Below are 56,840 nucleotides of genomic sequence, written 5' to 3'. Positions count from 1 at the left end.
GGCCGACAGTTCCACTCCAAGGCAGCTGCGGCCAGTTGTCGCACGGGTCAGGCTCCGGCCCCTTGCGGCACATCACGATCCTCACAGTTGTCGCAGGTGTGGCAGACCGTTAGGCCGGTGCCCCATCCGAGCCGCGGGATGACGCCGTGTGCGAGCTGATACCCGTACAGGTGGCCCGGCACCGTCCCCCGCCGCGTCCGGCCCGGCCGCGAGGAGGCCCGGAAGGTGGCGTGCCCGGTGCTGGAGATTCCGCCGGTGAAGAACCAGCACCCCGTGGCCGAGGCCCGGTAGACCTTCGCCCAGTACCGGGCCCGAACAGACTCGTCGGCCAGCCATGCAGTCCACTCAACCGCCGGTATCCGCACGGGCGTTGGATCTCCAAGGAGAGAGAGTTGCTCGTCAACGGGAGCGGGCCCGGACCCCTTCACCGCAGCGAGCGGGAAGAGTCCGGGCCCAGGGCCGCTCGTCTCAGACGGCATCGGCCAGGCCGCCCTCCGTCGCGGAGTTCGGGGCGGCGGCGGAAGGCGGTGCGGGGGAGGCGCTGGCCTTCCTGGCGCGGCGCACCGGGCGCGGACGCTCGGCACGGGCGCGCAGCCCCTCGATCACCTCCTTCGCGCGAGCGGCGGTAACAGGCTTCGCCTCGCGCTCCAACTCTTCCGCCGTGACGCCGAGCAGCTGCGCGACCAATTCGGCGTCGTTGTTGAACAGCCGAAGGACGGCTGCGGCAGCCTCCCGCGCCGCGACCTCGGCGTCATCCTTCGCCTTCGACGCTGTTACCGCCGCCTCCCGTGTGGCCAGGGCGTTGGCCGCCGCGAGCTCTCGTGTCCGCGCCTGCGTCTCCTCGACAGCGCGAACCCGCCGCCGCAGTTCCGCCGCGCTCACCGATCCCGTCGAAGTGCTCACCTGTTCCTCATCCCAGCCGAATCCGTGCTCATCGCGCGCACCGTAAGCACGGGTCCGCGGACACCTCAAACTGCGGTCGCAGGGTGGTTTGCGGAGAGATGTCAGTGGGGGTGGGCAGAATGGAGCCATGGACGCAGAGCGTGAATCGGCGAACTCGGACGGCCGGGTCTGGCCGAGGCCGACGGACCTCCCGGGGCCTCTTGCGGCGGCCCTGGACCTTCTCAAGGCCGAGGGGTGCGCGCTCAGCCACCTTGACCTGACGAGCGGCGAACTGATGGCCGATCTGGGCGACTTGGCGACTCCGGAAGTCATCGAAACGCTGGCCTGGCTGCACGAGCACCACCAGGTCCTGAGCCGGGCGCCGAAGGCCATGGCCCGCGGACTTCTCGAACAAGCTCACATCAGCCCGTGGCCGGCCAAGCGGAGCGGCCAAGACAGCAAGGCCGAGGCCGAGCGGGTGTTCAACGACTGGACCAACATCCTCCTGCTGTGTCAGTCCTGTCACACGACCTTCGATAACCACGGCCTCATCCCGCGTGTCCTGGTCGAGCGGGCTCGTACCGAGGTGCTGCGGACTCCGACCGGCTACGAGGCGCTTCGTCTCTTCATCAGGCGCTCCCTGGCCTACCGAGGCAACCAGCCCGACGCGATGCAGCCGTTCCGCACGGACATCGAGCGCGCCCACTTCGAGCTCGCGACCCTCCACGGCCACGGTGACCCGATCACGGTGGCGCCCTTCCGCAAGGCCGACCGCTACTTCCAGTCCACCGCGGACCCGGTCAGCGGGCTGATTCGGCAGGGCGACTATGGCGGGAATCCAGACGAGTTCTACTTCGCCCGCGGCATCACCAATGTCCCCCCGCCGGCGCCCGGCCTGTACAACGTGGTCAAGACGCCCAACGGCTTCGGCTACGAACCCGCATCGCTGCTCGGCGCGGAGGACGCATCCACCCCGGACAAAACCAACAGCGGCACCGGCTGACGACGGCCGCCAGCACCTGCTCCTACGCCGGACTTTTTGCCTCCGGCGGGTCCTCTCTCGGAGGGGGTGGGGGGCGGGTGGGTCGGTGCGGCGTTGTTGGTGGTTGGGGTTGTGGGGGCGGGGTTCCCTCCTCGGCCGGACACCCGGGGGGCGTACCAGGGCCCCGGGCGGGGTGTCCAGGCCGGGCCGCTTCGCGGTCGCTGCGCGAGCCTGGACACCCCACCCGGAACCCTGGTTCGGCTGGCGCTGTCCGACCGAGGAGGGAACCCCGCCGGGGCGCGTTGTGGCCGGGCCCGGCCGGGCGGGTGCGGGTGAACGTGGTGGGAAAAGGGCAGGTCAGAGGGGTTATTGGGCTTGACCCACCCCCAAGAACATGGTTTAATTAGTGATGTCGGAAGGGGAGGGCAACACCTCAGCCGGCCACCGGAGGCCGACCGGCCCCGGCACCCACTCTCACCAGGAGAAGAACTGTGACCACCCAGGCGGACGCGAACCCCAAGCTGGCGACGATCCGGGCGCTGCTGGCCAAGGCCGAGGACCCGGCGACGCCGGAGGCCGAGGCCGAGCTTGCCCGCACCCGGGCCATGGAGATGGTGGCCAAGTACGGCGTGGACGAGGCGCTCCTGAGCGACGGGCAGCCGTCGCGCGACGGGATCACGGACAAGAACTTCGACCTCCCCAACCCCTGGTCGATGTCCCGCGTCCGCCTCATGTACCACATCGCGGAAGCTGTCGGCTGCAAGTCAATCCTCATGGGCCAGCAGGGCAACGGCACCCGCCGCGTCCACGTGGTCGGCTACGAGTCTGATGTCCAGCGCGCGGAGATCCTCTATACCTCCCTTCTGCTCCAGATGCTCAACGGCCTTAACAAGCAGGTCGTGCCGTACGGCGTGCGCAGCCCGAAGGCGTGGCGCAACTCCTGGCAGCTCGGTTTCATTACGCGCGTCACCGAGCGACTCGCGGCCATCGAGGAGGCCGCCCGAGCCGCCGCCAGCGGGGAGACGTCCGCCACCGGCCGCAGCGGCGAACTCGTGCTGGCCGCCCGAGGCGGCATGGTCCGGGCCGCGTTCCAGGAAGCCCACCCCAGGGTCCGGAAGCAGAGCAGCTCTTTCAGCGGCAGCGGGTACGGCGACGGAATCGCCGCAGGCAACCGCGCCGACATCGGCGGAAGCCGCCGCATCGGAGCCAGGACCGCCGGATCGCTCGCCGCCTGATCCGAGCACCCTGCCGGGGCGGCGGCCCGCCGCTCCGGCCCACCCCGCGCGCCCCGAGGAGCCCCGCGTGTTCATGGACTGGATCAGGTTCCATAAGACCGACGAGAACGGCCACCACTACTTCCAGGTCTACAGCGTCCCCCAGGCGTGGAACGTCGCCGCCCTGAAGGTCCCCGGCACCGGTCGGATCAGTGAAGCCGCCGCCCGCACCTTCGCCAGCACCAGCCCGGCCGGGCGTCAGTGGCGCACCCCCTGCTACTGCACTGACTGCGCCATTGCCGCCAAGTCCGTTGGAAGCACAGCACCTTGACCGCCCAGGAGACCGTCATGCCGTCCCGGCACCGCGCCACCCCCGCCCGCATCCTCACCGCCGCCGCCGACCATATCGAGCGCGTCGGCCTGTATCAGGGTGACCACCTCTGGCAGCCCGGCCGGATGGGCAGCACCGCCCCGTGCAACCTGCTGCACGCATGGGGGCGCGGCGTGCGCGCCGCTCGCCCCCACTGGTCCACGCGCGGCGAGGCGTGGGAGTTCTTCCAGCGGGCGCTGTTCGATTCCCTGGTGGTGCTCAGTAACCAGGCCAGCGGCCGCCCCGTGTCGCCCGTCCGGTGGCGGAAATTGGGGCTGACCGAAGACGCCTACCGCCGCACACTCCTGTGGTGCTGGACCGACGCCCCCGGCCGGACCACCGCCGAGGCCGCCGCCCTGATCCGCTCCGCCGTAGCCCTCTACGGGGGTGATGCCGATCGCATTGCCCCCGGTTGCCCCACCCTCCAGAACGTGGTTTAATTAATGGTCCCGGAAGGGGGAGGGCAACACCCTCGACCGACACCCCCTGCCGGGGCCGACCGGCCCCGGCAGTACCTCTCACCAGAAGGCAGTATGACGATGACCACCAAGACCCAGGCCGGCGTCCAGACCGCTCCCGCCCCGTGGCCGACCATCACCACGGCAGAGCTCCTCGCGCACCCCGGCAACGTCCGCTCCGTCGAGGCCCCGGCCGATCTGCTGGCCGACGTGAAGGCCAACGGCGTCCAGGAGCCGCTGTACGTCGTACGCACTCACGGCGACGTGCCGCAGATCGTTGACGGATTCCTGCGGCTGGCCGCCGCGCTCGCGGCAGGCCAGGAGAGCGTTCCGGTCACGCAGCGCCCCGTGATCCGAATCGACGCGCTCACTCCGCACCCGAAGAACGCCCGCGAAGAACTGGGCATCGAAGCGGCGTTCGTGGAGTCACTCCGGTCCGAGGGGTGCCGTATCCCGGTCAAGGTGCAGCGGCTCGACGGCGGGACCATCCAGGTCATCGACGGTCACCGTCGCTACCACGGGGCGAAGGAGGCGGGCCTGACTCACCTTCCGTACGAGTGGGACGACGAGCGTGACGAGGCCGGGCAGTTCCTCGACATGATCACGACCGCGCAGCACCGCAAGGAGCTGACCCCGGTTGAGATGAACGCGGCCATGTTCAGCGCCGCCGAGGCGGGCGCTCAGGTCGGCAGGATCGCGAAGGCGGCGGGTGTCCGGCAGAAGGATGTTCGGGCCGTCGTAAAGGTCAAGAGCCATGAAGCGCTCAACGCCGTCGTCGGCACGAGCTACGCGTGGACGTTCGACCACATGGCCGCGCTCAGCGAATTTGTCGACGACGTCGAAGCGCTCGCCGCGATCACCGAGGCCGCCGCGAAGCCGGACGCAGACGAGCGGGACATCGACTGGGCCATAGCCGTCCAGCGCACCAAGCGCGACAAGCGCGAGAAGGCCGAGAAGCACCGGGCGGCGCTGGAGGAGGCCGGCGAACGCATCAGGGACGCCGAGGAGCTCCCTGAGCGAGCCGTAGCCGTCTGGCGGCTGCGGGGGATCAACGCCGAGGAACACGCGCAGTGCAAGGGGAACGTCTGGGTCTTCGACGACACCATGGGGGACCGGTACGAGCCCTACTGCACCGCCCCCGGACTGTACGGACACGTCACGCCCGGCGGGTCCACGGGCGGCGGGCAGACCAAGAGCCATGACGAGCAGGAAGCCGAGCGTGCCGCGCGGGCCGCCGTCAAGAAGGGCAACCTGGACTGGGACGCCGCCGAGGCCGTACGACGGAAGTGGCTCACCGATTTGATCAAGCGCCGGAACCTCTCCAAGGCGACCGCGAACGCCCTCGTCGCGCACGTCAGTGAGGCGCTCCTCGCCGGTACGTGGGGTGTCTCCGACGACCTGAACAAGGACGCCACGACGGAGATCCTGGCCGAACTCGTCGGTCTCACGGGCCACCAGGGCAAGGTGCGTAATCGCTTCGCCGAAATCCTGTCGAAGGACCCCCGCAGGGCGGCGCAGTACCAGTTCGCGGCCATCGCGGCCGTACGCGAGAAGTCCGCGACCCGGGCAGCGTGGCGGACGGATGGCCAGCAGTCGGACTGGGTGCGGACTCCCACCCGAGCTTGGTTCAAGGTCCTCAACTCGCTCGGCTACCAGCTCACCCCCATCGAGCAGTCCGTGGCGGACGGCGAGCCGTACGACCCTTCGAAGAAGACTCCCGCCGCGATCACTACCGGAGAGGCGACGCAGGCCGCCGCCGACAGCGAAGCCGAGGAGGCGCCGACGCCGGAGGCGGAAGCCGACGAGCACTCGTCGGACGACGAAGAAGCCACCGCCTAACCCCCTCAGCCACCCGACGCCGGGGGCGGGAAACTTCCCGCCCCCGGCCGCCCCAGGAGCCCCGCAGTGACCCGTACAGCTCTGTTCGAGACCCACGCCGACGACCATGGTTGCGGATGCGTCCCCGCCCTTGCCGAGCCCGACCCGGGCACCACCGCCGACATCATGCAGGCCCGCGCCATCGCGTCCGGACTCGCGGAGTTCGGCATCGGGCCCGCCCGTTGGTCCGCCGCCTACGACCACCAGGCCGCCGCCGTCGTCCTGCGCGTGGACACCCCGCGCGGACTGTACGCGCTCGCCATCCCGGCCCCCAGCGAGCCGTTCCCCGTCCGCCACCGGGGCGAGCGCATCGGGGCCCTTGATTGCCGCCGCACGTACGGCACCGCCGACAGCTACACCGCCGCCCTGTTCGCCGCGTTCCTGCGCGACCGCGCCGCACTCGACATCCCCGGTCGGGATGCTTGCCCCACACCCCAAAACATGGTTTAATTAATGGTGTCGGAGGGGGAGGGCAACCCCTCTCCGACGCCACGGGCCGCCAGCCGGCCCGGCCCCGGCCGTACGCGGAGGGCAACCCGCCCGGCCGGGCCCGCGATTTCTCTCTCACCAGCAGGAGCACCCTCGATGACCAGCGCAGCCATGCGTTTTTCCATCCCCGCGACCGCCCAGTCCCGCGTCCGTCAGCTTGTCGAGGCCACCAACGCCCGCGCCGCCGTTCACCACCTCACCGCGTACACGCTCGACATCTCCAAGCCGTTCCTTGCCGACTACTACGACATCGACGGCCGCCTGATCGGCAAGCGCCCCACCGTCACCGTGACGATCTCCGGTGACATCCCCCGTCACCACGGCTGGACCGTCATCGCCCGCCTGGACCACGACGAAGAGGGCGAGACGATCACCAGCCTGTTCCCCGGGCTGCCCGAGCAGGACGCCGAGGCCGCGCGCCAGTACCGCGCCATCGAGAACTTCTGCCACGGGTGCGCCGTCGCCCGCCACCGCACCGCCACCTACCTTGCCCGCCACGAGAACGGCGAGATGCGGCAGTTGGGCACGACGTGCGTCGAGCCGTACACCGGTCTGCCGATCAAGGGTCTTGAGGCCCTGTGGCGGTTCGGCACGCTGAAGGACTCCGACTGGGACGGCGAGGGGGGTGGCATCCCGGCCGATCTCCGTGTCCCGGTGATCGAGGTCCTGCGGGTGACCGCCGCCATCGTGAAGACGGAGGGCCGGTTCTATAGCCGGTCCGAGCAGTGGAAGAACACCCCGCCGACCGCCGACGGCGTCGAAGCGTACTTCTTCGACCGCAAGGCCCCGATGGACTGGCGGGCCGCCATCGACGCCGACCCCGACGCGCCGACCACCGCCGCCGCCGTCCGGGCATGGGCCGTCCAGGGATACGGCAGCCTCTCCGACTACCGCCACAAGGTCGGCCAGTTGGCGAAGGGTGAGACCGTCGACCCGCGCCATCTGCCGACGCTCGTGTCCGCCATCGCGGGTTGGTACCGCGACCAGGACAAGGAGACCAGCGAGCGGGCCGCGCAGAACAGCAAGCCGCAGGGCAGTGTGGGCGAGCGCATCACCACCACCGCCACCGTCACCACCGTGATCGAGCTGGAGGGCCGGACGTACGGCTACCACACCCAGCGCCGCCGACTGGTGAAGTTCCAGGACCCGAGCGGGAACGTGTTCGTCTGGTTCAGCTCCGCCGCCGACGTGCCCGACCAGGGCGACGAGGTCGAGCTGACCGGCACGGTCAAGGACCACAGCATCTACGGCGAGACCGCACAGACCGTGCTCACTCGGTGCCGCGTCGCCGCGCGCGAACCGGTCGCCGCGTAGCAGCAGCCCCGGCCGGGCGGAGCCGCCACCCGGCCGGACCCCGGCCGCCGGGCCGTGGGGTGGACGGCGTCGAGCCGCCCACCCCACGCTCCGCCCACCACCGTCCGGACCCGCCCTCGTCGGCGGCTGGCGCCGGTCACCGGCCCCCGTAGAAAGGGCGTCCCTCTGGGACGGCTCAGCCCGGCCGGAACGTCCGGGCCGCGGGCGGCCCTCCCGCCCCGTCCGGACGCCGGGCCAAATCGGGCGTGCCCTGCGGGCACGACGGCACTGTCCGTCGCGCTCCGCGCGACCAAGGGCGGCACCCGCGTGATGGAGGCACGGGCACGCCGCCGCCCGCACCAGCTAGGGCGAGTCGGCCTGGTCCTTCAGTGCGGCGGCGATCTCTTGAGCCCGCTGGCGCCGGTCGTCTCGACCCCAATCGCCGGAGATGTTATTCAGTGCATACTCTCCCTCGCTCCCCTTCTCGAAGGTGCCCTCGCCGAAGGTCTCCTGAAACGCCTTCCGGATCGGTGCGCTCATCCAATCGGCGTCGGCAGTCTTAGCCTTGTCGACAACGAGCGCTCCAATGAATGTCGTCAACGCTCCGCTGAAAGCACCAATAATGGCGTTGGCCTGTGCGCTCCAGCCAGTTCGTTCGGCCAGGAGGATACCGAGGATAACCACGACGCAAGCGCCAGCTGACGCGACGGCGCCGTAAGAGAGAGCGAGCCCTGCTTCCAACCAGCCGACCGACTCGTGGGGGGCGCTGCGGATAGTCGACTTACCGTGCATGAACAGAGCAATCCCCAGGATTACGAGGACCACTAGGACTGCCGCTGTAGCCACCCAATGCACGTAGAGCGCCACCCATGCGAGCACTGCTCCGATGAGGCCCACAGCTAGGGCGAGGGCGGCATTCATTTCCGCAATGCCTCCCGAGATTCGGAGACGCTGATGTAGCCGGAGCAATGCCGGGGCCTGTGTTCACAGCAAAACTTAAGCCCTTTGTCATCAAGGATTGGGCCCATGGGCTTCCATGGTTCTGCCTTCGTGCACTGCCCGCTGGAATCCAGAGCTACCGAGATCGCCGCAACCAAGTACCTCTCGTCCAACCGGCCGCTGGCACTACTTTCGCGAAGGACGCCTGCGATCTTCGCCCGGCGCACCCCCTGCTTACCACGCGCCTTCTTCGCTAGACCAAGACCGGCGATTTCGTTCCGTGCCTTACTTGAGCGCTTTCTGGCCATCGCAACTCCTCGGACGTGACGACGCCGCCATCGTCGCAGCCGGTCAGCGGAAGCGCTCCGCTGCATACTCCATATGGCTCGTCTTAGGGCTGAGGCAGGAAGGGCCCCGACCCGGAAGGGGCTCCTACCTCAGCCCGACGAGGTTGTGGGCGGGTTGGAAGTCCGCCGTGCAGTCCACCTTGTGGTGAACGGCGCCGGCCTCAGAGATCGATGCCTCCGGCGGGTCCTCCTCGGAGGGGGTGGGGGCTGGTTGGTTGGTGCGGGTGCGTTGTGGTGCGGGTGAAGGCGGGGTTCCCTCCTCGGCCGGACACCCGGGGGGCGTACCAGGAACCCGGACACGGCGTCCAGGCCGAGCCGCTGCGCGGTCGCTTCGCGAGCCAGGACACCGCGCCCGGAACCCTGGTACGGCGGAGCTGTCCGACCGAGGAGGGAACCCCGCCCAGGCCCGTTGTGGCCGGGCCCGGCCGGGCGGGTGCGGGTCGGGCGTGGTGAGAAGAGGCCAGGTCAGGGCCCAGATCCGGGTTGACCCAACCCCTAGAACATGGTTTAATTAGTGATGTCGGAAGGGGGAGGGCAACCCCCCGACCGGCACCCCCGCCGGGGCCGACCGGCCCCGGCGGAACCTCTCACCAGACAGGGACACCACATGCTCACCACCGCACCGAAGCCGACCGTCCAGGACTTCCCCACCGCGACGCTCGTGATCGGCGGCCCCTGGTTCCGGGGCCACCAGCTCGACACCCGCCCCGCCATCGTCGTCGGCCCGTTCGGCGGGCCGGAGTTCGCCGACGAGGCCACGATGGCGGTCGTCTGGTTCTTCACCCTCGGTGCCCCGCAGCCGGGCGACAGCGTCCAGGCGATGTTCCCGCACGAGCTGACCCCGCTGGACGACACGCTGACCACGATGCACGGCGACACCTTCCGCGACATCGCCAGCAACCTGCGCCGGGGTCGGTTCGCCTACGACGACGGAAACGCGCTCCGCGCCGCCGTTCGCCAGACATGGCGCGAGCGGACCGGACTGGCCGACGCCGACCCGGCAGCCCGGCACACGCTCCACCGCCGCTGACACCAGGCCCCGCCGGTCCGGGGGAGGGCAACACCTCCGGACCGGCAGACCCCCAGCACACCAGCGGACACCCCTTCGGGGCGGCAGGACAGGTCCGGTGCGTTCACCGCCGCCGGCCGACTCCGCCGCAGGCGGCTCCGCCGACCGACGACGGGCACCGGACCGCAGCGGACGCGCCCCGCGGGGGCGCGACTGCCCCTGTCGCCGCGCAGGCGCGACGACCCGCGAGCCGATCGTCCCTCACGGCCCGCGCCGGTGGTGCAGCGCCGCTGCCAACGCACGGTCCGCCCTGCGGCCGGACCAAACTCTCACCAGAAAAGACCAGTTCAATGACTATCGAGATCACCCACACCCGCCGAGAAGGAACCCTGATCGAGGGGACCAGCCGAGGCGACGGATCGGCCGAGATCCTGCGACTCCGTGAGTACGGTCGCACCCAGCGCCAGCCCTTCCGCTGGAGCAGGAACCTTGACTGCTGGTACCTCCCCCACAGCCGCGACCACGCCACCTACACCCCCTCGCTCGAACGCCTCGCCCAGCGACTCCGAGACGCAGGCTTCGAGGTCACGTTGACCGTCGACAACGCCGACCGCCGGAGCTTCAGCGAGGCCGAACAGGAGCGGGAGGAGAAGGCCGAAGGCCGCGCCGATCGGTTCGGGGAGTACGCCGCCAACGCCGCCCAGTCCTCCGAGGCCGCGTGGAAGAAGAGCCACGACATATCCGAGCGGTTCGCCTTCGGTCAGCCGATCCTCGTCGGTCACCACTCCGAGGGCCGGGCCCGCCGCGATCACGCGCGGATGGACGACGCGATGCGCAAGAGCATCAGCGAGAGCGACCGCGCCGACCACTGGACCGGCCGGGCGCAGGCCGCCGCGAACTACCAGCAGTTCAAGAAGGACCCCGGCCGCACGCTCCGCCGTCTCGACAAGCTGCGGGCCGACCTCCGCGCGGTCGAGAAGTGGCAGCGCGGCCAGTCGGCCAAGGGGTTCTCCCGGAACCCGGCGGACCCGGAGCTGAAGATCGAGCACCAGGAGCTGACCGAGGAGATCGCCCACTGGGAGAAGGTCATCGAGGACGCCGAAGCCGAAGGCTTCAAGGTCTGGTCGCGGGCCGACTTCAAGCGCGGGGACTTCGTTCTTTACCGCGGTACCTGGTACGAGGTCCTGCGGGTCAACCCGAAGTCCGTGACCATCCCGCACATCCACAACAGCACCGGCAAGCGCATCGTCCGCGCCACCGGCAACCAGCACGACGACTGGACATGGACCGCCCCCTACGACGGCGTATCCGGACGCAAGAGCGCCGACGAGATGGAGCAGCCGCCCCAGGCCCCGGCCGCCGAACCGCAGGAGATTGCCGATCAGTCCCCGGCGGTCGAGGAGCCGGTACCGGTCGGGAAGCCGACCGCCGCACCGGCCCCCGCCGCGGGCGCGAGCTGGCTCGACGGCATGGCGCTGGTGCTGATCGCCTCGAAGAACTCCCCGCGCCGTCGCAAGCGTGCCCTGTGGGCGATGACCCGCCGCGAAGCACAGGCAGTGTGCGGCGACCCCCGGACCTCCGGCCGCTCCTACATCCTCACCTGGACCGAGCACCCCGGCACCGAGGGCACCGACTGGGAATGGGTGGCGGACAACGGCAGCCACGCCCCCGTCCTGGACGAGCTGGGCATCACCCCGCGCCGTGAGTGGACCACCGCGCCGCAGGCCCCGGACGCCGAGGCCGCGTAACCACGCCCCCGCCCCGGCGGCCGAGCGCGCCGGGGCGGGCCCCTCTCTCACCTCTCACCAGAACAGGGCACCACCATGACCACGCAACTCCTCGAACGACCCTCGACCATCACCGTCCCCGACACCGAAGCGGGCAGGGTCACGGTCCCCGCGACCGGGGGCAGCACCACCGTCCCGACGTACCGCGTCGGCACCCCCGACATCCAGTGCCGATACCCCGTGATCGTCGGCGAAGACCAGGTCATCGGCCGCGCCTACCGGTGGCACCGGGATTGGCTCGTCCTCACCACCGCAGGCGAACGCAACCTCCGCCGCCCGCCCAAGGGAACCCCCGGCACCGACATGGCCGCCGCTCATCTTGCCGAGGAGTACGCCGCCGGTCGGATCGACGCGGTCCCCCTGGAACAGGTCCTCGCCGAGGCCCCCACACCGCTGGTCGGGCCGGTGCCCCTCCTGCACCCGCGGATGCCGGTCAACGACCGCAACACCGAGGGCGCCGAGATCGCGTTCGCGGGACTCGCGGCCCACCACTGGCGGGCAGTCCTCACCGGGTTCCCTGGCAGCGATAACCACTGGTTCCTCAGCTGTGAATTGTGCGACTGGCAGGGGCCGAAGTTCTGGAGCCACTTGCGCGGGCGCAACGGAGAGCCGCCGAGCGCGCGCCGCCACAAGGGCGGGTGCATCGGGGAGGACAAGGTCCGCCGACTGATCCCCGCCTACCACTAGCAGCCCGACCGGGGGCGGCGGCAGCGCGCCACCGCCCCTGCCCTGCCCGAAGGACAGCACCGTGCCGAACCGCCACACCCCCGAAGGCATCGTCATCGCGGACACCCCCGCCACGATCCTGGAATGGGCCGCCCGCCACATCGAACACGTCGGCATCCACCAGGGCCCGCGCCTCTTCGACGGTCCCGGCCGCACCGCCACGTTGCCGTGCTGGCCGCGCGGCGCCCTCCAAGTCGCCGCCGGCCACGGGCGGGGAGCCGCCGGCCGGACGTACGACTGGGACCGCATCGACCGCGCCCGCGACCAGGCGTTCGCCCTCCTCGCGGAAACCCTCACCGGTCACCCCGTCAGCGCCGAGGACCCCGCCGCCACCAAGGCCCTGCACCGCGAGGCCATCGACCGGTGGAGCGCCGAGCCCGGCCGCACCGCCGCCGACGCCGCCCACGCATCCCGCACCGCCGCCCCCCGCGCCGAACACGCCCTGTTCTGACCCCGACGCCCGCCAGCATCCCGAGTCATCAAAGGCCAGCACGATGGACGAGACGACACAAGACCGCAGCACCACCAGGACGCCGAGCCGCCGAGGAGCCGCCACCCCCAGCCGGGACGGCGTCCACCGACTCAGCGTTCCCCTCCACCCCCGGCTCAGCGCGACCGAGCTGATCCGCGTACTCCTCGCGGCCCCCGGGGAAACCGACCTCTCCACCCTCGACCCCGTACAGGTCCGGTCGCTCATCGCCGACGTGCTCACGCAGCACGGCTACGGCGTGCTCGACCGATCGCCGTACTACCCGGAGCTCGACCGCCACCAGGACGCCCGCCGGGCCGTGCGCCGCGCGTACGGGGCCCGGTTCCTCGACGCCCCCGACGAACAGGCCGTGCTCGCGGACCCGCTCCGCGAAGTGCTCGCCGCCGGAAGCAGGACGTCGTGACCGCCACCGTCGCCGAGTCGACCGGAGCACGGGCACGGCAGACGTACTACTGGCGAGTGCGCAACGCGCGGACACGCCACCTCCCCGAGAATGCCTGGCGGGCGTGGCACATCCAGCCCGGACACCCCGGCGGCGCCTACTGCGACCTCGGCCACGAACTGGACCCGCCCGCACACCACACCCCGACCCTGCTCTCCCGCAGCCGGCCGACCGGCCGCCGGAGGGACGAGCAGGAGTTCCGGGGCGGCTGTCTCGCGTGTGAATGGGAAGGCCCCGTTCACTGTGGCGACGGGTTCGGGGACGGCGACAACGAAGCGGTGGAGGACGCGCACGACCATGCGTTCCCCGGCTGGAGGACGCTGCCGCCGATCACCACGGTCGAGGATCGATGGGCCGCTCTGCAGAGCCGGAGCCGCTGGGCTCAGCTCACCTCCCAGTACCCGGTGGGATGGGTGGACCAGGGCGCCCCCGTCGTGGCCTGGCGTCGGTACCGCCGCGAAGCCCACCTGCCGCCGCACGCCGGACGCCCCCGCTACGGACTCCTCGTCGCCCGGCCACCCACCGGCCGGGCCGACGCCCCACAGATCAGGGAGCCCTCTTCTGATGTCCGCCGTCCTCCGGATCAGGGCCCCGCCCCGCTCGACGCAAAGGTGGTTTAATTACTCCGCCGTCAGCGGAGCGGGCAACCTCCGACCGGCCGCGCGTCCCACAGGACGCCGCGCACCCAGACAACAGATGACGGCCAGCGCACAAGGGCAACAAGGCGCTGGCCGTCGGTGTCTCTCACCAGAAAGACCACACCATGCTATGTGACCGACACCCCGACTGTCCCCAGCCCGGCGACATCGCCCAGCTCACCAGGGGTAACAGCATCGGCGCCGACGCCAACGACTCCTTCGTCATCGTCGAGGACTTCCCCCCGACCGGCCGGCACCTCGTACTCAACCTCCCCGTCGACCACCCCGGCCGCGCCGACTGGGCCGCCGCCGTCCCCCTGGCCGACATAGCCACCCTCACCCGGCTCGAACCGGCGGGCAGCCGTACGTGGACGCCGGCCCCGGACCCGGACGACATCGAGTGACCGCGCCGAGCGGGCACGACCCCGACCAAGAACAGGAGACGACCGTGTCCCCCAAGACCGGACGCACGCTCTACTCACGCGCGGACCTGCGCAGGGTCCACGGCATCAGCGAGCCGACGCTTCAGAACCTCTGGACCGACCGGGAGAACAACGGGCACCCGCCCGTCGCGGACACCATCGACGGCGTCATGCACTGGGACGGCGACGTATGGGCGACGTGGCACCACGAGCTTCAACGGCGGCGCGCTGCCGCCAGCACCACCAACCCACCGAAGCTCGATGGCGACCCGGAGGAGATGGTCGGCCCCGCCGAAGCCGCGAAGGTCTGCGGGTTCGCCGACTCCACCACCGTCTCCCACTACGTCAAGAACCCGCCCGAAGGGTGGCCGGCACCGGACGACTGGGACGAGCTCCCGACCCGGCGGCGTCCGAAGTGGAAGCGCTGGAGGCTGTGGCAGTACCTCGCGGACCGCAAGGGCCGCGGGCACGCCGGCGGACGGCCCACCGGCCGCCGCGGACTGGCCTACCCCTACCAAGGAGACGAGCGGCTGAACCTCGCCCGGCAAGCCATCGCGGCGAACCCCGAAGCCACGAACGCCGAGCTGATCCCCCAGCTCCAGGAGCAGACGGAGAAGACCTACTCCCGCCCGACCTGGAACAACATCATCAAGTCCGCCCGCGAGCACCCCGAGGAGTGACCCGTGCCCGACACTCACTGTCCGCGCTGCGGCGGCCCGCTCGGTGAACGGCCCGCACGTTCCCGGCTGACCGTCGACCGCGAGGTCTTCATCTGCACCTTGTGCGGTACGGAGGAAGCCCTGCGCGAAGCACAAGGTCAGGCACCGGTGCCGTTCGGCGAATGGCCCCTGATCACGTAGCCGTCCGCCCAGAGACCACACGGCGAACATGCGAAGGTCCCCACTCCAGGTCGGAGCGGGGACCTTCGTCATGTCACCAGGTGCTGGCGTGTCGGGAAGGGCCCGACCAAGACCGCTCGACCCGACAGCCGGGCGACACCTCAGCGGCTACGAGCCCTTCGCCGACCAGGACCCGCCCCGTCCTCCGGCCGGTCGCCCGAGTGCGGGGGCGGAGTCTGACGTCCCGATCCGAACCGGCCCGCGGCGTCGCCCCCGTATGCCGGGGAGTCCGTCAGCATCCAGTACGGGCCCGACAACTCGGCGAACCGGGGAGAGTCCGCCGGATACGGGGTGTGCTCCATACGCGGTCCAACGACTCGGCCCCTGCGCAGGTACCGCGCCGACATCGGATCGTCGTACCGCCTCAGCCCGTACGGCACCCCAGCCCGCGCACCCCGTACAGAGGTAACAGCCCAACCGGAGATCGGAGTCCAGGAGCCCGATCCCTCGGAGCGACAGGCCACTCCGAGTGACCGAGGTTCCCCGTCGTTGATCATGATCTTGAATTTGGAGGACCAAGGTATCGTCACTTCGTGACGATACAATCAGCCAAGACGACCGAAACTGGCCGGATGAGAGCGGGGGGTGAGCGGGCCGATGGGATGGGTGACCATGATCGGCCCCTCCGACGAGCAGGTTGAATACCGCCTTACCGGCGGCCACGGATGCGGGAAGTCCACGACGGTCGACGCCGCCACCCTCGTCGCCGCCATCGAGGCCAAGGCCGAAGCGGCCGGTACCCCCGTCGCCTCTCTGTTCGCCAACCGCGAGGCCAAGCGCGCCTTCTTCCGCGCCCGCGGGCTCATCCGCAGCAAGGGCACCGCGCGGTTCACCGGGTTCGACGCCGTCGAAGTCGCCGCCGCAGCCGGACTCGACGCCCGCGACCTCTACGGCGAACAGGCCCTTCCCCCACGGCCCGCCGACGGACAGGTGGACTACCACCTCGACGCCAGTGAACGACCCCTGGTCTGGATCGGCGGAGGGCTCACCGAGTTCGACATCACGCCCGGCAGCGTCCTCGCCCCCGAGCAGTTCCAGGCGGCACGGCGCCTCATGCACGGGGAGGACCCCCGGACCGGGCAGACCCTCGTGGAACCCAAGCTGGCCATCGCGCCGGCCGCCAAGCTCCCGGCCGCCCCGCTGGCCCGCGCCATCCGCCGCGCTGCCGCCGAACGCAGCGTGACCCCCGCCTCCCTGCTGGACTCCAAGCGCAAGCAGGACGCTTACCGCCGGATGGAGAACCAGATCCAGCGGTTCGGGGAGTCGCACCGCGTGCCCGTCGCCACGGTGCTGAAGCTCGCCGACGCCGTCGGCATCGACGCCGTCGACCTCTACGGCGAAGACGTGGTGGAGAAGGCCGTCGCCGCCGAGGCGGGCGGCCACCTCGACGCCCGCGCGCTCCTGCGCGCGGTCGAGACCCGCGCCACCGAGACCGGACAGCAGCCCGCCGACCTGTTCGACGCCGCGTCCATGAAGCGCCGTTACGCCCAGGCTGAAGGCCAAGGTGCACGGCGCCTTCGGGACCTGCCGATGGACGTCCGCGAAGCCGTCGCGATGGCCAAGGCGGCAGGACTCGCGCCCGAGGACGTGTGGGACGCCGAGGAGATCAAGGCCGCTCTCCTCGTAGGCCGCGTGCAGGTCGGCAACTTCGGCGCCGACGTCACCTTGGACCTGGCGAAGTCGAAGTCCGCGTTCCTCGCCTACGCGCCCGAGGAGATCGCCGCCCAGGTCGAGGGCATCTACACAGCCGCCGGCCGCGAGTCCATCGGTGCCCTGGAACGGTGGACCGCGTACGCCATGCGTGGCCACCACGGCGACGGCGACGAAGCCGAGACCGTGAAGACGAGTGGGTTCTCCGGCTGGATGATGGTCCACCGTGCCGCCCGCCCGGTGGACGGCGCACCGTATGGAGACCCGCACTTCCACCTGCACTTCACCCTGGCCAACATGGTCAAGGGTTCCGACGGCAAGTGGTCCACGATGGCCAGCGGGGGCCGAGACCTCCACCGGCACACCCGCGCGACCCAGTCCCTTATGAACGCGCGCATCCGCAGGGAGCTGACCGACACATTCGGCATCAGCTTCCGCCGCGAGGAGCGGACCGGCGCGTGGGAGATCGCAGCGATCCCCGAGTCCACCATCAAGCTCTTCAGCAAGCGCGACAGCCAGGTCCGGGACCTGCTGACGAAACTCGGCATTGACTACGACAGCGCCACGACCCGCGAGCGCACCGCCGCCTCCACCGCCTCCAAGGCCGCGAAGAACGGCGAAGCCGCCGGAGTCGAGGACGACGTGCTGCGCGCCTACTGGCAGGCCGAAGGCCGCGCTGCCGGTGACGACCCCGACGCCATCGCAGCCAGCGCGATGGAGCAGGACCGAGCGGACCAGAACCCGTCTCTGGACGAGCTGTGCGCCCAGGTCTTCGACCCGAAGACCGGCCTGACCAGCCACTCCAAGGAGTTCACCCACGCCGCCGCCATCTCCGCGGTGTTGGACGCCCTCCCGTACGGCGTCGCGGACGCCACTGAAGCCGAACAGCTCACTAACTCTGTCCTCCGGCACGCCGGGTACGCGGTGCAGCTGAACCCGAAGGGTGCCCAGCACTTCACCCACGCCGACCGTTACACCACGGCGGATGTCGTCGCGGCGGAAGCTCTGATCGTTTCCGAGGCAACGAACCGGCTCGGCACGCAGGCCGCCGTCGTCACCAGCGACACCGTCGACATGACCTTGTCCACCGTCGAGGCCCAGCACGGTGGGACCTTCGCGTTCTCCGACGAACAGCGTGCCGTTCTCGAACGGCTGCTTACCGCCGGGCACGGAATCGACGCCGTGGTGGGCATCGCGGGTTCGGGCAAGACCACGATCATGGACACCGCCAGGCAGGCGTGGGAGGCCCACGGTCTCGTCATCGCCGGCGCGAGTACGGCCGCCGTCGCCGCCGCGAACCTGAAGGCTGAGGCGGGCATCGAGTCCCGCACCCTTGCGTCGTGGCTCACCGGCATCCGTGCTGGTGGCCCTGGCCTCACCGGCGTGGACGTGTTGGTCGTGGACGAAGCCGCCATGTGCGATGACCGCGACATTGCTGAACTCCTTACCCACGCCGCGATCACCGGTACGAAGGTCGTCGGCATCGGCGACCCCAAGCAGCTCCACTCGCCCGGCATCGGCGGCAGCTTCGCCGCCGTGCACCACATCGTCAGCGGACTCAGCCTCAACGAGAACTTCCGGCAGAAGGACATGGTCGAGCGTCGTGCCCTGGAACTGTGGCGCGACGACAACCGCGTGGAAGCACTCCGTACCTTCGCCGGAACCGGCCGCGTGCACGCCCTCGCGGACAACGACGCCGCCCTCGCCGCGATGCTCACAATCTGGGCCGACAAGCGGGCCGCGCACACCGACGACCACACCGCCGTGCATCAGCTCCTCATGCTCGCCGCGACCAACGAGATCGTGGAGGAACTGAACGTCGGGGCCCGCGCCCTGCGGAAGGAGAACGGCGACCTCACCGGTCCCGAGCACGCCTACGCGCTGCCCGGTGGCGGCGAACTGACCCTGTCCGTCGGTGACCAGGTCCTCCTTCGGATCAACGACTACCGGGGCAAGAAGTCCCGAGGCAACAACGAGGACGTGTTGAACGGCCTCCGCGGAATCGTGCGGGCCGTGGACGAGGAACGCCGGGTGCTGGTCGAGTGGCGAGAGAAGACCGCGGACGGCCACCGTGACGTCGCCGAATGGGTCGATGCCGACTACATCGCACAGGGCGGACTCAGCCTCGGATACGCGATCACCGGCCACAAGTCGCAGGGGCTCAGCGTCCAAGAGGCTCTGGTCTACGGACCCGGCGCCCAGGCGAATGCGCTCTACACGATGATGTCGCGGGACAAGAATGAGTCCCACCTCTTCCTGCCGCTCTCCGTCTACGAGACCGACGCCGACCGCGCTCGCCACGGCGGCGACGAGCTCACCGAGCAGGAACAGCTTGACCGCGCCGTCGCCGGCCTCATCCGCGAGATCGAGAACGGCACAGAGGAACGCATGATCCTCACCGAACTCCCGAAGAGCGCGGTCCCCGCCCACGTCCGCCAGGCCGTAGCGGATCTGCCGATCCCCCGCGCCCCCGGTGCCGGTGAACCGCACGACGCGAACGCCCCCGAAGAGGCCGCGGAGCCCGAGGTCCGATCTACCCCGGCCACGGCCGGGGGCCACGAGGAATTGACCGCTCCTCCTCAAGCCGCGCCGACGGCTGACCGTCCGTATGCCCACCTCAGTAATTCAGCCTTGCGCGACGCTGTGCGAAAGGCGGCGTCGGCAGCGCGCGCCACCAACACGGCGGCCGGAAAGGCGGAGGCCGCCGCCGATCGTGCCGAGCGGGAGGCTGCTGCCGGATCAGGCCCCAACTCGCTCGCACTCCAACGCCGCCATCAGGACGTTGCCGAACGGGCCGTGGCCATCTGCGAAGTCCGAGCGCTGGACGGCACGATCGCTGAACGCACCGCCCGACTGAACGGCACGCAGGCCCGGATCGAAGGTCTCGAACAGCAGCTGGCCGTGACGGGCCGTTTCGGGCGCTCTGCGCTCCGCGGTGACGAGCGTGCTGCGGTCGAGGCGGACCGGGAGGCACTGCTTCGTACCCGTGAGGAGACGGGGCAGGAGCTGGAGCAGATGCGTACGCGGCTCCAGGATGTTGCTGGGCAGGCCGGACCCGTCGGTGAACACGAAGCTGTGCTGACGGAAGCGGACATGTCGCCGCAGGAGAAGGCCGCACTGCTTCGGCGGGCCAAGGACAAGGACAACGGGGCCGCCAAGCAGCTTCGGGCCGAGGCCATCAAGGCTCGCAGCACTGCTCGTGGCGCGGACCACCGCGTGTCCGGTCTTCAGAAGGAGACGAGTTTGCGACACCGGCGCGGGGGTCAGCACGTCGACGCCGATGAGTCCGTAGGACATCTGCATCCGAGGCCCGATTCCTCGTACGCCAGCCGAACCGCGATGGAACACACACAGCCCGGCCCGCCGCCGGACAGCGCTCAGGACGCGCCGCCCGTGTAGAAGGCGCCCGAGACTGCCTAGGTCGGCGGAGCGAGGCCGCGTTGTTGTGACTGCCAGAGGTACTTGTCACCGCCGGAGTCTCCCGACCTGGTCAGGTGCCAGCCTGGATCGTTCGGGATGCCCTCCGTTGCTGGGGCTACTTGTCACCTGAGTACATGATCTCGGGGGAGGGAGGGGCGAGGCCGACTGGCACGGGGCCCCGTCCTTCCCGGTTTGGTGTGCGCTGCTTGTCACCGGTGCTGGGCAGGAGCATCGACGCCTGGGTGGAGGCCGAACTTGCCGCTTCGCCCGAGTGGGGGCCCGAGGAGTACGCGAGCATCCGCCAGCGCTTGGAGGACAGCGCAGCCGTTGTCGCCGCCGAGGGGTAGGGGCACGGAGCCGCGGACTGCGCCCCACACGACAGGCCGTTGCGAGGGGGCCGAGCGGTCCCCTCGCAACGGCACTCTCGGTAACCGTGAAGATGATCCGCGATCCCCGGCTCAGCCGACCCGCGGGATGTCCGCCGTGATCACGTAGCCGAACGGCAGGGATAAGTCCACGACGGAAGCGACCTGAGCCCAGCCGCTGGTCTTGGCATCGGCGCGGGCCTCGTCCGCGACCACGGAGCCGAGCTTCTCCAACGGCCGCACCGCGTTCTCCCGGGAGGACTGGCACTTCACCGTCGATCTCGATCAGGTAGCGGCCGAGGCAATCGGGGATGGGGGCCTCAGCGAAGTGTCCATCGGGCTGGTCGCGACGGGCGGCTGAGCGGAGGGGGTGGAGGAGCCAGCATTGTGTGTCAACGGCTCGATTGCCTGCGCGGCCAGCGGCGCGTTCTGCATTGGCCGCTACTTCGGTCCGGGCTCCTCGTTGCCATGGCATGACCAAGCTACTGAGTATCCGCAAGCCGGCCATTCTGGCCGCGTTGGTATCCGCACTCGCCTGGCCGGTCCCCAGCCAGGCGACGGCCGCATACCCCGACGCGGCCGTGGTGACGGCGTCCGCAGAGTTCGGGGACTACGATCCGGGGGACGCCGCCGATCCGGAGGGTAGGACGCCAAATCTTCCGGCGAAGCTCACGTTGACCAACGCCGGGAAGTCCACTGCCCGTGGCCTCGAACTGAAGGTCACTGGTGACCCTGGGGGGGCCTATGCGGAGCCCCAGACTGATGACCCGCACTGCCGGGCCAGTGACGATGACCCGGACGAGGTGCTCACCTTCGTCTGCCATCTCGATGACCTGGAACCCGGGCAGTCGGTCACCCTGACCGTCAAGTACTGGGAGCTTGTCGGACCCTACGACAGAGACACGCCGACCTATTGGAGGTACTCCTACGCCGGCGCCGGGACCTTCGAGGGCCCCCAGCCGGTCCGATGACGACTCCCTGCCTGAGTACGTGATGCCGGCCTCGCGGTCAGCGTGTCAGGCCCTCGACCGGCCCTGCCGTGGCGGAGCCGGCAATCGCACGGGTGGGCGGTGGGCGCAGCCGGAATGGTGTTGCTTGCGGAGGTCAGCGGTGATCGTCCTTGTGCCAGTTCAGCGGACGTGACCCGGCGTTGGGAGGGCAGGCATGGTGTTTCGGCACCGGCGAGAGATTGATCCTGGCGCGGCTCTACAGGTTGACAGCGGCCACGAGGACTTCCCCCGCGTACGCCCAGTTGTGGATGTGACGGTCGGTGACGATTGTCATGGGGCTCGTGCATGCCCTCTGGGGAGGACGGAAGGGCGGAATCCGGACGATCAAGGGTATGGTGCCTCATTGCTGAGTGCTCCGCTGGCCGAGCGTACGGCGTAGACCCGGCCATGGCCTCCGTCCGGATCGCCCGCGCGGAGCGGGGAATCGACTTGACGCGGATCGCCTATGCCAGGAAGGCCGAAGGCGGAATGTCATCGTGGTCGAGGACCGGATCGCCCGCCGGCCGGTAAGCGATGTGGTTGATCTCCCGGCAGATCCTGCCGTCGCGCATCTCGAACAGCGTCAGTTTGCGGATCGAGAGCTTCGTTCCTGCGGGCAGGTTGAGGCCGGGGAGCTTGTCGTCGAGGAGGGTTGCCTGCCATATGGCCTCGTCCAGCGCCCACGTGTCGGTGGCGAGCCGCCTCAGGACCGTGCGTGAGTGCACCTGGAACGAGGCGGCCAGCTGCAGGTAGGCCGAGCGGATGTCCTCGTGCGTGCGTAGGACCTGACCCCGGGCGGGTTCCTCCCACACCACGTCGTCGGTGTACAGCTTCATCAGGCCGTCGAGGTCGAGGTCTTTCTCGCCGTCCACGTGCTCCACAGCCACCCGCAGGTTCTCGGCGGCGATGCGCTCAGCAGTTGCGGCAGCAGTCATGGCAGGGGTTCCTTCCCGTCAACTGGTCCAGATCAGTGTGCAGCCCGCCTCGCCATCACTTAGCGGGCAAAACCAGCCGTTACGGCGTCAGAGGTCCGGTGAGACCGTGACCTGTGAGTGTGACCGGCCTTCGGTAGCGGGACTGGTGTGGTGTCCAGAGCGCGGCCACGCTCCTTGCTGGCCGCGCGCCGTCACCGTCTCGGCTGCGCCGAACCGGATGCTCCGTGCCACGGGGCTGTCCCGGATCGGGCGGGGGTGCCGACACGGCGCAATGAGCCTTCCGGGTGATCTTGATTGCGGTTCGCGCACCGACTTGGCAAGAGTGATCGCGTGGGGGTGTCCGATCATGCGTCAGGAGTACGTCATGTCGAAGTTCCGCAAGCCCTTGGTGATCCTCGCGGTCGCCGCCCTTGCCTGCGGCGGCCTTGCCGCCGGTGCCGCGCTCGCCGATACCCCGGTCACCCTCACGGTCGGCCACGCCAGCGGAGAGTGCGCCGTGTCGTGGCAGAAGGACGGGATCGGGTTCGTGGCGCTGCCTGCGGGGAGCAGTGCGAGGTCCATCGGCGTGAGCGACGGGGTCGGCACGATCAGCGCTGACCTATCCCAGTTCGCCAATCCCGGCGCGCTCGCCAAGACCGTCACCTTCGTGGGTACCTTCAAGGCGCACTTCGTCCTCTACAACAGCAGCGGTGGCTACGTGGAGCTCTCCGACGGCCAGGCGACCCTCCCGGCCGGGCCGGGCAACCTCCTGGTCAAGACGGGCAGCAACCCCTCCGGTACCCGTATGTCGGTGTTCGACTACGCCAAGACGCCGACCATCACTGCTGAGCGTGCGTCGATGGTTCCGCCCTCGCTCGCGTTCAAGGTCGGTGATGTCCAGATGAGTGTCACCGCCGAGTTCGCCAAGGTCGTGAACGACAATCTCGGCGCCGGCACGATCGAGGCCGGGACGCGGTTCGGCACCTGCAGCGCGGAGATCTCCAGCTGACGTACCGATCAGGGATCGGCGGTTCCCCTTGCGGTGCGGGGAAGGAGCCCGTGCTCCGCGAAGCGGTGCCGCGCCCGTCTTCGGCGGCACGGGCGTGCGCGTGCGTTCCCTGCCGGTCGGTGTCTCGTTGAGACGGATGAGTAAGCACGGGTGTGCCCGCGTCCATGAGGGCGGGCCGTTGGTCCGCCTCGGAGAAGAAGGTGTCTGTGAGCCTGTTACCCCTGGGCGCCGTCCACGATCTGGTCTCCCCACGTCTGCGCGAGGCGTTGAGCGGCCTGCCCGCCTCCGTGCGAGAGCTGGCCTTTCTGCACTTCGACTCCTGCAGTCGGCCTGACGCACCGTTGGACGTGGGGAAGCTGTACCGCGCAGCCCTGACCCTGGCCTGGAACCGGGCGCTGGGCGGCGACCAGGGGCAGGCCCTGCACGCGGCCGTCGCCGTGGAACTCGTGCACAACGCCTCGCTGCTGCACGACGACGTGATCGACGGGGACCGCCTGCGCAGGGGCAGGCAGACGGTGTGGGCGCTACGGGGGCCCGCGGCGGGGATCCTGGCCGGGAACGCCCTGTTCTTCCTGGCGGTGCAGCAGCTGAACACGGCCGGCGATCCGTTGAGCACTTCGGGGGTGGCGGAACTCGCCTCGGCGGTGCAGCACATGATCGACGGGGAATGGGCCGACACCCGCGTCCCGCAGGACGCCGACGCGTACCTGTCGGCGTGCGAGGGGAAGACCGGCGCGCTGATCGGGGCCGCCTGCGCCCTGGGTGCTCTGACCGCCGGTGCCACCGAGCACCGGATCGGACAGGTCCGCGCGTTCGGTCTTCACGTCGGAGCGGCGTTCCAGGTCACCGACGACCTGCTGAACCTGTGGGGAGATCCCGAGCAGACCGGCAAACCGCACCGCGGGGACCTGGCCAACGGGCGCAACAGCTACCCGGTCCTGGCCGCCCTCGGCGCAGGCAGCGACGCATCCGCATCGCTGCGCTCCATGCTCGTCCCCGGCCAGGCGTCCCGCACCGCGATGCTGGAGCGGTGCGCGGAGCTGGTCGAGGAAGCGGGAGGCCGCGCCGCCGCCGGTCAACTGGCCGCCCGCCACCTGGAGCAGGCGCTGACGATCCTCGACCACGCCTGCCCGGACGGCCCCGACAGGCGGGCGCTCGCCGCCCTCGCCCACCAGGCGGCCCGGCGCAGCACCTGAAGTGCCGTGCTGTCGCGGCACATCGGCCCTTCGCCCATCCACAGCCAGGAGAACCCCTTGCCCGGTCAGCAGCAACTCCCCTACCGCATGCCGCCGCTGTACTTGCCCGTGCCCGCGGTCCCGCACCCGCAGGCCGAGACGATCCACGCGGGCATCGCCAACTGGTTCGAGCGCACCGGCCTCGCCCAGGCCGAGGACCACCTCGCGATCCACCGCCGGTTCGAGTACGACCGGCTCTACACCCTGTGCCACCAGACCGGCGGCGCCGACAAGCTGGTGCTGATCGCCCCGCTGTGGATCCTCCTGATGCTCGCCGACAACCCGGCCACCGGCGACCGGTACCTGCCGGACCTGCTCGCCGGTCTGCCCGGCGCCGTCGAAGGGCTCGCTACCGGGCAAATCATCCAGCGGATCAGCGACCCCGCCACCGAGCACCGTGCCACCGCCGCGCTGACACGGGCGTTCCTTCACAGCCTCCGCGAGATCCAGGCAGGCACCGAAACGGAGAAGTACGAGCGGACCGTGGACAGGCTCGCCGAATACATCCGCGGCGAAATCGCCGCGCACCTGCGCAAGGACACGGCCCAGCGACCGGGCTTCGCGCAGGCCCTGCGTGCCGCGACGCTCTCCAGCGGCATGATGGTCGCCGGCGCCTACATGGCCATCGCCTACCCCCGGCTGAGCCACCGTCTGACCTACAGCCCGCAGCTGGAGCGGATCTGGATGCTCTCCGCCACCGTCGTACGCCTGCACAACGAGCTGTACTCCGGCTATGGCCCCAAGGACACAGCGGAGAACCTGGTCCAGACGGCCGCGCGCGAGTTCGGACTGTCCGTGCAGGACGCGGCGGACTACGTGGGAGAACTCGCCGACCGCTGCGTGTCGGAGGCACTGCGCCAGATCGACCACCTGCGCGCCGAGGGCGCCGACCAGGACCTGCTCGACTACGCGAGCGTGGGCCTCACCTACGCGGCAGCCGGCCTCGACTTCTGCGACACCTTCATGCGCACCCGCTACTACCAGCCCGACGTGGACCAGTCACAGATCGCCGTGACCTTCTCCGACACCCCCACCGCCACTGGAGCGCCCGGCATCGACGGGCTCGACGCGCTCTTCGGCCCCGCCGCGGGCAGCCCCGCCGACTGCCTCACCGGAACAGCCAGACAACCCACGGGGTGCCTCAGCTGATCGAGCCCATTGATCCAACCAGTGCTGCACCGTAACCGGGTGAACGCAGGCCAGGTTGTGCCTTTCGCAAGATCATCCATCAGCGTGAAGGCGGACCTGTGAGCACGACCACCACCCCCACCATCGGCCGAAACCTTCTCACGGCGGCGTTCGCCACCGCACTGGTCCTCAGCGCCGGGCCATCAGCGACCGCTGCGGCCGGCGACGTGGGCTGGAAGGGGGAGGGCGGGCTCACGCTGAGCGCCGCCGACAACGCCAAGGTCGATGCCTACGCCGACCGGGCGAAGGAGGCCGAGGGGTCGATCAGCTTGGACGTGCGCACCGCCGCGCTCGCGTCAGGCGCGGAGCTGGTCGGCTTCGAGAACCGCCTCAAGTCGCCCGACTCCCTCAAGCGGAAGGTCGCCACCTCCCTCAAGGAACGCCCCGAGCAGAACGTGGACACGGTCCTCCAGGGCCTGGGAGACGCCGTCCGCTACACCCTCCAGTGGCCGGACGGCACCTACACCGGCGGCGCGGCGACGGCGTCCAACCTCCTGTCCGCCTGGGGCAACGACAGCACCAAGTGGTCCAACACCTGGAGCCGGGCCAACGGCTACAAGGGCCTCAACACCGGCTGGCGAGCACCCCGCTCCGGGCAGCTCTTCGAGGTGCAGTTCCACACCCCCGCCAGCAAGCACGCCCAGGAGGTGACCCACCTCCTGTACGAGGAGCAGCGCCTGCCCTCCACCAGCCCGGCCCGGAAGGAAGAGCTCCAGGCCCAGCAGGACGCCGTGTTCGCTGCCGTGCCCGTGCCGCCTGGCGCCGACCGGCTGAGCAGTCCCGCACCGCTTGCCGTCCCGGCTAGGACTTGCCCGGCCGATCATGTGACTACTGCGCCTTCGTGTCGTTGATGTGGACATCGGGCGGGGTGACCTGACATATGCAGTCGTACGTGATGACCCGGGCAACCCGGCTACAGCACCGCCACCAGTTGGCACTCCGCATTGACATCCATGTTGATCAACCCTTTCTGGTTGACGTCATCGTGTGAGCACGCATACACATCCCCGGCAAATACCTCATTCGCGGGAGTGGTGCTGCCCCTAGGGGTACCGATCGAGATCAGGCCGCCGTTGCCGACGGACTGCCCAACGAGCGTCTGGTTGGGCCCTAGGGTCTGGCTCAGGTCGCCCAGCGTGAGGCCGTTGTCTGCCATGGCGGTGGTGGCGCTTGCCGCCAGGAGGACGGCAGCGACGGCCACGGTTCCAATCACCTTGCGAAGCATCGGTCTACTTTCCCGTCAGGAGACAATGGGTAGGTCTGAGTCGGGTCGCCGGCTGCGGCGATTCTGGCGCCGCCGATCGGTTGATCAGACCCCTGATGACACAGCAACGACCCCAGCTCACACGGAGATACGGCGATCGGCCGGACAAGTCCCAGAGGAGCAAGGCCGTCGTCGCTGCCCTGATGCATGCAGCGATGCGCGCAATCCGTGGCCGGCGGTGCCTGGCCGTTCCATGGCGTCGCGGGGCGTCTCCGCCGTGATGCTTGAGGCTGGTGGGCGACAGGTCGATGTGCAACGGCTGGGTCAACGCACCCGTGACCTTGGTAGAGATGGACCGCCCCTGCGGTAGCCGTCCGCTGCAGGGCCCGCTGGTATGCACGAACCTGGACCAGCCCTTTGACGAGCCGTCCTCGGACCGACAGCGGCATCCAGCCCGGGGCTCAGCACGGACCTTCCGGGCGCTGCCTGCCGAATCGCGCGAGCACCAGGTTTTGGACGCGGACATGGCCCGCCGGTCGCCGCTCAAGTACACCAACCTGAACACGCTGGGCCGCTACAGCTTCCGCGGTTCCACCCCGGCAGGCGGGGCGCTTGGCCCTTGCACGACCTTGCCGAGGCCGACGAGGAGGACGAGACCCCGGAGGGCTGATCCGATCCGCCGGGGCCAGCGCGGCGATTCCTCTTCAGCGGGTTCACCGACGGGTGAAACGGAGGCACACGGGGGGCCGGAATCGGGCTGTGGGATCGAGTAGACCGGGGAATGGCCGCCGAACACCAACCCGAGACTTACCCACCGCCTCGGCTGTGAAGGGGTGGCCATGGCGTGCCCTCTCTCGTGCGTCATGGTCCGATGGCCAAGGGCGTTAGCGTCGTCGCAGTAGGCCCGGTCGGCACACGGGTCCGGATGGGGACGCGGGGGTGGTCGAGTGGTGCCCGGCCGCTTCCCGCCTTCCTGATCAATTCCGTTCCCGGAGAGCCGCTGCCGCCGAAAATGAGCGTCGTCATGACCCTGAACTCTCCCAGTGCAGGATGGCTGCCCTGGCTGCCCAGGCCAGGATGCTTTGTCCGCGCATGGACAGGCCGAGCCGGTTCCAGTGGAAGATCACGTGGTAGCTGAGCACCTGACGCAGCCCGCGATCGAGCGTCCCGTCCTGTACGCCATGGGCGAGTGCTTGGCCGGTGCTGCGGAAGGCGGCAGCCCACTCGGCGATGGGTTCCAGCGGGCCGCCGGAGCGCAGCAGGGTGTCGCTGTCGGCGAGAAGCAGGGGACGGATCTCCTGCGCTCGGGCGTTGAGCCGTTCCGCCGGAACATCGCCGATGGCTGAGCGGTGTTCCGTCGTGATGACCCGGTCCCAAACATCGCCTTGCTCGTACCACTCCAGCCGCGCCGCACGCATCATGATCGTGCACAGGAGGACGGACAGCTCCCTGGGCCCAACGGTGAGACCGCCGTGCTGTCGCAACTTCTGGATCTCGTGGCTGTCGGTGACGAACAGGGAGTGCGCGGCCGTCATGCTGGACTCCCCGCCGAACGCCGGAGTCTCCGGTTCGTAGATGCCGGGCCACCAACGCTGAAGGTGCCCGTCGGAGACGAGGCGGTCGAAGTGGTCCCCGATACCCAGCTTGGCGCCGCCCGCGGGCTGGACGCGGAGGCGCAGACGCCAGCAGGGGTGCTTTCTGGTGTACCACCAGCCGCCGGTGAGACCGGCGGCCTCCGCCTCCCGTAGTAGGGGCAGGACGTGCGCGGTGAAGGTCTCGTCGGCTTTCGTCCAGTCGGTGAAGTGGAGGTACACCTGCCACCAGTCGACTGCGGAGGCGTGCCGGGCCAGGGCCTCCCTGCCGCCTTGGTTGTAGACCGCCACGGCGTCGGAGAGGATCGTCGGTTCCATCCCGTACTGGGCCGCGACCTCGGTGATCGGCAGGCCGGTGAGGGCAGCCGCGACCGCGCGCTGGATCGGGCTCGGCTCCGTCAAGATCAGTTGATCAAGAGACATGCGTCCCATCCGGTGATCGGGGCCTGCTGTGAGGCGTGCGTGGTCAGGGCGAGCGCGGTGCCGGCGTCACCGTTGATCAGGCCGGGCCCGGGAAGGCCGAGCTGGGCGTTCGCCGCGAGGGAGTCGCCGAGGCCCTTCGGGAGGGTCTGAAGGCGAGGGTCGAGGGCATCGGCGGCGGCGCGGGTGGCGGTCTGGTAGATGCCTGCCCAGCCGTGGCACAGGCCGGAGTCGGTGACGTGCGCGAGCTGTTCGGGGTCGGTCAGGGCGCAGTACAGGGCATCCTCGTAGAACGCCTGGATGTCGGGGGCGCGCAGGGCGAGCCCGGCGAGTTGCCCGGCTCGTGCGATGCCCGTGGTTCCGTAGCACCAGCTCGGCCGGGTTGGAGCGTCGTGGTGCGGGCGGCCGAGGTCGAGGTCGGGGCGCGAGATGTGCTCGGGCCACCAGGGACCGGAGGGGCTGAGCTGGCACCAGGCGTCGAGGTGTTCGCAGATACTCCACATGGCTTCGCGGTGGCCGCTGACGGTGATGCCGCGGCGCATGGCCTGTGCCAGTAGGAGGAGCGGGCCGGTGATGCCGTGGGCGGCGCCGAAGTTGCCGTGGCCGCCCGGGAAGTGGGGGGATTCACCCCGGGCCGGGTCGTGGCGGACCCACCAGCCCGGCAGACCGCGGCCGTCGGGGACGAGGGGCCGGGTCAGGGCGACGAGGTACTTCAGGACTCGTTCCAGGGGCAGCCCTTCGGGGTCGGTCCGCAGGAGGTACGCCCCGATGCCGGTGAGGCCGTAGAAGAGGTCGTACTCGGCGAACGTGGGCAGGTCGCCCTTGCGGATGCGGGTGAGCGCGGCGTCCACGCGGCGGTGGGTCAGCGCGATGATGTGCTGGTGCAGGGTCCGGCGCGCCGGTTCGTACAGGTGCCGGAAGGACGGCGGGATGGTGGTGAGGACGAAGCCGAGGGCCGGGGCGCCGAGAAACAGTCCGGTCGTGTCGGCCGCGCTGATGTGTCCGGCCGCTGCGGCGGTGATCCACCGGTGGGCGGGACGCCAGGAGCCGCCGTGACGGCTGGCCATCTCGACGTGGAGCAGGCTGATCCCAGCGGCGCCGTCGGCGAGGGACTGCACAGCCCAAGGCTCGTCCGGGGGCGGCGGAGCGGGTTGTGCGAGCCGAGCGGTGTACTGCTCCAGAATCGCCGCAGTGGTGACGGCCGGCGCGGTCATCGGGCCGCCATCCGGTGCTGAAGGGCCGCGGTCCGTACGAGCCGGATCGTGGTCTCCTCGGCGCGCGGGTCGACGCCCAGGGCCCGGACGTGGTGCTGGTGCAGCAGCGACCGGGCGACGTCGAGCGGATCACGCTGACCGGCCAAGGCCGTCCGGTAGGAGTCCACGGCGACCGCGCGGGCCCGCCAGGCTTCGGCGACCGCAGGGCCGCCGGGAAGGCCCGCGAGCACGGAGGCGCCGTTCGGCGCGGCGAGTTCGAGCACTTGGGTACGCAGGGCCCGGTTCAGTCGCCCGGTGCTCTGGGGGAGGGTGCGCACCAACCACTCCTCGGCCGCCGCGGTGCCCGGCGCCAGGGGGGTGACGAGGCGCAGGGCGCTGGCTGCGGCGAGGGCCTGCGGGGCGAGCGCGTCGGTGCGCTCGGTGAGCTGGATCTGCGCGAGGGCAGCGGCGGAATCCGCGGCGAACACCTGGTGCGCGGCGTCCATGGCCGCCGCGCCGCCGAAGCGCCCCGTCTGCGGCTGGTAGGGAGCCAGGACGAGCCCGGCCGCCAGGCCAGCCGCGTGCAGGCTGTCCGCCCACCTGCTGGCGTGCTGGGCGGCGGCTCCGTATGCGTTCGGCGGCAGGTGCAGCGTGAGGTCGAGGTGCTGGTCAGCGTCCGGGCGGGCCATCTCCCGGTGCCGGGTGAACCACCAGAGCGGCGGGGTATCTCCGAACGCGGCGAGGAGGCTGGGCAGGTGGCGGCTCAGGATCTCGTCGTAGCGGCGCGGGTGGGCGTGGAGCTGCGCGAGCAGGATGTCGCTGGCGCCCGGAAGGTGCCGCTCTGGGGCCTGCACCGTGGCGGCGTGGGGGCGGGGCACGTCGGCGGCGCTCGGCTCCAACCGGCCCAGGGAGAGCCATATCTCGTGTGCCCGCCCGATCCAGCCGTGGGCGTCTACGTCCGGGACCTCGCGCAGCTCCAGGCGCCGGGCGTTGTCGAGGTGCGCGCGCAGGACCCGGCGGTGAACCGGGTGGGACAGGTCGAGAGGGAGGCGCTGGTCGTACTCGATGACGGCGACCTGCATCGGGACCCGTAGCCGGTCGCGCCAGGCGGTGAAGGCGTCCTCCCACTCCTCGGTCGCGACTTTGCGGCCGGGCAGGTCGTCGGCCAACAGCAGCCATCGGGCCTGCGTGAGGATGGTGCGGCGGTAGCGCACCCGGGGGAGGAACGGGAGCCGGGAGCCGGCGCCGAAGTCGAACGGCTTGTATGCGGCGAACCGCCCGTTGGCCACTTCGGCGAGGAACCGGGCCAGTGGCGGGGTCTGCGTCCCGCCCTCCAGGGCGTGCAGGACCCGCACGTCGATGCGCCGTCCGGTGGAGAGCTGCACGAGGCGGAAGGTGCGCGGGTCCGCGGTGACGGCGATGTCGGCGAGCGGGATCGTCGCCTCGTCCGTCTCCTGGTGGCCGGACAGCTCGATGACGTGTGGCAGCAGCCGCGGCGTGCGGGTGACGTTCTCGTTGCGGTGGCGGCGCGGCGGGAACACGAGCTGCGCCGTGAGGCCGTCCGGCGCACCGTCGTACGTCGCGGCGAGCGCGTCCTGATGCTCAGGCGGCAGGACGTGAGCGAACCGGCCCGCCATGCTGCTGCCGGGGCGGGGGACCGCGGTGAGCAGGAGGTCGAAGGTGCCGCTGGACAGTGCCCGGGTGCTGGGTGAGTGGACCTCGAAGGCGGTCTCCACCCGGGGCACGAACAGCCGCTGGTCCTCTCCAGCGGCCTTCTCCAAGGCGTCGACCATGTCGTCCGTCAGCCGCAGCTCACGGCCGCCGTCCAGGAGGACTTGCTGTACCAGGGCGAGTAGCAGTTCGTCGCGGTCGGTGCGCACCTTCAGGGCGGCGCCGCGTTCGGAGCCGACGTATCCGGCGGGCAGGCCGAGGCCGCTGTCGGCGACCAGATCCATCACGGGTACCAGGGCGCCGACGCCGTACCGGGCCCGGAAGCGGCGGTGGTAGTCACGCCAGTGCTGGTAGCCGTAGGGCTGCGGGGTGGTCCGGTAGAGGGCTGACACGGCTGCTTGCGCTTCCGCGATCACGGCCTGCGGGAGCTGGGTCTCGCAGTCGAGGGCGGTGTCAATGAGCAGCGGTGTCGGGGTGACGGTGGTGAGGTCGCGCATCCGCGCGGCGACGGCGCTCACGCTGGTGTCGGAGAGCGTCGGCTGGTGGGCGGATACCTCGTCGCGCAGGGCGTACAGCGTGTGGACCAGGTCCCGAACCTCGGAGACGTTGTCCGCTTGGTGCGCCTCCAGTTCGCGGCACAGGTGCTGGAAGGCGTCCACGGTGGTCATGGGCGCCCACAGGCTGGTGATGAGGAACTGCTGCTCGACCAGGCTGGTGAGAAGGGCGTCGATCTTCTCCGGCGTGGCCTGCGGGAAGCGGTCGCGCAGGTGGGTGTGGAGGTCGCCGTAGGGGATGGGGGTGCGGGCCGCGTCCATGGCTGCGGCCACCGGCCGGGCGTTGCGGACGGATATTTCGACCGGCGCCAGGAGGACGGCGTGGCCGTCGGAGGGCGGGCCCGGCGCCACGAGCCGGTCACCCCGGGCGCGGGCGGCGTTGTTGGCGACGAGCGGTAACTGCTTCAGCAACGCGGGGGTGCGCTGGAGCCGGAGCACCATCTCGGTGACCCATTCGGCGTCCGGCCGGATCATCGCGCGGTGCTTGTCGCGCCACCGTGCGCTTGCCTGGGGCCCGACGGACACCGGGGCGGTGCCGGCGAACAGGCCGAGCGGGGTCGGCCGGTGCTGCCACCGCAGGAGGTATGCGACGGTCGACAGCGCGGTGCGGCGGACGTGACGGGGCTCGGTCTGCCGGCCCCGGGCGACTGCCTCGATGGCGTCGGACAGGACGGGGGTGGCCAGCTCCAGCGCGGTGCGGAAGTCGTCGCGCTGCCAGATGCGGTTCAGCCATCCGCGGGTGACGGCCACGCTGTCCAGGTCGAGGGTACGGGGGACGTCTGCCGGCCCGGGGCTGGTGGTGGCGCGCAGCATCGCAACGCCCTGCCACAGGTATCCGGCGGCTGCTCGGGAAGCCATGAGGCCCTTCCATGAGGCGGCGCGGGAGGGGAGAGGGCCTGTGGGCCGGGCGAAGCGCTTCGCCCGGCCCACAGGTGCGGGGTCGACCTGGATCAGGCCGGGTCCTCGGTGAAGGAACCGCAGGCGGAGGCACCGGTCGCGCAGGTGGTGCCGCAGCCGTCGCCCGTGGAGCACATGAGGTGGCCGTAGCCGTGCTCGGCGATGACGACCTTCACGTCCAGGGGCGCGAAGTCGTCGTCCAGGTCCGCCGACGGCGTGACCGGGGGCGGGGCGAGAGTGGCGCTCGTCATGATGTGCCCTTCTACTCGTTGGGGTGGTGCGGGATTACCTGGCTCCCGGTGTTACGCCGAGGGCCAGGAGAGCGAGATCCGGCTGTGCACCTTGTCGATGACGCGGTCGGCCGGGATCTGGTTATCGGGCGTGCTGGCCGGATAGACCCGGATGACCGGGCTGGGGCCGCCGCGCCGGTTGGCCTCCCAGTCGCGGAGCACGCCGGCGATCTCGTCGGCGAACTGCTCCGCGTGCGGGCCGAGGGCGTGCACGCCGTACTCCAGGTGCTTGTTGTCCTCGGTGCGGCGGGTGACGAGGTAGGCGAAGGTGTCGTCCTCGACGGCCGCGAGGGCGAACCGCTTGTTCACGGGGGCGACCAGGCTCGTGTCCGAGTTCTCATCGACGGCCATCGTGCAGAAGCCCGGCAGGCTGATCGCCATCGCCATCTGAAGGGTGTCGATGAGTTCCTGGATGCGGACGCTGACGCCGGTCCACAGTTCGTGGCGCGGGAACGTGACGGCGTTGTCGAGCCGGTGCGGGTCGGCCGGCAGGCCGTCATCGAACTTGAGCCCGATCTCCGGGGTGCCGTTGACGAGGAGGAGTTCTTCCCGGTGGGCGTTCGAGCCCTGCATCGGGACGAACCCGCAGATCCGCGCCGACTCGCTCTCCAGGTAGGGGCCGTGCTCGCCCTCGACCTGGGTGAAGGCGACCGACCGGGTCAGGCCGCGCATCCGGAGCGGCACCACGAGCCGGCCGCCCCGCTTGAGCTGCGCGGTCCAGGCCGGGGAGATGTCCCAGGCCCCGGCGGTCACCATCACGATGTCGACCTCGCCGAGGTCCGGAATGGGCTCGGCGGCGTCGGCGGTGACGACGTGCACCCGGCCGTAGCCGTGCTCGTCCAGGAGCCGGCGCGCGCGGTCGGTGACGACGGGGTCGATGTCCACGGTGACGACTTCACCGTCATCACCGACGAGCTCGGCGAGGTAGGCCGCGTTCAGCCCGCCCGAGCCGATCTCCAGGACCCGCATCCCGGGCTTTACCTCGGCCTGCTCCAGCATCATCGCCTGGATCTGCGGCGCGGAGACGGAGCTGAGCTGCACACCGTGCTCGTCCGTCTTGGTGATCACGGCGGCGTACGTGTCGTACGCCTTGTCCAGCGGCGTGTCGGCGGGGGTGAACTCGTGCCGGGGCACCTTACGCATCACCGCTTCGATCTCCGGGGAGGAGATGTTGCCGTCCGCGCACAGCTCGTCCACCACCTTGTTCCGCAGGCGGCTCGCCTCGTCGGGCTCGACGGTCGTGTTCGTCATGGACTTCCTTCGGTCGTTCGTGTTCGGGGGGTGGATAGGCCAGCACCGCGTGCCGGGGGCCGGGAGGCTATCGGCGAACGCTCTCCGTTCTCGTCGGACCGCCGAAGGTTGGCGGATTCGTGTTGGACGGCGCGCGAGGCTCAGCACCGGTGGTGAGCCGCCCGGCGGTCCTGTCTGTACCACTCAGGACCGCCGGGCGGCCGTCTAGGCGGCAGGCACAAGATCGTCCAGATTGACTACCTCGTAGTCCCGCAGTTCGCGTATGAGTTGGCTCGCCAGGAACCAGCCCAACTGGGGGTGCCCGTACGCCACGGGCGCGTCGTCGTCGTCGGCAGGAAGCGGCTCCAGGCCGGTGGCGGTGAGGCGGTACCGGGTGCCGATGACGCCCCAGGGCGATGTCGCCCGCGCGCGGAAGGCAACGTGCCCCTTCCCCAGGTGCGGGCACAGCTCCAAAGCCGGCCGCAGGTGCTTCAGGCACACCGGCGGCTGTGCCGTCCTCACCGGCTCACCAGCACGGTGGGACGCGGCGCCCTCGGCCCCGGCGAGGAATATGTACCCCCGGTCGGTCTCGGCCGGGCAGAAGCCGACCTGACACCGAAGCTGCTTCATCGTCTCGCGCTGCCGGGCGGGGTTGACCAAGCGCCACTGCGGCTTGCCCGTCGGCTTCCCGGCAGCATTCAGCGACTGGGAGCAGCGCGCCCACAGCTCACCTCGCGGCCCGCGGTCAGCGGGGGTCTCCTCCTGGTAGGCGAGACGCACGGAGCCGAAGGCGTTCATGCTCAGCGTGAGCTCCGACTCCAGCCCGCCGTACTCGCCCTCTCGCGACGTGATGTACGGGACGAGCCGGGGCGCCGCGCTGGTCCGCTTCACGCGGCTGCCCTCGCCAGGTTGAGGGGCCGGTGCGGGGCGACGATCCGACCGTCGGGGAGGAGTTCGCCGGTGTCCTCGAAGAGAAGCACTCCGTTGCACAGCAGGCTCCAGCCCTGCTCAGGCCGGTGCGCGAGGGGCCGCGCGGCCTCCCTGTCGGGAGCCTCAGCCGTGGGGCACGGCGGATTGTGCGCACACATGGTACTCGTCCTCTCGGATGAGAAGTTGGGCCCTCTTCGGCGAGCTACGGTGCCGTGGGGGAACACGGTTCGGGCACGGCCGAAGAGGGAGTCTTGTGGTGCCGCTGCATGAAGGCGGCGATGGCTGCTTCGCTGTAGCCGTAGAAGCGTCCGAAGACCGCGTCGTTCTCCCACCACTCGGGGGCGGAATCGCCCCACTCGACGGTGTGGCAGGTGTCGCGGTACGGCGACCAGCGAACGCGCAGGTCCGGGAAGCCGGTCTGCTCCGTCAGAAGGACGTGCGTCGCCCTCGCGTGCGTCAGCAGGTCGAAGGACATGTATCCGCCGCGGCGCGGCCCGCCGACGGGAACCGCGAGGAGCGGCGCCCGAAAAACACGGACTGCTACGGCGTCCGCCAGGAGAGCAGGTTCGGCGAGACGGCTGCGGAAGTGCTCGTAGTCGTACGCTTCCGCAGCCGGGCGAAGGGAGACGGCGGGGTGGCGCGGCAGCGTTGTGGCGGTGGTCAGCATTCAACCTGCCCCTTGATGTAGCGAGCTTCGATCAGCCCTTCGACCAGGTCGGAGGTCACGAAGGCCAGGCGGCGTGCGAGACCGACGGCCTGCCGGTAGTCGGCCGGCGTGCGCTCATCTCGGAGGGGGCGACCTCGCTCAACGAGCTGGACCATCTCCGCGGTGGGCGGGTATCGCTCGTCCGCGACGGCGATGTCGCTGAGCTGCTTCAGGTGGCCGCGGAGCCGGTCAACCAGGGCGCCGGTCGTCGCGACGGGCGGCGGCTGGTTGCCGATCGCCGTGTCGAGGTCGTCAAAGACCTCCTCCACGTCGAGCGGCTTCCAGTTCCTGATCCGGCCCAGGACGGACCTCAAGCCCTCTGCGTCGAGTGGAGGGGTCCACTGCGGTGTGCTGGGCCCGTCGGCTGACGGAGGAACCACGTCATTCTCCGGAACCAGAGCGGTGAGGGACATCGGGAACTCCTGGAGAGGGCCAAGTGCCGGCCGTGGGGGCTAGAAGTGCTCGGTCGTTCCCGGGGTCCCTATGAAGACCCACACGTCCTTGCCCGCTGAGGTCATGGAGACGGACGTGTCGTCAGCCAGGGCACGCAGCAGCATCAGCCCGCGCCCCTCTTCGGCCAGGGGGCCCGGCGACGAGTACACCGGCGGGCAGGGGTCCTGGTCGCGGACGATGGCGGTGACGCCGTCCGGCACCTTCTGGAGGAGCAGGCTGGCCATCCGGCACCCGTCGGCGTCCGCAGAGGTGTGCTGCAAGACGTTGGTGAGCAGTTCGTTGACCACGGTCAGCATGCGGAACGCGGTGCCGTTGTCGACGCGCCACCAGCAAAGGTGCGCTGCGACGATATCCCGCACGGTTCCGAGGTCTTCAGCCTGGACGTTGAAACTCATGTCGAGTTGGCCGTCCACGCTCCTGGACGTGGCTCGAACAGAAGCATCCCGTTCGCGGGTGTCGACGAGTAGTTCCATCGCTGTCCTCCGTTCTGCCAGAACCCCTTCAGCAGGGGTGGGTTGCGGTGTGTACTGGACTAGAACCGATCAGCAACCATTTAGGCAGAGCGCACCGAGAACGTGCAGAGCCTGATGCCGAGAGGTGAAGAGTTCGGCATCAACGACTTCGGGGGCAGAACATGCCGCAGCCAATGAAGCAGCTCGATCCGGGGGCGTCGCCCCAAGAGTGGTTCGGGAACGAGCTGCGAAGACTGCGCTTGGAGCAAGGGCTGTCGGCCAAGGAGTTGGGTCGGTTAGTACAGGTCAGCGACGACATGATCTTGGCGATCGAGAAGGGCAAGTACCCGAGCTGTCGTCGCGACGTGGTTCAGCGGCTCGATGACGTCCTCAGCACGGGAGGGCTCCTTGACCGGGCGTGGGCGATGGTCTTCGGCAAGCGTGATGCCGATAAAAAGCGGTCTGATGCCGATAAGGCTTCCACGCGCCGGGGGGAGGGACCCGTTCAAGCTCCGGGAGGCCGCATCCTGGGCAGAGACGAACCGACTCTTCGCCCCGGGAGCCATGAGCCCGTGATTCGACGCTCGTTCCTCCATCTCAGCGGCCTCGCCGCCATAGCCCCTCTCAACTTCACCGACCTCTTCGCGCCCGCCGAGCTGTCTCTCCCAACCCACGTCAACCCGAGCCACGTCGACCAGGTCCTGGCCGTGGCCACCGCCATCAGTGGCATGGACAACGAGCTGGGAGGCGGAGGCGTGGTGCGTGACGTAGCCGCCCGAGCGATGCAATGGTCGGCCGGCCTGCTGCAAGCCCAGTTCCCCGAGCACCTACGAACCGACCTGTTCGCCGCCGTATCGCGCCTCGGCATCGTGGTCGGCGCCTCTGCCTTCGACGCCTACCACCACGACGAAGCCACCCAGACGTTCCGGTTCGCAGCGGACTGCGCCGAGGAGGCCGGAGACTGGCATCTGCGGGCGAAAACGTACTCGTTCCTCGCACGGCAAGCCGTATGGATCGGAGCCCCCGATGACGGCCTCACCTACGCCGAGAAGGGGCTGGTGCGCTCCGACCGCCTGACGGCAACCGAGCAGGCGATGCTTCACACGGCGAGGGCCAGGGCCTTCGGGAAGATGGGCAACGTCCGCGACACCATGGCGGCCGTCGGCGCCGCGGACGAAGCGTTCACCCGGGCCCGGCCCGCCGAAGACTCGCCGTGGATGGCCTACTACGACGAGGCGCAGCACAACGGGGACACGGCTCACGCCCTGTTCGATCTCGCGATCCTGGCCGGGCAGGACCCGGGCCGGGCGGCGCGCCGATTCGACACAGCGGTGAAGGGACACACAGACGCCTACAAACGGTCCCGGGCGATCTCGCGGACCAAGCTGGCCTCCCTGCTCATGGCCAGGGGCGACCCCCGCCAGGCGGCGGCGCTCGGCCACGACGCCCTGAACGAGGTAGGCCGGCTCACCTCCCGGCGAGCTGCCGACGACCTGCGGCAGCTCGGCCGTTTCGCATCGAAGTACGGAGCTGTCCAAGAGGCTACGGCCCTACGAGATCGGATCGCCGCTACGGTTTCCGCATGACTTCTTCGGCAGCCGCACCTGCGCGTCACGTCCTGGAGCAGGCATGCTCCGCGGCCGGATTCGACTCCGCCGGAGCGGAACCGCTGCGCCTGGCCGAGAACCAGATATGGCGGCTGCCTCATCACCGGGTGATCGTACGGGTCGCCCGGGAAGGACAGAGCGCTGCGGCGGCCCGTGAGGTGCGCGTCGCGCGTTGGCTCGCCCAGGAGAACGTCCCGGCTGTCCGCCTGGTCGACGTGGAGCAGCCGGTCGAGGCGGGCGGCCGGCCGGTGACCTTCTGGGTGGAGCTCCCTCCGCAGGAGCACGGCTCCGTCCAGGAGGTCGCCCAACTCCTCGGGCTGCTCCATGCCCTGCCGACGCCGGACATCGACCTGGGGTATCTCGATCCCTTCGTCCGGGTCAGGGAACGACTGGAAGCGGCCACCACGATCCGCGACGATGACCGGGAGTGGCTTCACGGCCTGCACCGCGATCTCGAAGCGGCCTGGGCCGAGCGGCCGGCCGGTCTGCCCGACCGGGCTGTGCACGGTGACGCCTGGCCGGGCAACATCGTCCGCACGGTCGAAGGGGTCCTGATGATGGACCTGGAGCGCTTCTCCGTCGGGCCTCCGGAGTGGGATCTCGTGTCCACCGCGGTACGCGCGAAGACCACAGGCGCGGTGAGCGAGCACGAGTACGCCCAGTTCTGTGCGACGTACGGGTACGACGTGACGGAGTGGGAGGGCTATCGCGTCCTCGCGGGCGCCCGAGAGCTGCGGATGACGACGTACGCGGCCCAGCACGCGGCCAGCAACGAGGAATGGATCAGCCAGGCCCAGCACCGGATCGACTGCCTGCGCGGTCGATCCGGTCCGCGGCCGTGGTCGTGGGAGGGAATTCTCTGACCCGGCTGCTCAGATCCTCCGCCGCGGCGGCAGCTCGCCGGGGCCGAGCATGGTGTGTTGGTTGATCAGGTAGCGGGGGCCTGCTCGGCCGCGGCCGGTCAGGACTCGCCGTCCCGGACCAGCTCCGCGCGTACGACCTCGACCTCCGTGCTCACGTCTCCTCCGGCGGCTCGCACTCCGTGGCTTTGTCCACGAGAACGAGTTCGGGAGGCACCCGGCCGCTGCCCTGCTGGGTACAGTGCGGCCCGGGGCATCTGGCAGCGCCGGTGGAGGGCGCTGGCGGCGCCCTCCACCGTTTCGCTACGCCATGACCTTGTGCAGTGCGAGCACAGTCGCGCCAGCGGCACCGAGCCCCGGCAGCACACCTGCAAGGCCCAGGACGAGCGCGCCCGCCACGACACCGGCGAGCAGGATGATCGCCCAGCGCTGCGGCAGGGGCTCGGGGGTGTGAGAATCTGCCACGTACTGTTCTCCTTGAAGAGTTCTTCGAGCAGGCGGCCCCGGCTGGTACCCGGGGCCGTTCGCGTCTGTGCGAACGGCGGTGCCGCCGAGCCCGCGTTGAGCGGGCCTGAAATCAATCGTCAGGGGTCCGGAAGAGCCTTCGACAGGGCATGATCAACGTTTTGATCCGGGTAAAGAGCGTCAGCGACATCCTTGACCCGGATCAAAACAGCGGGATCAAAGCGCTAACCCAGTTTTTTTGGAGCGATCATGGCTGACGCACAGGAGACGAACGAGCGCAGACTGCGCCGGCTGCGGCAGATGCGGAAGACCGGCTCAGTCACGAATGCCTCTGAGGCCCTGGATGGAATCTGGCAGGCCGGGAAGAGGCCGGACTCGATCGTCCTGCGCAGCACCCTGCTGCGGGCCGAGGGGGAACGGTCGAGGCTCACCAAACTGGTCCTTCCACGGGGGATAGCACTGCGCTTCTACCTGCTGGCGGTCTACGAAGCGCAGTGCCGACTGGACACAGGAGACCTATGGGAGAACGTTCGCCCGCTGAAGGGGGCCGGATCGTGGTCCGCCCTCGTTGCCATCGACGGTGCGTTTGACGCCGAGTTGGGTACGTACGACACCTGGCTGGAGCAAATGCCCCCAGAGCTCCGCGGTAGCGCGAGAACGGAGGAGCTGTGGCACCAAAGGAAGCAGGAGGCCCTGCGGCTCCAGCAAGTCAAGGGAGCCCTGAGAACTCTGGAAGAGCTCGGCCAGGAAAACGCCCTGGTCACCATGGAGCGCGGGGTGCGCGGACAGCGGTTGTACGGGAAGTTCTCGCTTATGGAGGAGGGCGGGCGGGGCGATAGGCCGACCCCGGATTTCTACACCGTCCCCGCCCCGCACTGGGCGGCAGCCAAGACGATCACGATCCCCAAGGACTTCTTCCTCAAGGGCTGGATCCAGGTGCTCAATCCCTCCGAAGTCGCTACCTGGCTCATCCTGAGAATGATGAGCCAGTGGGCGCCCAGGAAGCACCACACGTCGGGCGTCTTCCTCACCACCCGGCCCCGCATGCAGCGCTTCGGCCTGCGTGACGATGCCTGGGAGGACGGCTGCCGGCGCCTCCTCGAATTCGGCCTCATCCGCCACGCCGAGCCGCCCGAGACGGAAACTGCGGCCGAAAGCGCGGACACCGAAGCGGTGATGAGGGAGTTCTTCTCCCAGCCGACTCGCGTCCGCCAGCCTTACGAGCCGCACCTCTGGCAGATGACCGATGGGGGGCTCGCCAAGGATGCTGTCGAGACGCTCGATCGGGAACTCGCCCTTCGGCAACAGGCACTTGACACTGCCGCCATGAAGCGCGCGCAGCACGATGCCGGGCGCCTCACCGGTCGCCCGCCAGCCGACGAGTGAGGCGCGCTCCGCACGCCGCTGCGTGAGCCCGGCGCCGCTCTTTGCCGAGGGGACCCTCGAACCGCCGCCCCGGCCGTGACTCCCGAAGTCATCGACATTGATCAAGCGACGGGGTCACGCAGTGACTCCCGAAGCTGTCCGTTCCCATCGAATCCAGTCGCTGTCTCATTCAATCCAGTCTCCCCATGCGTCCGGGTGTGCCGCGCTGCAAAGACCGGTGGCTGTCAGGTTGGTCCGGCTGGGGCGGGGCGAGGATCACCGAAACGCCGGCGCTCGCACTATCCACGTCGGCTAGCCTGCCCCTCCCCGAACGCGAGGAGCACGCTATGAACTGGGTGTCCCGGCTGATGTCCAGCGAGGGCTGGGCCATGAGCAACGACTACGCGGCGATCGCGACCACCGTGATCTTCGGCGTCCTGGTGATCGGCACCGCCCAGCACTACGCGATGGTCAAACGCATCAACGACTTACGAAACAAGAGGATCCAAACCGTCTCTGACGCCAGGGCACGGGCACTGAACGACCTGCGAAACGGCACGAAACCAAGCCTCAGCGATCTAGAACAGGCGCACGGCTCCCACCTGACCCACGAGGGGTTAGATGGAGGACTCACCAGGTGGTCCGCTGGCCTCTGGGGAATCGTCGCCGGAAGCCTGGCCGTCGCGCAGGTCCGCATCCTCATCTGGGCAGGGGGCGCCGACCCCGGCCCCGCTCCAAATCTGGCTCACCTCATCTTCATCAACACCGCAGGAGCCATCGCCCTGCTCGTGCTAGAGACCTTCGCCCGCGCGGGCAAACACCTGATCACCAACAAGCCCCCCGTGCGCACCCCCTGGCCAGGCAACAACGACGAAAGGGCACAGCTCGTCCGAATCGTCCGAGAGCATCAGGAGACACACCAAGTCCCACACCCGCAACCAGACACCGGCACCCAGACCACTTCGTCACCTGACTCATCACCGACATAACCTCAACCAACAGCACGCCAGCTCAGCGTCAGTCCGGGTCATCCCGGACCGTAACGGTTGTCTCACTCAATTCAGTCCACCCAGGTCAGCGGCACCCACAGCGACTACCTTCACTGAGACGAGACAGAAGCTGTCCCTTGTCATACAACCGAGTCGCTTTGTCCCGTCTCCTGCGATCTGGTCCACGTCTCAGGTGATCTGGTCCGATTCGCTCGTGGTCTCAGGTGATCTGGTTCGCCGGTGTGTTTGAAGCGGGCTGTCGCTCGTTGGGGTGACGTGATCCGCGTATAGGCCATCGCGCTTCGTGGGGTGTTACACCCTCACGGTACGGGGTGAGGGCCTGGGGAGGGTGCTCGTGGGCAAGCCTGCAGTGGCGGTACCGGCCTAGCAGTATCCGTCGGACGTCCATGTGGGGTTCGTGGGTCCCGATGGCGCCCGTCGGATGGGTCCGTTGGCCCGCTACTGGGGTGAGCCCTTCGAACGCGCCTCACTGGCCCGGAAGTTCGGCGCCTTCAAGGGGCAGAAGAACTTTACGGGCGACTACTGGGCGGTGACCTCGCGGTCTCTGGTGGGCTACGAGTCGTGGGTGGAGCGGGATGCGGCGATGGCCTTGGACTTCGAGCCTGCCGTCGTAGCTCTGGCCTCCCAGCCCTTCCGTCTGGTCTGGCCACATGGCGACAGGGATCGCGAGCACACCCCGGACTACTTCGCACGGCTCGCCGACGGGGCCGGTGTGGTGGTCGATGTCCGTCCCCAGCGTCTGGTCGATGAGCAGCTTGGCACGACCGGCTGGACCAGGTTCTGCCGCAGCAAGAACAGCACCAGCACCACCGACCGGTACAGCCCCAGCGCAAACGGCTGTCTCCGCGAGACCAGCCCACCCATGCCCAGCGCCGCGTGAACCCGGGCCACGAGCGCAGTCAATTGCTCTGCATCCAGCCCGGTTGTAATCTGCCAGCTCAACGACCCCGCCTGTGCCGTCCGATGTTACGTGACAGCTCGTCAGACTACAGAGCCGGGGGTGTTGCCTGGGCCCAACGGCAAGAGGCTTGTGAATAGCCCTCCTGGTCGTCCGGCCGGGGATCGAGTGGGCGTGCCGGGCACGGGCAACTAGACAAGGGTGCTTCTGAGCGCGAACAGGCCCACATCGCCCCTCCCCACCGTGAACCGGGGCGCGACCTTGGAAGGAGAGGGGCCGGAGATGAACTGGCCAAGGTTTGCTGTGTGTTGTGGTGTTGCACTGGCGCTGGGAGCGTCCGCATGCGGGGGGTCGGGCGGTGACAAGCGGGGGCGGTTAGTTCTCGATGTCTCCGGGTTGCCTGGAGGGGCGCAGGGTGAGGCGAGAGTGCGCGGCCCCGGCGGCGAGGCGTTCACATTGCGTGGCGAACAGGGGCGCGACGTCGCTCCAGGCGTCTACCGCCTGTCCTTTCCTGCTGTCCGCGCTGGGAAGGCCCAGCACTACACGATTCGCGAGCACCAGAAGGTGCGAGTAGCCGCAGGCGGGAGCACTGCCGTCCCGACGCGATATGAGGTGGAGCTGCCGGACAGCACGGTGGTGCTGGATCCGGAAAATGCGAAGATTCAAGACGTCCGTGATGGCGAGGTCGTCTTCTCCTCCGGTGGTCGCGGGGTCGACCGGGTGGAGTCGGGGAAGATCATCATGGCGGGCCGCAAGCCGGACTCCCCGCAGGTGCCTCCTCAGAGGGTCACGGAAGTCGAGCAGCGGGGCCAGATGCTGGTAGCCCGGACCGAGCCGGTGACGCTGCGCGAGGCACTGCCCGAGGGAACGATCGTCTTCGAAGACGCCGAAGGGGCGACGGACAGCGCAGAGGCCGGCCCACGCACCATGAACGTCCGGCAGGAGAAGCCGAAGGAGGATCCAGCATTCCACGTCGAGTTCGGCGGCTTCCAGGTCGGCATGAAGACCGGGGAGAACCCGAACAACCCGGCGAACACGCAGGGCTGCGGCGCCGAGATCCCGAGCGTGAAGTACATGGTCAACGAGTTCCAGCTGGCTCCTCGTGGTGGCTACAGCTGGACGAAGGAAGCGTTGCGGCCTCGTCCCCAGTACGGAGTGCGGTATGTGGCCGACGCGTCGCTGGAGGTCTCCGGGCGGGTCGACGTCAAGTGCGAGGAGCGGTTCGAAAGCGAAAGCTTCGCTCCCGAGGGAAACATCTGCGCCCACACTGTGGTGAAGATCGCACGACTGGGTGTCGTGTTCTTCGGCCCGTACTGCGAGGCGCGAGGGATGTTCAAGGGTTCGCTTGTCGCAGAGTCTGGCGAGATCAAAGGGAAGGTGTCGGGCAGAACCGTCTTCGATGGAATTGGCCCGGACGGTCGCAAGACCGGGCCTCAGATCAAGGAGAAATCGTTCACACCCGATGTACAGACGGAGTTCTCCGGTCCGAAGTTCAAGGTGTCGGTAGAGCTCGCCATCGAGGTGGTGATCGGCTTGCAGGCGCTCGCAGAAACCGGGAAGGCCGGACTGGGGGTGGAGCTCGCCCACGGTCTGGAGGTCGGGCCCGGCGAGACGAAAGCTCCCGTGAAGGGGAAGATGTTCTTGCGCGGAGGGCTCGATGTGGGGAAGTTGGACCCCCCGGAACTGAAGCTCTTCGGCTGGGAGCTGGATCTGCTCAAAACCCTCCCAAAAAGGGAGACGAGGCCCACGCACCCCCGCCTGACCCTGAACCGGGAGCAGTCGAAGGACCCCAAGATGCTAGAACGTCTCGCCGCGCACCTATACGCGTCGTCAAACGGTCGGCTTGGGACGCGCGGCCCCAGCAACGTCCACCTAGACCTGGATCTCGTGGCCAATGAGAATCTACGGATCAACCCGCCTGCAGCGTCTGCCCCACCAGGCAACGACATCTGGATCGAGAACATCTGCGGCGGCGTAACCTGCCACACCACCGTACTCGACTTCCCCCGGGAGCTAGCACCGCTGGACGTGAACGCGAAGCAGGCGCGGATCGACGGTGTCTTCTCCGTGCGGGAGGTGAAACAGGGGGACGGGTTGCAGATCATCCGGCTGGGTCCTCCCATGGACCAGGGCTGATTCAAAATCCTGGTCAGTACCGTCGTGCCGGGGTACCACCACTGCGCCTATCTCCGCGACCTCTTATCGCCGGACGGGCGGAGCGGGATGACGTTTCCGGGGGCAGGCTGGTCCCTGGCTGTCGGGTCGCCGGAGGATGAGGACCGCTGCCGCGAGGGCCATCTGCTCCGCTCGATGCGGGACTCGACCTCGGCAGCCTGGGAGTCCTTGAGAGCTTCCTTCAGTTCGAAACAGCGGAGCCGGACCAGACCAGCTGGGACAGCATCCGGCATTTACCCGCCCGGAACCACATCACCTGAGATTCCCGGCACCTCCACGTCTCAGCTGAACTGGTCGTTGCAGGCCAGGACTCCGACTTGGAACCAGATCATTTGAGACGGGACACGCTTGACAGAACCTAGTCGTGCGGGGTGAGCGGACTGACCGCACTCGGAAATGGGGCGCGACATTCCCTAGGGGATGGCACCCTGCCGGGATGGGGCATCACTCGTATCTGGTCGCTGGCGACTGCCAGTTCCTCTACACCCGCGGTCACTACGACGAGGAACTGGCAGCGCTCTTCACCGAAACCGACCGCAAGTTCATCGGCGCTGACGACAGCGAGGTTGTCCCTGGCGACGAGTGGCCCGAGAGCGAGTACGCGCTCGGGTACTACACCACCGCCAGGGCGCTGCGGCAGCGTCTCAACGTGCAGGGATTCACCTCGCGTCGTGCCGTTGCCGGCCTGGGAGAGGGCATCGACGAGTGGCGTAGGCACTATGAAAGCGAGGAGCAGAGCCAGCGGCGGGAACGGCGAGCGCAGAGCGAGTCGAGTTGGGAGACCGTCGTCCGGCCCCCGCGCGAGCCCGACGAACTACTCGCCGCCATTGGTGAGGCGATCCGACCGCATCGGCCGTATGAATCGTTCGCCACAGAGCAGGAGTACTTCCAGTACAAGAGTCGGTTCACCGAGACCGCCAGCGACGTCGAGGAACTCCGCTGGTTCGTTGAGGAACGCAACCTCATACGGCTGATCATCGACCAGGCCCCTGACGGCACACGGGTCGGGCTGAACCTCGGAGAGCTGACTGGCTGTTGCGTACATCTCGACACGACCCAACCCATCGCAGGCCCAACACGCGAGCGTCAGCTCGCAGCCCTGCCCGATAACGCCCCGCTGATTGTGCTCACCGAAGGCAGTACCGACTCCCGCCTCCTCACCGAGGCCATGTACACCACCCACCCGCATCTCGCGGGCTTCGTCCGATTCATCGACTACACCGGAACGAACGCCCGCGGCAGTGTAGGCATGCTCTCGACCATGGTGAACGCGTTCATTGCGGCTGGCGTCGCCAACCGCTTCGTGGCCATCGCCGACAACGACGCTGGCGGGCATGAGGCGCTCGCCAAACTGAAGCGGCAGAGACTTCCGATGGGCTGCCAGGTGCTGCACTACCCGGACTTGCCCCTGCTGGCCAGTTACCCCACCATCGAGTCGGCGTCCCCCACCGTGTCCATGACCAATGTGAACGGCGTCGCCGGTTCCCTGGAGATGTACCTCGGCGAAGACGTCCTGACCATCAACGGCGCCCTGGCACCAGTCCAACTGGGGACCTTCATCCCCGCCGTGCAGCGACATCAGGGTGCACTGTCAAAGGCGCACAAGGGTCTCGTACACAAAGCGTTTGAGGAGAAGATCAGGACTGCCCGACGCGAGCGGCACAGCGCCACCGCCGACTGGAGCGGCGTACACGCCATCATCGAGAGCATCGTCCACGCCTTCGACTGAACGACCCTCTCGTTGACATTCAACCTAGTCGTCCCAGATCAGCACCCTGCACCCGACTAACTTCGCTGTCCAAGGACAGAAGCCGTCGACAAACGGCTCCCGTTCGTTCTCGTGTACAGAGCCAGGCCAACGAACGGCAGCAGCGTTCGAGGAACCCGTAGGGTTCCTCGAACGCTGCTGGACAGGTAAGGGCTCTTCTTGGCGGGCGTTCTAGATTGCTGGGGACTCGGGCCGGTCGGGTTCACCCGGTCCTTCTGAAGCGGATACGCCCCCGTACGTAGACCGCCTGGTCTCCGCTCTTGCAGGGGATTCAGTGTTCGCGCCCGCCTCGGGGGTGACCTCACCAGGCTCCCGTGCGGCAACCTTCGTGAACACCTGCTCCGCGCGATCCAGGGTCAACCGCATCGTGCCGTAAGGACCCACGGCGTACCCGGTCCGGTGCCCGTGTAGGTGCAGTTCCTCCACTGCCTGAAGGCCGGCGTCGGCCTCCGGCACGTCGTCCGGTGGGATGAGGGCGTGCAGTTCCTCCGCCCACTCCCAACCGAGATCACGGAGCACGGTCCGCGCCTCTTCCTGCTCCCAGCCGCTTCGCGCCACCAGTCCGTGACGAGGGTCGGTCGAGAAGACCACGTTCGGGTCCGTCATCATCCGGCCATCTCCTCGACTCGTTCCGCAGGCCCCGTCTCCTCGCCCTTGGCCGTGGGCCAGGCCGCGAGCTGGAAACGCGCCGGACGGTCGTCGTGCTTGCCGACACGGCATTCGTCGCCTGCCTTTCCCAACGACTTGTTCATCCGGGCGAGGAAGCGGTCGTACTGCTCGTGCCAGATCACGGACGAGCCCGCCTCCGTATACGCGTCTCCCCTGGCGAAGGCCAGGGCCGCGATCTCGTATGCCAGACCCTCGTGCTTCGCCCAGCAGGGCGGGATCACATCCTGCGGCTGCCAGGCGTACCGCCCGTTCAGCCAGCGGCACACGGAGTCGAGCCACGCCGGCATCGGCTCGATCAACTCGGCGGACAGGGCGCCGAGGTCCCACGGGGAGGGACCGTCAGCGGCCACGGACTCCCCCGTGCTCCGCTCCGCGATGTACTCCAGGATCAGGGCAGGCGGCTCGGGGAAGGGATCGAAGCGGGTCAGGGTCTCGGTCATGCGGCTGCCGATCCTTCACGGCCGGCCCACGCCGCCGCGTGGGCCTTGGCCTGGTTCTTCTTCTCGGTGGCTCGTCGTGTCCTCTCGGCTTCGTTGGCGGCCCGCAGGTCCCGGACGTGACCCTCGATCTCGGACCAGGAGTCCCAGGTCCACATGCCGTCGAGCCGGGTGACGATCGGCGGGAGATTGTCCGCGAGGACCAGGGCGTGCCCCTCGGCCAGGCTCCTGATCTCGTCTCCTCGAAGGACGGGTTCGAGCGCCATGTGCGTGGCCGTGGAGTAGCCGCCGCGGTCCCCGCCGGACGTGGTCTTCGTTGTGCGCTCTCGCTCGACCTGACCGCACAGGTCGGACATGTCCTTCAGGAAGTCGGGGTCCTTGTCCCCGGGCAGGACGATGACGTTGTTGGTGAAGGCCGCCAGCTCCTTGGCGGTGTCCTCGCCGAAGCGGGCACGAGCTGACGCCCACGCCTGGAGGCCGTAGACGACCGTGATGCCACGGCCCCGGCCGTCGGCGACCCGTTGGCGAAGGGAGGGGATGGGCGCGATGTTCGGCGCCTCGTCCAGGGCCGCGAGGAGAGCGGGGTCGAGCCGCCCGGCCGGGGAGGCGAGAGCGTGCGCCTCCGCGAGGTCCAGAAGGTCTTCGGCTATCGCGGTGGTCAGCGGCGCAACGCTGTTCACCTCCGAGTCCTTACCGAGAAGGTAGAGGGTGCCGCCGGCGTCGAGGAACGCGCCGAAGTCCGTGGCGTCCTCGCCGTCTCCCTGAAGGGCGTTGATCACAGACTGGTGCATGAAGGGTTCGAGAGCCGCATCAAGGGTCGATGCGGTGTTGCCGACGGTGCGGCTATCGCCCGTGGTGGCCGTGCGGAGCATGTCCGCCCAGCCGGGGCCGGCGCCCGGGTGAGCGTTGAGGATTCCGAGCGGAGTGGGGTCGGTCAGCTTGCGGGCCCACCGCAGCACCCAGTCGAGGGAGGCGCCGTCCAGGGCGGCGGCATGGAAGAAGGCAGCGAGGATCTTGGAAGCCTGCCCCTTGTAGAAGGCGGCGCCCTCGCTGGACTGCGCCGCACCGTTGGAGGTGCGCGAGCCCGCGACGAACGCCTTCCCGCGCATCATCGCCACCTCCGTGTCGGCTGCGCCGTTGATCGGCGTCCACCGGAAGCGCGGGAGGCTCGGAGCGATGTTCTGCGGGTCGAAGACCGCCACAGGGCGGCCCTCCCGCCGCCGCGCGTCGAGGGTCAGTTCGACCAGATCGGGCTTGGTCGAGGTGGCCAGGACCGGCCCGGCCCAGCCGCGGACGAGCGGGGCGAAGAACCGCAGAGTCTTTCCGCTGCCCATCGGACCGATGACCCGGCATGCCTTGTCGGCACGCGACCACAGCTCGACGCCCTTCGGACGTTGCGAGGTGCCCAGCGAGTAACCGAAATCGTGAGGATCGAGAGGGTGGTGCATGACGTACTCCGGAACGAAGTGGGCGACGAGGAGAGGGAAGGTCAGCGAGCGGAGGAACGGTCCTTTGCGAAGCTCACTGATGACGCGCGGCTGGGGCGGCCGTCGTCGCTGGTGAGGGAAGGCCGAATCTCCGTGGCCCTCAGGACCGCCTTGGCCGACATCTGACGCTTGAGCTGTCCCTTGCTCGCGAATCCGGCGTTGCGCCGTCCGCGGTTCAGCAGGAACCAGAGCGCCACCAGGGTGACCGCGCACACGGCCGTCACGGCGTACAGGGCCAGAGAGATTCCGCCGGGAAGGATGTCCATTACCCGGCCTTCCGCGCGACGCGGGCCGCCAGGTAGCGCATCCGCCGGCCGCACAGCCGCGACATCGACGCGTCGGGCCCAGCACAGCGCGGGGGCGCGGTGTGGAAGGCGCTGTGCAGGTCCTCGGCGGCCCGCCAGATGTGGGAGACGGCCGTCCGTACGCGTCCTCCGGCGGCGGAGTAGTCGCCGTGGTCCAGGACGACGGCCAGTTCCTTCGTGCGGCGGGCGAGGTCGAGCGCATCGGCGTGCAGCTGGTCGATGTCCTGTCGCACCGCGCGTTCGGCGGCGGGCAGTGTGGTGTGGGTGGCGACGGTCATGGAGGAGGCTCGTTCCGAATCTGCGCGGAAGGGATCGGCGGCGGAGATGTGGCGGTACCCGCTCATGCGGCGTCCGCCGCAGTGGTGGTCAGATCGGACATCGAGCCGGAGGAGAAGCACAGGTGCTGCTCGGCCTCCACCAAGAGGTGCTGAACGCCGGGGTAGATCACCTCGCCGACCTTCCACAGCGCGATCCCGCGGCGCAGGCGCATGATGTGCTCGGCCGTCCAGGACGGCAGGCCCAGCCGGGCCACCGTCGCTTCCGCCTCGGCCTTCTTCTGGCTGTAGATCACGATGGTGTCGGCCATCTTCAGAGCCGCTTGGGTCTCCGGGCTGTCGTCGATGTCCGAGAGGTGATGGACGATGAAGATGCAGGAGAGGCCGTACCCACGCGCGAACTTGAGGAACTTCTCCAGCAGTGAAGCGAGTTGGGGTGTTCCGAGGATGTGCCACGCCTCCTCGCAGACGAGGATGCGCTTGCGCTGCGTGTAGCGGCGGCAGCCAGAGCCGGAGTTCGGCCCCAGCTCCCAGGCTCCGGAGTTCGCGTCGACCACGACGCGGTCGTGCTGCCCCGGTTCCGTCCCGCACTCGCACAGCGGGCGAAGCCACACCTCTTCGAGGAAGACCGAGATCACGGCGACGAGGATGGTCATGGCGACGCCGCCGGACGGAACCTTGGTCAGGTCAAAGACGATCATGTCGGCGTCCAGGTCCACGCCCAGGGTGGTCGGGCCGTCGAGCATGCCCGTGAGGTCGCCGGTCGCGTCCTGCTCACTGCCGCAGAGCCGGTCCAGGACGTAAGACGCCTCCAGGCCGTCCCCGAGGAGTTCGTCCCGCGTCCGCTGCTTGGCCGTCGCGTCGGACTCCTCCGGGGCCCGAAGGGCGGCGGCGACGTCGGCCAGGACCGGGGTGCGGCCGTGGTCTCCCGCCCGCTGGTGGGCCCGGCGGATCGCGATGCGGAGCGCGGAGCCGGCGAACTCGTCCAGGTTCTTGCCGAGGCCGAGTTCCACGATCGTGCGCACCAGCTCGACTTGCCGCTTGCCCGCGATGGCGGGGTCCATCGGGTTGATGCACGAGGCACCGCGGCCCCCGCCGGGGGCGAACTTCACCGGGGCCTTGCCGGTGAGCGAGCGGCCGAGCGCGGCCCACTCTCCTTCTTCGCGCTCCTTCTGTTCCTTGGTGTCGAGGACGACGACCTGACGGCCGAGGCGGATCTGTCGGGCCGCGTAGGTCTTGGTCAAGGCCGACTTTCCTCGTCCCGTGTCGCCCATGACGATCATGTTGCCGCCAGGCAACCCATCGCCGAAGGCGCTGAAAGGGCAGTAGATGAAGGCTTTCCCGCTGTAGAGCTCCCGGCCGATGATGGCGCCCGCGGTGCCGAGGGTGGGCGGTGCGATGGGCAGATACAGGGCCTGGCTGGTGGTCGTCTCGGTGTAGAGGGGACGGCGCACGGTCTCGTGCATCGGCGACAGCGGGGCGAGGTCGAGGAGGTCTGTCACTTGATGCCTCCGGCGAGGGGCAGGGTCGTGGCGAAGGCGCGGGCGTGTTCGAGGTCGAGCCATTCGATCCGCAGGTGCGCGTTGCGGGCGCGGGAGGCGGTGGTGCGCTTGGTGCGCTCCAGCTCTTCGGCGCTGCGCGAGGAGATGGTGACGTAGCCGACGACGGCCGAGCCGGCCGCGCCCGAGGAGGCCAGGGTCATGCCGCGTGATCCGGTCGCGGTGGCGGCGATCTGGTCGCGCGGGTCGATGTTCTTGCCGCGCTTACGGTCGCGGTCCATCTCGGCCTGGTTGTTCGTGTCCTCCGCGAGCATCCGTTCCACGGCCTTGTCGTTGGGTTCGAGCTGCTGCGTGATCGAGATGGTGCGGATGACGTCAGGCATTCCGATGAGCAGGGGCGAGAGGAAATCGGGGCCGACGGGGGTGGTAGGCCATCCCACGACGGCGGCCGTGGCGTGGTACCAGCTTTCGGTGGAGCCTGCCGCGCGGGTGGCGACGTGGGCGCCGTCGCGGACGTCGACGTTGCGAGGGAAGGCGTTTGCCCGTCGGAGGCCGGTGTCCCAGATGGCGTGGTCAGGGTCGTAGGAATTGCGGATGAATGCGGTCATCCGGCCTTCGTCCAGGGGCGCGATCACGGACAGGTCGGCGTCCTCCGCGCGGGACCACAGCTCATCCAGGTACGCGGCCATCGCGGCGGCGATCCCTTCGTCACCGGTGCCGCGGGCGGCGCCCTCGGCCGCTAGGTCGCGGGTGAACCGAGCGTGGATGGTGATGTAGTAGCGGTGTTCCTCCGCGCTGGTGGACACGGCGTCGGCCAGCACGCTGTACGAGTCCTTCAGCCACTGCGGCGCGTTCGACGTCGCGGCCGACTCGTCGCGATGCGCGATGAACCGCTGGTGGGCGTAGGGGTCCGACTTCATCTGCCGAGCGAGGACCTGAATCCGCTTCACGGGGTGCTCTTCCACGTTGCCGAAGGCGTCGAGGAGTTCACCCCAGCGTTCCAAGGCCACAACCTGCTCCCCGACTTCCTTGCCGCCGAGGCCAGGCGAGGCGATCTCCAGCGTGGCCGTGACGCACCCGGCCTCCGGCTGGAGGACCACGACGGCCTGCTGCCCGCGGACCGTGACCGGCACCCACGTCATGCCGACGATGCCTTCCGGCTCCACCAGGGCCTCGTCCGGCGGGGTGCCGTTTCGGCGTACGCCGGCCTCGACGGCCGGGGACACCCACACGCCGCCGGTGCGGCGGAGTGCCTTGCGGTGGTAGCGGTTGATCCGCCACCAGCGGTAGAGCGTGCGCCGCTGGGCGGTGCCCTTGGGCCGGTACGGGGCGTACACGATGACCAGGGCCAGCAGGATCGGCAGGAACAGGCATGTCGCGGCGATGGCCGTCACGCCGTTGAAGAGGTATCCGAGCAGGATGCCGGTGACGGCGCCGCCGCCGAGGACGACCTGTTCGCCGAGGTCGCGGCGGCCTACCAGCCCTGTGGGGCGGTGCTTTCCGAACTGATACGTACGAGTCGACATGAAGGGTCACTGATCCTTGCTGGGGTTCGGTCGTCCGGCCTGGCCGCCCGGGGGCCGCGACGGCGGCGGGGGCGTGACGGAAGGCCCGGAGCCCGAGGCGGTTCCTGATGCGGAGGAGGGAGACGAGGGAGATACGGGCGGCATCGGGGCCGAGGTCCCCGAGCCGGTTGACGGCGGGGAGGGCGGCTGTGCCGTGCTCGGTGGCCCGTTGGCTCCCGGTGGGCGTCCGGCCGAGGCGTGGCCACCGGCCGAGGACCAGTCCGGAGAAGAGCTGACGACCGGGTCGGAGGTCGCTCCCTGTGGACGAGCGGCGGCCGGTGCACCGGACGTACCGGTGGTCTCGTCGCCGCCCTGTTGGCCTTCGGGTTGTTCGGGCTTGCCGCCGCCCGCGGCGGCGGTGCCCTGCGCACCCGGGGAACTGGTGGCCTTGTTCTTCGCCATGTCGACGCCGGCCTTGGCAACGGCGGCCCCTGCCGCGACCGGTCCGGCCACAGCAGTTCCGCCGCCCATCTTGACACCGGCAGTCTTGGCGCCAGCGGTCTTGGAGCCGCCGACCAATGAGTCCTGGACACGAGCGCCCATGGCCCTGTTGGCGTGCTGGGCGGGGCCGTCGACCGCTGCGGCCGGGCCGGAGGACTGTGCGCTCTTGCGGTCGTGGTGGAGGCTGGCCATCTCGTCGCCGAAGGCGGGCACCCACTTGTAGAGCGTGGCGGACGCGAAGACGGCGAGCAGAAGGATCAACGCGCCGACCAGGGTCTTGGAGACCGCGTCGGACATGCTCCCCGAGGTGTCGCTGAGGATCGCGCCGCCGAGGCCCAGCAGGGCGAACAAGATCGGTTTACTCAGGCCGATGGCGAAGATGGCGCCGAACCACTTCTTCGACTTGCCCCACAGGTCGCGGTCGACCAGCCCGGCGTTGACGATCGGCCCGAGCGCGACGGCCACGTAGATGGCCGCGCTGCGGATTAGCAGCTCGATCCACATCAGTAGGGCGCCGCACATCATGATGAGGTTGACGACCAGCAGCTGTCCCACGCCCTCCGTGGGGTTGGATGCCATGACCTTGAGGATGTTCTCCAGGAACGGCTTGAAGTTGCTCGTCGCGTACGGCTCGAAGATGGCCGTGACTTCGTCAATGGCTTTCATCAGAAGTGCGATTGCGCCCGGCGTCATGGCGTTGACCACGAACTGGAGGAGCAGGAAGCCGATCGCCTCGGACACGGCGGTGGTCACGGCGACTCCGCGGACCGCCCGCTTGGCCACGGCGATCAGCCACAAGGCGACGGTGAGCAGGCTGGAGGCCGCGAAAATGATCGCGTACTGCTTCAGGAAGCCGGGACTCGTCAGGTCGATCTTCGTCGTGTTCTGGATCAGTTCCAGCATCTTGCGCAGGAACCAGATGTTGGCCTCAGTGAGCTTCTGGAGCAGGAACCCCAGCGGGTCTTTGACGAAGTCGATGGCCGCCTTCGCCTCGCACACCATCGGGATGTAGCAGAAGGGGTTGGCCACCGCCGAGGGCACGAACACGAACCCGATGATCACGTTGACCATGGCCACCGCCTGGAGGCGGCGGCGCCAGCGGCCCGGCGTTCCCCGCTCGACGGTCAGCAGGCCAGGGGCGTCGTCACGCAGTCGCAGGCGCATTGCTGGCACCCCCCACGTCCGCGAAGCTGTTCGCCGGGTCAGCCTCCTGCATGGCCGGCGGCGACGGTACGAGCGGTTCGGACGGCGTGACGGCCGTCGTCTTCCAGGTGCCGTCTTCCCAGACCAGATCCACGGTCATCCGCAGGAAGGCGACCTGCGGGCGCTGCGTCTCGTCCTTCCCCGCGACGCCGCCCACCGACGCCGTCCAAAGCTCGATGCTCGCGGCCTGGTCGGAGTAGGAGATCGAGCGGGTGGCGAGCGCCGCAGTCCGCGTGATCAGTTCGCTGCCGTCGGCGGTCGTCCCGTCCGCGCCGACCCCGCGGTTCTCCATGACCAGACGAGCCGTCGAGTCTGTGTCCGAGGTGACCGAGTGCAGCACGCTCGAAGCGGCGGTGGCCGCCAGCATCCGGTGCCGCCAGTCCTCATCGGTGAAGAACCGGGGGTCGCCGTAGAGCATGGTGGCGCTGACGGCGGCGGCACGCGCGCCGCGCTCGTTGTGTCCGTACGGGGCCGGGAATCCGCTTCGGTCTTCGGAGCCGCTCAGCACGGGGTCTTCTGCAGCGCCCGGGGCGTAGTCCGAGAAGTCGGCCGGCACGTTGGACGCCTGCCGCACGTCGATCGGAGCGACCAGCCCCGTTGAGGCCGAGCTGTCCTTCAGCTTCCAGTCGTTGTCCTCCCAGGTGAGCGTCACCGTCACCGACTGGAAACCCGTCTTCGGTGTCGCGTGCCCGGCCGCGCTGCCGCGAACCGTCGTGGTCCACAGCCGCACCATCGAGCCGTGGGCGTCGAAGCCCAGGACGTGAGCCGACAGGACCCCGGTACGGGTGATGGCCTTCTCGGCGGAGACCTTGGAGGTGTCGCCTCGCAGTGAGCCGACCGCGTTCTCCGCCGCGTGGTCGGCCTTCTTCACCACGGTTCCGGCCGTGTCCTTGGCCGCCATGACGGCCACCGCACGGTGCCGAGCGTCCTTGTCCGTGAGAAACCGGGAGCTGCCCGCGATGGTCGTGTAGTTGGCCGCCGCCGCCTTGGCACCGGATCGAGTGTGCGGGTAGCCGACAGGGACGCCGTGCAGCTCGCGCACGCCTTCGCCGCTCGCCTGCGGAGCTGAGTGAGAGGGTGCTGACGCGGAGGGTGCCGTGGCCGGAGGGGTGCCTGTCGTCATGCTGACGACCACCCCGGCAGCCGTGACGACTGCCGCGCCGCCGGCCGCGATGCCCCAGAGC

General features: G+C 69.2%; 54 protein-coding genes. 30 read left to right on the top strand and 24 right to left on the bottom strand.

Going from position 1 to position 56,840, the window contains the following annotated elements:
• Positions 1-468: 468 nt before the first annotated feature.
• Positions 469-903: a hypothetical protein gene (locus tag ACF09C_RS24735; protein ID WP_392094333.1), complete on the bottom strand. Its 435-nt coding sequence runs from the start codon at positions 901-903 to the stop codon at positions 469-471.
• A 127-nt stretch (positions 904-1,030) separates the two neighbouring features.
• On the opposite strand from ACF09C_RS24735, the gene ACF09C_RS24730 reads away from it, so the two are divergent.
• The 7 genes from ACF09C_RS24730 (at position 1,031) to ACF09C_RS24700 (ending at position 7,587) form a co-directional block, all read left to right on the top strand.
• The gene (locus ACF09C_RS24730) at positions 1,031-1,885 is read left to right on the top strand and encodes an HNH endonuclease (RefSeq protein ID WP_392094331.1); all 855 of its coding nucleotides are present in this window, start codon (positions 1,031-1,033) and stop codon (positions 1,883-1,885) included.
• A 470-nt stretch (positions 1,886-2,355) separates the two neighbouring features.
• On the top strand, positions 2,356-3,099 hold the full coding sequence (locus tag ACF09C_RS24725) for a DUF2786 domain-containing protein (protein WP_392094330.1): 744 nt from the start codon (positions 2,356-2,358) through the stop codon (positions 3,097-3,099).
• 67 nt (positions 3,100-3,166) lie between these two features.
• Positions 3,167-3,409, top strand: a complete 243-nt coding sequence (locus ACF09C_RS24720) for a hypothetical protein (RefSeq protein ID WP_392094328.1) — start codon at positions 3,167-3,169, stop codon at positions 3,407-3,409.
• On the top strand, positions 3,406-3,888 hold the full coding sequence (locus tag ACF09C_RS24715) for a DUF6197 family protein (RefSeq protein WP_392094326.1): 483 nt from the start codon (positions 3,406-3,408) through the stop codon (positions 3,886-3,888). Before ACF09C_RS24720 ends, ACF09C_RS24715 begins: the two co-directional genes overlap by 4 nt.
• Before the next feature lie 93 nt (positions 3,889-3,981).
• Positions 3,982-5,745 (top strand): ParB N-terminal domain-containing protein, encoded by a 1,764-nt coding sequence (locus ACF09C_RS24710; RefSeq protein WP_392094324.1) that lies wholly within the window; start codon positions 3,982-3,984, stop codon positions 5,743-5,745.
• Between the two features lie 66 nt (positions 5,746-5,811).
• Positions 5,812-6,234 (top strand): hypothetical protein, encoded by a 423-nt coding sequence (locus tag ACF09C_RS24705; protein ID WP_392094322.1) that lies wholly within the window; start codon positions 5,812-5,814, stop codon positions 6,232-6,234.
• Between the two features lie 150 nt (positions 6,235-6,384).
• A complete protein-coding gene (locus ACF09C_RS24700; protein ID WP_392094320.1) occupies positions 6,385-7,587 on the top strand; it encodes a hypothetical protein in 1,203 nt (400 codons plus the stop codon).
• Positions 7,588-7,929: 342 nt separating this feature from the next.
• Here ACF09C_RS24700 and ACF09C_RS24695 read toward each other — a convergent pair whose 3' ends face one another.
• Positions 7,930-8,487: a hypothetical protein gene (locus ACF09C_RS24695; RefSeq protein WP_392094318.1), complete on the bottom strand. Its 558-nt coding sequence runs from the start codon at positions 8,485-8,487 to the stop codon at positions 7,930-7,932.
• Positions 8,488-9,459: 972 nt separating this feature from the next.
• On the opposite strand from ACF09C_RS24695, the gene ACF09C_RS24690 reads away from it, so the two are divergent.
• The 11 genes from ACF09C_RS24690 (at position 9,460) to ACF09C_RS24640 (ending at position 20,682) form a co-directional block, all read left to right on the top strand.
• Entirely contained in the window at positions 9,460-9,882 is a 423-nt protein-coding gene (locus tag ACF09C_RS24690; RefSeq protein ID WP_392094316.1) for a DUF6409 family protein, read from the top strand.
• A gap of 329 nt (positions 9,883-10,211) precedes the next feature.
• Complete coding sequence (locus ACF09C_RS24685) at positions 10,212-11,609, top strand: DUF3560 domain-containing protein (RefSeq protein ID WP_392094312.1); 1,398 nt, start codon at positions 10,212-10,214, stop codon at positions 11,607-11,609.
• A gap of 75 nt (positions 11,610-11,684) precedes the next feature.
• Positions 11,685-12,335: a hypothetical protein gene (locus ACF09C_RS24680; protein ID WP_392094310.1), complete on the top strand. Its 651-nt coding sequence runs from the start codon at positions 11,685-11,687 to the stop codon at positions 12,333-12,335.
• Positions 12,336-12,396: 61 nt separating this feature from the next.
• Positions 12,397-12,825, top strand: coding sequence for a DUF6197 family protein (locus tag ACF09C_RS24675; protein WP_392094308.1), 429 nt, complete (start codon positions 12,397-12,399; stop codon positions 12,823-12,825).
• 43 nt (positions 12,826-12,868) lie between these two features.
• Positions 12,869-13,267, top strand: a complete 399-nt coding sequence (locus ACF09C_RS24670; protein WP_392094306.1) for a DUF6181 family protein — start codon at positions 12,869-12,871, stop codon at positions 13,265-13,267.
• A complete protein-coding gene (locus ACF09C_RS24665) occupies positions 13,264-13,926 on the top strand; it encodes a DUF6349 family protein (RefSeq protein WP_392094304.1) in 663 nt (220 codons plus the stop codon). The genes ACF09C_RS24670 and ACF09C_RS24665 overlap by 4 nt, the downstream gene beginning before the upstream one ends.
• A 143-nt stretch (positions 13,927-14,069) precedes the next feature.
• Positions 14,070-14,348, top strand: coding sequence for a DUF6211 family protein (locus ACF09C_RS24660; RefSeq protein WP_392094302.1), 279 nt, complete (start codon positions 14,070-14,072; stop codon positions 14,346-14,348).
• A 44-nt stretch (positions 14,349-14,392) separates the two neighbouring features.
• Complete coding sequence (locus tag ACF09C_RS24655; RefSeq protein ID WP_392094301.1) at positions 14,393-15,046, top strand: hypothetical protein; 654 nt, start codon at positions 14,393-14,395, stop codon at positions 15,044-15,046.
• A 3-nt stretch (positions 15,047-15,049) separates the two neighbouring features.
• A complete protein-coding gene (locus ACF09C_RS24650; protein ID WP_392094300.1) occupies positions 15,050-15,226 on the top strand; it encodes a hypothetical protein in 177 nt (58 codons plus the stop codon).
• Between the two features lie 636 nt (positions 15,227-15,862).
• Positions 15,863-20,314 carry a MobF family relaxase gene (mobF, locus tag ACF09C_RS24645; protein WP_392094298.1) on the top strand — a complete coding sequence of 1,484 codons (4,452 nt, stop codon included), beginning with the start codon at positions 15,863-15,865 and terminating at the stop codon, positions 20,312-20,314.
• 236 nt (positions 20,315-20,550) lie between these two features.
• On the top strand, positions 20,551-20,682 hold the full coding sequence (locus ACF09C_RS24640) for a hypothetical protein (protein ID WP_392094296.1): 132 nt from the start codon (positions 20,551-20,553) through the stop codon (positions 20,680-20,682).
• Positions 20,683-20,793: 111 nt separating this feature from the next.
• Here the strand turns inward: ACF09C_RS24640 and ACF09C_RS24635 are convergent, their stop codons facing one another.
• Positions 20,794-20,934, bottom strand: coding sequence for a hypothetical protein (locus ACF09C_RS24635; RefSeq protein WP_392094295.1), 141 nt, complete (start codon positions 20,932-20,934; stop codon positions 20,794-20,796).
• 239 nt (positions 20,935-21,173) lie between these two features.
• Between ACF09C_RS24635 and ACF09C_RS24630 the strand changes: the two genes are divergently transcribed.
• Complete coding sequence (locus tag ACF09C_RS24630) at positions 21,174-21,671, top strand: hypothetical protein (RefSeq protein ID WP_392094293.1); 498 nt, start codon at positions 21,174-21,176, stop codon at positions 21,669-21,671.
• A gap of 482 nt (positions 21,672-22,153) precedes the next feature.
• Here the strand turns inward: ACF09C_RS24630 and ACF09C_RS24625 are convergent, their stop codons facing one another.
• Complete coding sequence (locus tag ACF09C_RS24625; protein ID WP_392094292.1) at positions 22,154-22,624, bottom strand: nuclear transport factor 2 family protein; 471 nt, start codon at positions 22,622-22,624, stop codon at positions 22,154-22,156.
• 346 nt (positions 22,625-22,970) lie between these two features.
• Here ACF09C_RS24625 and ACF09C_RS24620 point away from each other — a divergent pair, with 346 nt between their 5' ends.
• The 4 genes from ACF09C_RS24620 to ACF09C_RS24605 all read left to right on the top strand — a co-directional run bounded on the left by ACF09C_RS24620 (position 22,971) and on the right by ACF09C_RS24605 (position 26,886).
• Complete coding sequence (locus ACF09C_RS24620) at positions 22,971-23,612, top strand: hypothetical protein (protein ID WP_392094290.1); 642 nt, start codon at positions 22,971-22,973, stop codon at positions 23,610-23,612.
• A gap of 206 nt (positions 23,613-23,818) precedes the next feature.
• Complete coding sequence (locus tag ACF09C_RS24615; protein WP_392094288.1) at positions 23,819-24,808, top strand: polyprenyl synthetase family protein; 990 nt, start codon at positions 23,819-23,821, stop codon at positions 24,806-24,808.
• A 57-nt stretch (positions 24,809-24,865) separates the two neighbouring features.
• The gene (locus ACF09C_RS24610; RefSeq protein WP_392094286.1) at positions 24,866-25,996 is read left to right on the top strand and encodes a terpene synthase family protein; all 1,131 of its coding nucleotides are present in this window, start codon (positions 24,866-24,868) and stop codon (positions 25,994-25,996) included.
• Between the two features lie 98 nt (positions 25,997-26,094).
• On the top strand, positions 26,095-26,886 hold the full coding sequence (locus ACF09C_RS24605) for an ATP nucleotide 3'-pyrophosphokinase (RefSeq protein WP_392094285.1): 792 nt from the start codon (positions 26,095-26,097) through the stop codon (positions 26,884-26,886).
• 62 nt (positions 26,887-26,948) lie between these two features.
• Here ACF09C_RS24605 and ACF09C_RS24600 read toward each other — a convergent pair whose 3' ends face one another.
• The 11 genes from ACF09C_RS24600 to ACF09C_RS24550 all read right to left on the bottom strand — a co-directional run bounded on the left by ACF09C_RS24600 (position 26,949) and on the right by ACF09C_RS24550 (position 37,648).
• Positions 26,949-27,260, bottom strand: coding sequence for a hypothetical protein (locus ACF09C_RS24600; protein WP_392094284.1), 312 nt, complete (start codon positions 27,258-27,260; stop codon positions 26,949-26,951).
• Between the two features lie 1,001 nt (positions 27,261-28,261).
• The gene (locus tag ACF09C_RS24595) at positions 28,262-29,233 is read right to left on the bottom strand and encodes a thiopeptide-type bacteriocin biosynthesis protein (RefSeq protein ID WP_392094282.1); all 972 of its coding nucleotides are present in this window, start codon (positions 29,231-29,233) and stop codon (positions 28,262-28,264) included.
• A 2-nt stretch (positions 29,234-29,235) separates the two neighbouring features.
• Positions 29,236-30,465 carry a lanthionine synthetase C family protein gene (locus tag ACF09C_RS24590; protein ID WP_392094281.1) on the bottom strand — a complete coding sequence of 410 codons (1,230 nt, stop codon included), beginning with the start codon at positions 30,463-30,465 and terminating at the stop codon, positions 29,236-29,238.
• Positions 30,462-33,527 carry a lantibiotic dehydratase gene (locus ACF09C_RS24585; RefSeq protein ID WP_392094280.1) on the bottom strand — a complete coding sequence of 1,022 codons (3,066 nt, stop codon included), beginning with the start codon at positions 33,525-33,527 and terminating at the stop codon, positions 30,462-30,464. The genes ACF09C_RS24590 and ACF09C_RS24585 overlap by 4 nt, the downstream gene beginning before the upstream one ends.
• A 92-nt stretch (positions 33,528-33,619) precedes the next feature.
• Positions 33,620-33,817 (bottom strand): FxLD family lanthipeptide, encoded by a 198-nt coding sequence (fxlA, locus tag ACF09C_RS24580; protein ID WP_392094278.1) that lies wholly within the window; start codon positions 33,815-33,817, stop codon positions 33,620-33,622.
• A gap of 51 nt (positions 33,818-33,868) precedes the next feature.
• On the bottom strand, positions 33,869-35,107 hold the full coding sequence (gene fxlM, locus ACF09C_RS24575) for a methyltransferase, FxLD system (protein ID WP_392094276.1): 1,239 nt from the start codon (positions 35,105-35,107) through the stop codon (positions 33,869-33,871).
• Positions 35,108-35,311: 204 nt separating this feature from the next.
• Entirely contained in the window at positions 35,312-35,977 is a 666-nt protein-coding gene (locus tag ACF09C_RS24570) for a hypothetical protein (protein WP_392094274.1), read from the bottom strand.
• Positions 35,974-36,174 carry a DUF5999 family protein gene (locus tag ACF09C_RS24565; RefSeq protein ID WP_392094272.1) on the bottom strand — a complete coding sequence of 67 codons (201 nt, stop codon included), beginning with the start codon at positions 36,172-36,174 and terminating at the stop codon, positions 35,974-35,976. The genes ACF09C_RS24570 and ACF09C_RS24565 overlap by 4 nt, the downstream gene beginning before the upstream one ends.
• Positions 36,175-36,218: 44 nt before the next feature.
• Positions 36,219-36,683, bottom strand: a complete 465-nt coding sequence (locus ACF09C_RS24560; protein ID WP_392094271.1) for a DUF6302 family protein — start codon at positions 36,681-36,683, stop codon at positions 36,219-36,221.
• The gene (locus tag ACF09C_RS24555) at positions 36,677-37,135 is read right to left on the bottom strand and encodes a DUF6415 family natural product biosynthesis protein (RefSeq protein WP_392094269.1); all 459 of its coding nucleotides are present in this window, start codon (positions 37,133-37,135) and stop codon (positions 36,677-36,679) included. The genes ACF09C_RS24560 and ACF09C_RS24555 overlap by 7 nt, the downstream gene beginning before the upstream one ends.
• Before the next feature lie 39 nt (positions 37,136-37,174).
• Positions 37,175-37,648 (bottom strand): ATP-binding protein, encoded by a 474-nt coding sequence (locus tag ACF09C_RS24550; protein WP_392094267.1) that lies wholly within the window; start codon positions 37,646-37,648, stop codon positions 37,175-37,177.
• Positions 37,649-37,821: 173 nt separating this feature from the next.
• Between ACF09C_RS24550 and ACF09C_RS24545 the strand changes: the two genes are divergently transcribed.
• Together ACF09C_RS24545 and ACF09C_RS24540 are read left to right on the top strand one after the other, a co-directional pair.
• Positions 37,822-39,213: a helix-turn-helix domain-containing protein gene (locus ACF09C_RS24545; RefSeq protein ID WP_392094265.1), complete on the top strand. Its 1,392-nt coding sequence runs from the start codon at positions 37,822-37,824 to the stop codon at positions 39,211-39,213.
• Positions 39,210-40,097 carry a phosphotransferase family protein gene (locus ACF09C_RS24540; RefSeq protein ID WP_392094263.1) on the top strand — a complete coding sequence of 296 codons (888 nt, stop codon included), beginning with the start codon at positions 39,210-39,212 and terminating at the stop codon, positions 40,095-40,097. Before ACF09C_RS24545 ends, ACF09C_RS24540 begins: the two co-directional genes overlap by 4 nt.
• Positions 40,098-40,397: 300 nt before the next feature.
• Here the strand turns inward: ACF09C_RS24540 and ACF09C_RS24535 are convergent, their stop codons facing one another.
• Positions 40,398-40,559, bottom strand: coding sequence for a hypothetical protein (locus ACF09C_RS24535; RefSeq protein ID WP_392094261.1), 162 nt, complete (start codon positions 40,557-40,559; stop codon positions 40,398-40,400).
• Between the two features lie 249 nt (positions 40,560-40,808).
• On the opposite strand from ACF09C_RS24535, the gene ACF09C_RS24530 reads away from it, so the two are divergent.
• The 5 genes from ACF09C_RS24530 to ACF09C_RS24510 all read left to right on the top strand — a co-directional run bounded on the left by ACF09C_RS24530 (position 40,809) and on the right by ACF09C_RS24510 (position 47,736).
• Positions 40,809-41,945: a hypothetical protein gene (locus ACF09C_RS24530; protein ID WP_392094260.1), complete on the top strand. Its 1,137-nt coding sequence runs from the start codon at positions 40,809-40,811 to the stop codon at positions 41,943-41,945.
• Between the two features lie 326 nt (positions 41,946-42,271).
• Positions 42,272-42,913, top strand: a complete 642-nt coding sequence (locus ACF09C_RS24525) for a hypothetical protein (RefSeq protein WP_392094258.1) — start codon at positions 42,272-42,274, stop codon at positions 42,911-42,913.
• Positions 42,914-43,364: 451 nt separating this feature from the next.
• Entirely contained in the window at positions 43,365-43,814 is a 450-nt protein-coding gene (locus ACF09C_RS24520) for a TnsA-like heteromeric transposase endonuclease subunit (RefSeq protein WP_392094257.1), read from the top strand.
• 300 nt (positions 43,815-44,114) lie between these two features.
• The gene (locus tag ACF09C_RS24515; RefSeq protein ID WP_392094255.1) at positions 44,115-45,968 is read left to right on the top strand and encodes a hypothetical protein; all 1,854 of its coding nucleotides are present in this window, start codon (positions 44,115-44,117) and stop codon (positions 45,966-45,968) included.
• 475 nt (positions 45,969-46,443) lie between these two features.
• Positions 46,444-47,736, top strand: a complete 1,293-nt coding sequence (locus ACF09C_RS24510) for a HEPN/Toprim-associated domain-containing protein (protein WP_392094253.1) — start codon at positions 46,444-46,446, stop codon at positions 47,734-47,736.
• 644 nt (positions 47,737-48,380) lie between these two features.
• Here ACF09C_RS24510 and ACF09C_RS24505 read toward each other — a convergent pair.
• From ACF09C_RS24505 to ACF09C_RS24470, 8 genes are all read right to left on the bottom strand, one after another.
• On the bottom strand, positions 48,381-48,884 hold the full coding sequence (locus ACF09C_RS24505; RefSeq protein WP_392094252.1) for a hypothetical protein: 504 nt from the start codon (positions 48,882-48,884) through the stop codon (positions 48,381-48,383).
• On the bottom strand, positions 48,881-50,329 hold the full coding sequence (locus tag ACF09C_RS24500) for a type IV secretory system conjugative DNA transfer family protein (protein ID WP_392094250.1): 1,449 nt from the start codon (positions 50,327-50,329) through the stop codon (positions 48,881-48,883). Before ACF09C_RS24500 ends, ACF09C_RS24505 begins: the two co-directional genes overlap by 4 nt.
• A 41-nt stretch (positions 50,330-50,370) precedes the next feature.
• Complete coding sequence (locus tag ACF09C_RS24495; protein WP_392094248.1) at positions 50,371-50,634, bottom strand: hypothetical protein; 264 nt, start codon at positions 50,632-50,634, stop codon at positions 50,371-50,373.
• Positions 50,634-50,951 carry a DUF6238 family protein gene (locus tag ACF09C_RS24490; protein ID WP_392094246.1) on the bottom strand — a complete coding sequence of 106 codons (318 nt, stop codon included), beginning with the start codon at positions 50,949-50,951 and terminating at the stop codon, positions 50,634-50,636. Before ACF09C_RS24490 ends, ACF09C_RS24495 begins: the two co-directional genes overlap by 1 nt.
• A gap of 62 nt (positions 50,952-51,013) precedes the next feature.
• Positions 51,014-52,450: an ATP/GTP-binding protein gene (locus tag ACF09C_RS24485; RefSeq protein ID WP_392094244.1), complete on the bottom strand. Its 1,437-nt coding sequence runs from the start codon at positions 52,448-52,450 to the stop codon at positions 51,014-51,016.
• Positions 52,447-53,973, bottom strand: coding sequence for an SCO6880 family protein (locus tag ACF09C_RS24480; RefSeq protein ID WP_392094242.1), 1,527 nt, complete (start codon positions 53,971-53,973; stop codon positions 52,447-52,449). Before ACF09C_RS24480 ends, ACF09C_RS24485 begins: the two co-directional genes overlap by 4 nt.
• Positions 53,974-53,979: 6 nt before the next feature.
• The gene (locus tag ACF09C_RS24475; protein ID WP_392094240.1) at positions 53,980-55,617 is read right to left on the bottom strand and encodes a hypothetical protein; all 1,638 of its coding nucleotides are present in this window, start codon (positions 55,615-55,617) and stop codon (positions 53,980-53,982) included.
• Complete coding sequence (locus ACF09C_RS24470; RefSeq protein ID WP_392094238.1) at positions 55,598-56,698, bottom strand: hypothetical protein; 1,101 nt, start codon at positions 56,696-56,698, stop codon at positions 55,598-55,600. The genes ACF09C_RS24475 and ACF09C_RS24470 overlap by 20 nt, the downstream gene beginning before the upstream one ends.
• Between the last annotated feature and the right edge of the window lie 142 nt (positions 56,699-56,840).

Source organism: Streptomyces sp. NPDC014870 (assembly GCF_043081505.1).
Lineage (GTDB): Bacteria > Actinomycetota > Actinomycetes > Streptomycetales > Streptomycetaceae > Streptomyces.
This window is presented reverse-complemented; position numbering and strand designations above follow the sequence as displayed.

Coding starts and splice junctions, on each gene's coding strand:
- ACF09C_RS24730 (WP_392094331.1), top strand. CDS start 1,031: ATGGACGCAGAGCGTGAATCGGCGAACTCGGACGGCCGGGTCTGGCCG.
- ACF09C_RS24710 (WP_392094324.1), top strand. CDS start 3,982: ATGACGATGACCACCAAGACCCAGGCCGGCGTCCAGACCGCTCCCGCC.
- ACF09C_RS24700 (WP_392094320.1), top strand. CDS start 6,385: ATGCGTTTTTCCATCCCCGCGACCGCCCAGTCCCGCGTCCGTCAGCTT.
- ACF09C_RS24695 (WP_392094318.1), bottom strand. CDS start 8,487: ATGAATGCCGCCCTCGCCCTAGCTGTGGGCCTCATCGGAGCAGTGCTC.
- ACF09C_RS24690 (WP_392094316.1), top strand. CDS start 9,460: ATGCTCACCACCGCACCGAAGCCGACCGTCCAGGACTTCCCCACCGCG.
- ACF09C_RS24685 (WP_392094312.1), top strand. CDS start 10,212: ATGACTATCGAGATCACCCACACCCGCCGAGAAGGAACCCTGATCGAG.
- ACF09C_RS24680 (WP_392094310.1), top strand. CDS start 11,685: ATGACCACGCAACTCCTCGAACGACCCTCGACCATCACCGTCCCCGAC.
- ACF09C_RS24670 (WP_392094306.1), top strand. CDS start 12,869: ATGGACGAGACGACACAAGACCGCAGCACCACCAGGACGCCGAGCCGC.
- ACF09C_RS24660 (WP_392094302.1), top strand. CDS start 14,070: ATGCTATGTGACCGACACCCCGACTGTCCCCAGCCCGGCGACATCGCC.
- mobF (WP_392094298.1), top strand. CDS start 15,863: ATGGGATGGGTGACCATGATCGGCCCCTCCGACGAGCAGGTTGAATAC.
- ACF09C_RS24630 (WP_392094293.1), top strand. CDS start 21,174: ATGACCAAGCTACTGAGTATCCGCAAGCCGGCCATTCTGGCCGCGTTG.
- ACF09C_RS24625 (WP_392094292.1), bottom strand. CDS start 22,624: ATGACTGCTGCCGCAACTGCTGAGCGCATCGCCGCCGAGAACCTGCGG.
- ACF09C_RS24620 (WP_392094290.1), top strand. CDS start 22,971: ATGCGTCAGGAGTACGTCATGTCGAAGTTCCGCAAGCCCTTGGTGATC.
- ACF09C_RS24600 (WP_392094284.1), bottom strand. CDS start 27,260: ATGCTTCGCAAGGTGATTGGAACCGTGGCCGTCGCTGCCGTCCTCCTG.
- ACF09C_RS24590 (WP_392094281.1), bottom strand. CDS start 30,465: ATGACCGCGCCGGCCGTCACCACTGCGGCGATTCTGGAGCAGTACACC.
- ACF09C_RS24585 (WP_392094280.1), bottom strand. CDS start 33,527: ATGGCTTCCCGAGCAGCCGCCGGATACCTGTGGCAGGGCGTTGCGATG.
- fxlA (WP_392094278.1), bottom strand. CDS start 33,817: ATGACGAGCGCCACTCTCGCCCCGCCCCCGGTCACGCCGTCGGCGGAC.
- fxlM (WP_392094276.1), bottom strand. CDS start 35,107: ATGACGAACACGACCGTCGAGCCCGACGAGGCGAGCCGCCTGCGGAAC.
- ACF09C_RS24565 (WP_392094272.1), bottom strand. CDS start 36,174: ATGTGTGCGCACAATCCGCCGTGCCCCACGGCTGAGGCTCCCGACAGG.
- ACF09C_RS24560 (WP_392094271.1), bottom strand. CDS start 36,683: ATGCTGACCACCGCCACAACGCTGCCGCGCCACCCCGCCGTCTCCCTT.
- ACF09C_RS24555 (WP_392094269.1), bottom strand. CDS start 37,135: ATGTCCCTCACCGCTCTGGTTCCGGAGAATGACGTGGTTCCTCCGTCA.
- ACF09C_RS24550 (WP_392094267.1), bottom strand. CDS start 37,648: ATGGAACTACTCGTCGACACCCGCGAACGGGATGCTTCTGTTCGAGCC.
- ACF09C_RS24545 (WP_392094265.1), top strand. CDS start 37,822: ATGAAGCAGCTCGATCCGGGGGCGTCGCCCCAAGAGTGGTTCGGGAAC.
- ACF09C_RS24540 (WP_392094263.1), top strand. CDS start 39,210: ATGACTTCTTCGGCAGCCGCACCTGCGCGTCACGTCCTGGAGCAGGCA.
- ACF09C_RS24530 (WP_392094260.1), top strand. CDS start 40,809: ATGGCTGACGCACAGGAGACGAACGAGCGCAGACTGCGCCGGCTGCGG.
- ACF09C_RS24525 (WP_392094258.1), top strand. CDS start 42,272: ATGAACTGGGTGTCCCGGCTGATGTCCAGCGAGGGCTGGGCCATGAGC.
- ACF09C_RS24515 (WP_392094255.1), top strand. CDS start 44,115: ATGAACTGGCCAAGGTTTGCTGTGTGTTGTGGTGTTGCACTGGCGCTG.
- ACF09C_RS24510 (WP_392094253.1), top strand. CDS start 46,444: ATGGGGCATCACTCGTATCTGGTCGCTGGCGACTGCCAGTTCCTCTAC.
- ACF09C_RS24505 (WP_392094252.1), bottom strand. CDS start 48,884: ATGACCGAGACCCTGACCCGCTTCGATCCCTTCCCCGAGCCGCCTGCC.
- ACF09C_RS24500 (WP_392094250.1), bottom strand. CDS start 50,329: ATGCACCACCCTCTCGATCCTCACGATTTCGGTTACTCGCTGGGCACC.
- ACF09C_RS24495 (WP_392094248.1), bottom strand. CDS start 50,634: ATGGACATCCTTCCCGGCGGAATCTCTCTGGCCCTGTACGCCGTGACG.
- ACF09C_RS24490 (WP_392094246.1), bottom strand. CDS start 50,951: ATGACCGTCGCCACCCACACCACACTGCCCGCCGCCGAACGCGCGGTG.
- ACF09C_RS24480 (WP_392094242.1), bottom strand. CDS start 53,973: ATGTCGACTCGTACGTATCAGTTCGGAAAGCACCGCCCCACAGGGCTG.
- ACF09C_RS24475 (WP_392094240.1), bottom strand. CDS start 55,617: ATGCGCCTGCGACTGCGTGACGACGCCCCTGGCCTGCTGACCGTCGAG.